Annotated in this window: 50 protein-coding genes and 1 riboswitch (1 of these 51 running past the window's edge); of the genes, 37 read left to right on the forward strand and 13 right to left on the reverse strand. The window is 61.2% G+C overall.

Annotated elements, in window-relative coordinates; genetic code table 11:
* Positions 1–96 (forward strand): transposase (locus tag MKZ87_RS27730; RefSeq protein WP_244647842.1); only part of this gene is annotated, 96 nt, incomplete at its 5' end.
* A gap of 106 nt (positions 97–202) precedes the next feature.
* On the opposite strand, the gene aceF is transcribed toward MKZ87_RS27730, so the two are convergent.
* Together aceF and aceE are read right to left on the reverse strand one after the other, a co-directional pair.
* Positions 203–2,182, reverse strand: coding sequence for a dihydrolipoyllysine-residue acetyltransferase (gene aceF, locus MKZ87_RS27735; protein WP_266202191.1), 1,980 nt, complete (start codon positions 2,180–2,182; stop codon positions 203–205).
* Positions 2,183–2,193: 11 nt separating this feature from the next.
* The gene (aceE, locus tag MKZ87_RS27740; protein WP_085701068.1) at positions 2,194–4,839 is read right to left on the reverse strand and encodes a pyruvate dehydrogenase (acetyl-transferring), homodimeric type; all 2,646 of its coding nucleotides are present in this window, start codon (positions 4,837–4,839) and stop codon (positions 2,194–2,196) included.
* Positions 4,840–5,223: 384 nt separating this feature from the next.
* Between aceE and glnE the strand changes: the two genes are divergently transcribed.
* From glnE to MKZ87_RS27805, 13 genes are all read left to right on the forward strand, one after another.
* A complete protein-coding gene (gene glnE, locus MKZ87_RS27745; RefSeq protein WP_085705272.1) occupies positions 5,224–8,163 on the forward strand; it encodes a bifunctional [glutamate--ammonia ligase]-adenylyl-L-tyrosine phosphorylase/[glutamate--ammonia-ligase] adenylyltransferase in 2,940 nt (979 codons plus the stop codon).
* A gap of 51 nt (positions 8,164–8,214) precedes the next feature.
* Positions 8,215–9,249: a lipopolysaccharide heptosyltransferase II gene (gene waaF / locus MKZ87_RS27750; RefSeq protein ID WP_011332131.1), complete on the forward strand. Its 1,035-nt coding sequence runs from the start codon at positions 8,215–8,217 to the stop codon at positions 9,247–9,249.
* Position 9,250: 1 nt separating this feature from the next.
* The gene (waaC, locus tag MKZ87_RS27755) at positions 9,251–10,312 is read left to right on the forward strand and encodes a lipopolysaccharide heptosyltransferase I (protein WP_085701066.1); all 1,062 of its coding nucleotides are present in this window, start codon (positions 9,251–9,253) and stop codon (positions 10,310–10,312) included.
* Entirely contained in the window at positions 10,312–11,433 is a 1,122-nt protein-coding gene (locus MKZ87_RS27760; RefSeq protein ID WP_074689606.1) for a glycosyltransferase family 4 protein, read from the forward strand. The genes waaC and MKZ87_RS27760 overlap by 1 nt, the downstream gene beginning before the upstream one ends.
* Entirely contained in the window at positions 11,434–12,240 is an 807-nt protein-coding gene (gene rfaP / locus MKZ87_RS27765) for a lipopolysaccharide core heptose(I) kinase RfaP (protein WP_085705270.1), read from the forward strand.
* Complete coding sequence (locus MKZ87_RS27770; protein WP_085701063.1) at positions 12,240–12,974, forward strand: lipopolysaccharide kinase InaA family protein; 735 nt, start codon at positions 12,240–12,242, stop codon at positions 12,972–12,974. Before rfaP ends, MKZ87_RS27770 begins: the two co-directional genes overlap by 1 nt.
* Positions 12,971–13,723, forward strand: a complete 753-nt coding sequence (locus MKZ87_RS27775; RefSeq protein ID WP_085701062.1) for a lipopolysaccharide kinase InaA family protein — start codon at positions 12,971–12,973, stop codon at positions 13,721–13,723. Before MKZ87_RS27770 ends, MKZ87_RS27775 begins: the two co-directional genes overlap by 4 nt.
* Positions 13,723–15,174, forward strand: coding sequence for a lipopolysaccharide kinase InaA family protein (locus tag MKZ87_RS27780; RefSeq protein ID WP_085705268.1), 1,452 nt, complete (start codon positions 13,723–13,725; stop codon positions 15,172–15,174). The genes MKZ87_RS27775 and MKZ87_RS27780 overlap by 1 nt, the downstream gene beginning before the upstream one ends.
* A gap of 159 nt (positions 15,175–15,333) precedes the next feature.
* Complete coding sequence (locus MKZ87_RS27785) at positions 15,334–15,669, forward strand: YceK/YidQ family lipoprotein (RefSeq protein ID WP_085705266.1); 336 nt, start codon at positions 15,334–15,336, stop codon at positions 15,667–15,669.
* Positions 15,670–15,674: 5 nt separating this feature from the next.
* On the forward strand, positions 15,675–16,466 hold the full coding sequence (locus tag MKZ87_RS27790) for a DUF3800 domain-containing protein (RefSeq protein WP_234206315.1): 792 nt from the start codon (positions 15,675–15,677) through the stop codon (positions 16,464–16,466).
* A 225-nt stretch (positions 16,467–16,691) separates the two neighbouring features.
* Positions 16,692–18,446 carry a carbamoyltransferase gene (locus MKZ87_RS27795; RefSeq protein ID WP_085701059.1) on the forward strand — a complete coding sequence of 585 codons (1,755 nt, stop codon included), beginning with the start codon at positions 16,692–16,694 and terminating at the stop codon, positions 18,444–18,446.
* A complete protein-coding gene (locus tag MKZ87_RS27800; RefSeq protein WP_085705262.1) occupies positions 18,439–19,347 on the forward strand; it encodes a glycosyltransferase family 2 protein in 909 nt (302 codons plus the stop codon). The genes MKZ87_RS27795 and MKZ87_RS27800 overlap by 8 nt, the downstream gene beginning before the upstream one ends.
* Positions 19,348–19,402: 55 nt before the next feature.
* Positions 19,403–20,863 carry a hypothetical protein gene (locus MKZ87_RS27805; RefSeq protein WP_085705260.1) on the forward strand — a complete coding sequence of 487 codons (1,461 nt, stop codon included), beginning with the start codon at positions 19,403–19,405 and terminating at the stop codon, positions 20,861–20,863.
* A 3-nt stretch (positions 20,864–20,866) separates the two neighbouring features.
* Here MKZ87_RS27805 and MKZ87_RS27810 read toward each other — a convergent pair whose 3' ends face one another.
* The gene (locus tag MKZ87_RS27810; protein ID WP_266202192.1) at positions 20,867–21,520 is read right to left on the reverse strand and encodes a lipopolysaccharide kinase InaA family protein; all 654 of its coding nucleotides are present in this window, start codon (positions 21,518–21,520) and stop codon (positions 20,867–20,869) included.
* 126 nt (positions 21,521–21,646) lie between these two features.
* Between MKZ87_RS27810 and msbA the strand changes: the two genes are divergently transcribed.
* The 7 genes from msbA (at position 21,647) to MKZ87_RS27845 (ending at position 29,854) form a co-directional block, all read left to right on the forward strand.
* Entirely contained in the window at positions 21,647–23,467 is a 1,821-nt protein-coding gene (gene msbA, locus MKZ87_RS27815; protein WP_085705258.1) for a lipid A export permease/ATP-binding protein MsbA, read from the forward strand.
* The gene (locus MKZ87_RS27820; protein ID WP_085701054.1) at positions 23,461–24,357 is read left to right on the forward strand and encodes a GNAT family N-acetyltransferase; all 897 of its coding nucleotides are present in this window, start codon (positions 23,461–23,463) and stop codon (positions 24,355–24,357) included. Before msbA ends, MKZ87_RS27820 begins: the two co-directional genes overlap by 7 nt.
* Before the next feature lie 4 nt (positions 24,358–24,361).
* Positions 24,362–25,762, forward strand: coding sequence for a PIG-L deacetylase family protein (locus tag MKZ87_RS27825; RefSeq protein WP_085705256.1), 1,401 nt, complete (start codon positions 24,362–24,364; stop codon positions 25,760–25,762).
* Between the two features lie 64 nt (positions 25,763–25,826).
* Entirely contained in the window at positions 25,827–27,248 is a 1,422-nt protein-coding gene (gene hldE, locus MKZ87_RS27830; protein WP_085701052.1) for a bifunctional D-glycero-beta-D-manno-heptose-7-phosphate kinase/D-glycero-beta-D-manno-heptose 1-phosphate adenylyltransferase HldE, read from the forward strand.
* Between the two features lie 130 nt (positions 27,249–27,378).
* Complete coding sequence (locus MKZ87_RS27835; RefSeq protein WP_085705254.1) at positions 27,379–28,353, forward strand: glycosyltransferase; 975 nt, start codon at positions 27,379–27,381, stop codon at positions 28,351–28,353.
* Positions 28,354–29,040: a hypothetical protein gene (locus tag MKZ87_RS27840; RefSeq protein WP_085705252.1), complete on the forward strand. Its 687-nt coding sequence runs from the start codon at positions 28,354–28,356 to the stop codon at positions 29,038–29,040.
* Positions 29,041–29,053: 13 nt separating this feature from the next.
* Positions 29,054–29,854, forward strand: coding sequence for a hypothetical protein (locus tag MKZ87_RS27845; protein ID WP_085701049.1), 801 nt, complete (start codon positions 29,054–29,056; stop codon positions 29,852–29,854).
* A 4-nt stretch (positions 29,855–29,858) separates the two neighbouring features.
* Here MKZ87_RS27845 and MKZ87_RS27850 read toward each other — a convergent pair whose 3' ends face one another.
* The 4 genes from MKZ87_RS27850 to MKZ87_RS27865 form a co-directional block, all read right to left on the reverse strand.
* Positions 29,859–30,824 carry a metal ABC transporter ATPase gene (locus tag MKZ87_RS27850; protein ID WP_085701048.1) on the reverse strand — a complete coding sequence of 322 codons (966 nt, stop codon included), beginning with the start codon at positions 30,822–30,824 and terminating at the stop codon, positions 29,859–29,861.
* Positions 30,825–30,855: 31 nt separating this feature from the next.
* The gene (locus MKZ87_RS27855; RefSeq protein WP_039766580.1) at positions 30,856–31,668 is read right to left on the reverse strand and encodes an aldo/keto reductase; all 813 of its coding nucleotides are present in this window, start codon (positions 31,666–31,668) and stop codon (positions 30,856–30,858) included.
* On the reverse strand, positions 31,665–32,840 hold the full coding sequence (locus tag MKZ87_RS27860; RefSeq protein ID WP_234206318.1) for an NAD(P)/FAD-dependent oxidoreductase: 1,176 nt from the start codon (positions 32,838–32,840) through the stop codon (positions 31,665–31,667). The genes MKZ87_RS27855 and MKZ87_RS27860 overlap by 4 nt, the downstream gene beginning before the upstream one ends.
* Positions 32,841–32,955: 115 nt before the next feature.
* A complete protein-coding gene (locus MKZ87_RS27865) occupies positions 32,956–33,288 on the reverse strand; it encodes a DMT family transporter (RefSeq protein ID WP_085701045.1) in 333 nt (110 codons plus the stop codon).
* Positions 33,289–33,390: 102 nt separating this feature from the next.
* Between MKZ87_RS27865 and MKZ87_RS27870 the strand changes: the two genes are divergently transcribed.
* On the forward strand, positions 33,391–34,293 hold the full coding sequence (locus tag MKZ87_RS27870) for a LysR family transcriptional regulator (protein ID WP_085701044.1): 903 nt from the start codon (positions 33,391–33,393) through the stop codon (positions 34,291–34,293).
* A gap of 11 nt (positions 34,294–34,304) precedes the next feature.
* The gene (waaA, locus tag MKZ87_RS27875) at positions 34,305–35,585 is read left to right on the forward strand and encodes a lipid IV(A) 3-deoxy-D-manno-octulosonic acid transferase (RefSeq protein ID WP_234206320.1); all 1,281 of its coding nucleotides are present in this window, start codon (positions 34,305–34,307) and stop codon (positions 35,583–35,585) included.
* 30 nt (positions 35,586–35,615) lie between these two features.
* On the opposite strand, the gene MKZ87_RS27880 is transcribed toward waaA, so the two are convergent.
* Complete coding sequence (locus MKZ87_RS27880; protein ID WP_085701042.1) at positions 35,616–37,049, reverse strand: TolC family outer membrane protein; 1,434 nt, start codon at positions 37,047–37,049, stop codon at positions 35,616–35,618.
* 15 nt (positions 37,050–37,064) lie between these two features.
* Here MKZ87_RS27880 and MKZ87_RS27885 point away from each other — a divergent pair, with 15 nt between their 5' ends.
* The 3 genes from MKZ87_RS27885 (at position 37,065) to cytX (ending at position 40,820) form a co-directional block, all read left to right on the forward strand.
* Positions 37,065–37,238 carry a hypothetical protein gene (locus MKZ87_RS27885; RefSeq protein ID WP_227234241.1) on the forward strand — a complete coding sequence of 58 codons (174 nt, stop codon included), beginning with the start codon at positions 37,065–37,067 and terminating at the stop codon, positions 37,236–37,238.
* A 7-nt stretch (positions 37,239–37,245) separates the two neighbouring features.
* Positions 37,246–37,351, forward strand: a riboswitch (TPP riboswitch).
* A gap of 146 nt (positions 37,352–37,497) precedes the next feature.
* Complete coding sequence (thiC, locus tag MKZ87_RS27890; RefSeq protein ID WP_227234242.1) at positions 37,498–39,387, forward strand: phosphomethylpyrimidine synthase ThiC; 1,890 nt, start codon at positions 37,498–37,500, stop codon at positions 39,385–39,387.
* Positions 39,388–39,527: 140 nt separating this feature from the next.
* Positions 39,528–40,820 carry a putative hydroxymethylpyrimidine transporter CytX gene (gene cytX / locus MKZ87_RS27895; RefSeq protein WP_085701040.1) on the forward strand — a complete coding sequence of 431 codons (1,293 nt, stop codon included), beginning with the start codon at positions 39,528–39,530 and terminating at the stop codon, positions 40,818–40,820.
* On the opposite strand, the gene MKZ87_RS27900 is transcribed toward cytX, so the two are convergent.
* The gene (locus MKZ87_RS27900; RefSeq protein ID WP_085701039.1) at positions 40,789–41,535 is read right to left on the reverse strand and encodes an RsiV family protein; all 747 of its coding nucleotides are present in this window, start codon (positions 41,533–41,535) and stop codon (positions 40,789–40,791) included. The genes cytX and MKZ87_RS27900 overlap by 32 nt on opposite strands.
* A gap of 228 nt (positions 41,536–41,763) precedes the next feature.
* Between MKZ87_RS27900 and MKZ87_RS27905 the strand changes: the two genes are divergently transcribed.
* The 9 genes from MKZ87_RS27905 (at position 41,764) to MKZ87_RS27945 (ending at position 51,124) form a co-directional block, all read left to right on the forward strand.
* Entirely contained in the window at positions 41,764–42,381 is a 618-nt protein-coding gene (locus MKZ87_RS27905; protein WP_234206322.1) for an NUDIX domain-containing protein, read from the forward strand.
* The gene (locus MKZ87_RS27910; protein WP_227234244.1) at positions 42,372–42,824 is read left to right on the forward strand and encodes a DUF1249 domain-containing protein; all 453 of its coding nucleotides are present in this window, start codon (positions 42,372–42,374) and stop codon (positions 42,822–42,824) included. The genes MKZ87_RS27905 and MKZ87_RS27910 overlap by 10 nt, the downstream gene beginning before the upstream one ends.
* A 105-nt stretch (positions 42,825–42,929) precedes the next feature.
* Positions 42,930–43,745 (forward strand): 3',5'-cyclic-AMP phosphodiesterase, encoded by an 816-nt coding sequence (gene cpdA / locus MKZ87_RS27915; RefSeq protein WP_234206324.1) that lies wholly within the window; start codon positions 42,930–42,932, stop codon positions 43,743–43,745.
* 96 nt (positions 43,746–43,841) lie between these two features.
* Positions 43,842–44,450 (forward strand): YqiA/YcfP family alpha/beta fold hydrolase, encoded by a 609-nt coding sequence (locus MKZ87_RS27920; RefSeq protein ID WP_234206326.1) that lies wholly within the window; start codon positions 43,842–43,844, stop codon positions 44,448–44,450.
* Between the two features lie 42 nt (positions 44,451–44,492).
* Positions 44,493–46,400, forward strand: coding sequence for a DNA topoisomerase IV subunit B (gene parE / locus MKZ87_RS27925; RefSeq protein ID WP_085701034.1), 1,908 nt, complete (start codon positions 44,493–44,495; stop codon positions 46,398–46,400).
* A complete protein-coding gene (locus MKZ87_RS27930; protein ID WP_085685234.1) occupies positions 46,400–47,389 on the forward strand; it encodes an esterase-like activity of phytase family protein in 990 nt (329 codons plus the stop codon). The genes parE and MKZ87_RS27930 overlap by 1 nt, the downstream gene beginning before the upstream one ends.
* On the forward strand, positions 47,386–47,910 hold the full coding sequence (locus MKZ87_RS27935; RefSeq protein ID WP_085701033.1) for a retropepsin-like aspartic protease family protein: 525 nt from the start codon (positions 47,386–47,388) through the stop codon (positions 47,908–47,910). Before MKZ87_RS27930 ends, MKZ87_RS27935 begins: the two co-directional genes overlap by 4 nt.
* Positions 47,911–47,917: 7 nt before the next feature.
* On the forward strand, positions 47,918–50,182 hold the full coding sequence (gene parC, locus MKZ87_RS27940; protein WP_085701032.1) for a DNA topoisomerase IV subunit A: 2,265 nt from the start codon (positions 47,918–47,920) through the stop codon (positions 50,180–50,182).
* A 231-nt stretch (positions 50,183–50,413) separates the two neighbouring features.
* Positions 50,414–51,124 carry a PqiC family protein gene (locus tag MKZ87_RS27945; protein ID WP_085701031.1) on the forward strand — a complete coding sequence of 237 codons (711 nt, stop codon included), beginning with the start codon at positions 50,414–50,416 and terminating at the stop codon, positions 51,122–51,124.
* A 225-nt stretch (positions 51,125–51,349) separates the two neighbouring features.
* Here the strand turns inward: MKZ87_RS27945 and MKZ87_RS27950 are convergent, their stop codons facing one another.
* On the reverse strand, positions 51,350–52,855 hold the full coding sequence (locus MKZ87_RS27950) for an AhpA/YtjB family protein (RefSeq protein WP_234206329.1): 1,506 nt from the start codon (positions 52,853–52,855) through the stop codon (positions 51,350–51,352).
* Positions 52,856–52,989: 134 nt separating this feature from the next.
* Between MKZ87_RS27950 and serB the strand changes: the two genes are divergently transcribed.
* Positions 52,990–54,204 (forward strand): phosphoserine phosphatase SerB, encoded by a 1,215-nt coding sequence (serB, locus tag MKZ87_RS27955; protein WP_085685222.1) that lies wholly within the window; start codon positions 52,990–52,992, stop codon positions 54,202–54,204.
* A gap of 39 nt (positions 54,205–54,243) precedes the next feature.
* On the opposite strand, the gene MKZ87_RS27960 is transcribed toward serB, so the two are convergent.
* Complete coding sequence (locus MKZ87_RS27960) at positions 54,244–55,998, reverse strand: molecular chaperone (RefSeq protein ID WP_234206331.1); 1,755 nt, start codon at positions 55,996–55,998, stop codon at positions 54,244–54,246.
* Positions 55,999–56,070: 72 nt separating this feature from the next.
* Here MKZ87_RS27960 and MKZ87_RS27965 point away from each other — a divergent pair, with 72 nt between their 5' ends.
* Positions 56,071–56,277: a hypothetical protein gene (locus tag MKZ87_RS27965; RefSeq protein WP_234206333.1), complete on the forward strand. Its 207-nt coding sequence runs from the start codon at positions 56,071–56,073 to the stop codon at positions 56,275–56,277.
* Positions 56,278–56,337: 60 nt separating this feature from the next.
* Here MKZ87_RS27965 and asd read toward each other — a convergent pair whose 3' ends face one another.
* Together asd and MKZ87_RS27975 are read right to left on the reverse strand one after the other, a co-directional pair.
* Entirely contained in the window at positions 56,338–57,198 is an 861-nt protein-coding gene (gene asd, locus MKZ87_RS27970) for an archaetidylserine decarboxylase (protein WP_085701027.1), read from the reverse strand.
* A gap of 18 nt (positions 57,199–57,216) precedes the next feature.
* Positions 57,217–57,671, reverse strand: the 3' portion of a protein-coding gene (locus MKZ87_RS27975; protein WP_064379082.1) for a rhodanese-like domain-containing protein. The gene runs 361 nt beyond the window's last position; the window shows 455 of its 816 coding nt (coding positions 362–816); its start codon lies beyond the right edge, outside the window; its stop codon occupies positions 57,217–57,219.

The following is a 57,671-nucleotide window of genomic DNA, read 5'->3' on the forward strand; positions in this document are numbered from 1 at the left end:
AATCGAATAAAGGTCATCAAACGGATGGCGTACGGTTACCGGGATAGCGAATTCTTTTTCATGAAGATCAAGAGCGTGTTTCCCGGTAATCCGTGAAGAACCAAAAAAAAGCCCCGCCAAACTGACGGGGTTGAGGTACGAGCGTGTGGCGCTCGAAAACGTGGGACACGGTCGGCCCTCCGTTGCCGGAGGGCCGAGCGCATTACAGCAGGATGGTGCGGATGTCCGCCAGCAGGTCGCTCAGACGCTTGGTGAAGCGTGCGGCAGCGGCGCCGTTGATCACACGGTGATCGTAGGACAGCGACAGTGGCAGCATCAGTTTCGGCTGGAAGGCTTTGCCGTCCCAGACTGGCTGGATGGTTGCCTTGGAAACACCGAGGATCGCCACTTCCGGCGCGTTGACGATCGGTGTGAAGCCGGTGCCGCCAATGTGGCCGAGGCTGGAAATGGTGAAGCAGGCGCCTTGCATCTCGTCCGACGAGAGCTTCTTGGTCCGGGCTTTCTCAGCCAGGGAAGCGGCCTCGGCGGCCAGTTGCAGCAGGCTCTTCTGGTCGACGTTCTTGATGACCGGTACCAGCAGGCCGTCCGGGGTGTCGACGGCGAAGCCGATGTTCACGTATTTCTTGCGGATGATCGCCTTGCCGCTTGGGGCCAGCGAGCTGTTGAAGTCCGGCAGTTCCTTGAGCAGGTGGGCGCAGGACTTGAGCAGCAGCGGCAGGATGGTCAGCTTGACGCCGGCCTTCTCTGCGACAGCTTTCTGTGCGGTGCGGAACGCTTCCAGCTCGGTGATATCCGCCGAGTCGAATTGCGTCACGTGCGGCACGTTCAGCCAGCTGCGGTGCAGGTTGGCAGCGCCGACCTGCATCAGGCGGGTCATCGGCACTTCTTCGATTTCGCCGAAGCGGCTGAAGTCGACGGCCGGAATCGGCGGGATGCCCGCGCCACCGGTTGCGCCAGCGGCAGCGGCCGGTGCTTCCTTGGCCTTCTGCATCATGGCTTTGACGTATGTCTGAACGTCTTCTTTCAGGATGCGACCGTGCGGACCGCTGGCGCCGACAGCGCTCAGCTCGACGCCGAATTCGCGAGCCAGTTGACGCACGGCAGGGCCGGCGTGAACTTTCGCACCCGGCTTGGCTGGAGCAGCAACCGGAGCGGCGGCAGCAGGTGCAGCGGCAGCAGGTGCAGCGGCAGCCGGAGCAGCAGCGGCTGGCGCCGGAGCGCTCGGAGCAGCGGCGGCAGCTGGAGCCGGGGCAGCAGCCGGAGCGGCGCCTTTGACTTTCAGCTTGAGGATCAGATCGCCGGTGCCGACTTCGTCGTCCAGCTTGATGGAAACGCTTTCCACCACGCCAGCGGCAGGCGACGGGATTTCCATGCTCGCCTTGTCGGATTCCAGGGTGATCAGCGACTGGTCGGCTTCAACGCTGTCGCCAGCCTTGACCAATACTTCGATGATCTTGGCCTTGCCGGCCGAACCGATGTCCGGCACGTGGATGTCCTGAACGCTGTCGGCAACCGGTGCGGCTGGCGCGGCGGCCGGCGCCGGCGCTGCGGCAGCGGCTGGAGCAGCAGCCTGGGCCGGAGCGGCGGCAGCAGGGGCCGCAGCACCCGCCACTTCCAGATCCAGAATCAGGTCGCCAGTGCCGACTTCGTCGTTCAACTTGACGCTGATGGCCTTGACCACGCCAGCGGCAGGCGACGGGATTTCCATGCTGGCCTTGTCGGATTCCAGGGTGATCAGCGACTGATCAGCCTCGACCTTGTCGCCGACCTTGACCTGGATCTCGATGATCTGGGCCTTGCCCGACGAGCCGATGTCCGGCACGTGCACTTGTTGAACCGAAGCGGCAGCAGGGGCAGCGGCTGGCGCGGCAGCAGCAGGCGCGGCAGCCGGTGCAGCTTCAGCCTTGGCAGCAGGCGCGGCAGCCGGAGCAGGGGCCGCTTGCGCGGCGCCCTCGACTTCCAGTTCCAGCAGTTCGTCGCCTTCTTTCAGGCGATCACCCAGCTTCACTTTCAGGCTCTTGATGACACCGGCCTTCGGGGCCGGCACTTCCATGCTGGCCTTGTCCGATTCCAGAGTCAGGATGCTCTGGTCGGCTTCGATACGGTCGCCGACCTTCACAAACAGTTCGATTACTTCACCTTCACCGCTGCCGATGTCAGGTACGCGAATGAGTTCGCTCACAGAGTTTCTCCTCAGCAGTCCAGTGGGTTGCGTTTTTCCGGGTCGATACCGAACTTGGTAATGGCCTCGGCCACGACTTTAGGTTCGATATCACCACGGTCAGCCAGTGCTTCCAGGGCTGCCAACACCACGAAATGACGGTCGACTTCGAAGAAATGACGCAGTTTCTTGCGGCTGTCGCTGCGGCCGAAACCGTCGGTGCCCAGGACTTTGAATTCCTTGGACGGTACCCACTGACGGATCTGCTCGGCGAACAGTTTCATGTAGTCGGTAGAGGCGATGACCGGACCTTTACGGCCGCTCAGGCACTCTTCGACGTAGCTGCGCTTAGGCTTCTGGCCTGGTTTCAGACGGTTGCTGCGCTCTACGGCCAGGCCGTCGCGACGCAGTTCGTTGAAGCTGGTAACGCTCCACACGTCGGCACCGATGTTGAACTCTTCACGCAGGATCTTCGCCGCTTCACGGACTTCACGCAGGATGGTGCCGGAGCCCATCAGCTGTACGTGGTGCGCCGCGTCGCGGGTGTCTTCTTCGAGCAGGTACATGCCTTTCTTGATGCCTTCTTCGGCACCGGCCGGCATGGCTGGCTGCTGGTACGACTCGTTCATCACGGTGATGTAATAGAAGATGTCCTGTTGCTCTTCGGTCATCTTCTTCATGCCGTCCTGAATGATCACCGCCAGCTCGTAGCCGTAGGTCGGATCGTAGGTGCGGCAGTTCGGGATGGTGGCAGCCAGCAGGTGGCTGTGACCGTCTTCGTGCTGCAGGCCTTCACCGTTCAGGGTGGTGCGGCCGGCGGTGCCGCCGATCAGGAAGCCACGGGTGCGGCTGTCGCCGGCAGCCCAGGCCAGGTCGCCGATACGCTGGAAGCCGAACATCGAGTAGAAGATGTAGAACGGCAGCATTGGCTGGTTGTGGCTGGAGTACGAAGTACCGGCAGCGATGAAGGAGCTCATGGCGCCCGCTTCGTTGATGCCTTCTTCAAGGATCTGACCTTTCTGGTCTTCCTTGTAGAACATCACCTGGTCTTTATCGACTGGCTCGTAGAGCTGGCCGACGGACGAGTAGATGCCCAGCTGACGGAACATGCCTTCCATGCCGAAGGTACGGGCTTCGTCCGGGATGATCGGAACGATGCGCGGGCCGATTTCCTTGTCCTTGACCAGCTGCGCGAGGATCCGCACGAAGGCCATGGTGGTGGAAATTTCGCGGTCGCCGGAACCGTCGAGGATTGCCTTGAGGGTGTCCAGGTCCGGAGTCGGCACACTGAAGCTCTGCGCACGACGCTGCGGAACGAAACCGCCCAGTGCGGCACGACGCTCGGCCAGATAACGGGCTTCGGCGCTGCCTTCTTCCGGCTTGAAGAACGGCAGGTGTTCCAGGTCGGCATCCTTGACCGGGATGTCGAAACGGTCACGGAAGTGTTTCAGGCTTTCGACGTCGACTTTCTTGGTGTTGTGCGCGGTGTTTTTCGCTTCGCCGGCACCGGTGCCATAACCCTTGATGGTCTTGGCCAGAATGACGGTAGGCTGGTCCTTGTGGTTGACCGCCTGGTGGTACGCCGCGTAGACCTTGTACGGGTCGTGGCCGCCACGGTTGAGTTTCCAGATCTCGTCGTCGGACAGGTCGGCAACCATCGCCTTGAGTTCAGGCGTGTTGAAGAAGTGCTCGCGAACGAACGCGCCGTCTTTGGCCTTGTAGTTCTGGTACTCGCCGTCGATGACTTCGTCCATGCGACGTTGCAGGATGCCGTCGACGTCCTTGGCCAGCAGTGGGTCCCAGAAACGGCCCCAGATGACTTTGTTGACGTTCCACTGGGCACCGCGGAACACGCCTTCGAGTTCCTGGATGATCTTGCCGTTGCCGCGAACCGGGCCGTCGAGGCGCTGCAGGTTGCAGTTGATGACGAAGATCAGGTTGTCCAGCTTCTCGCGGCCGGCCAGGGAGATGGCGCCCAGGGATTCCGGCTCGTCGCACTCGCCGTCGCCCAGGAAGCACCAGACTTTCTGTTTGCCCGGCTGGATGAAACCGCGGTGTTCCAGGTACTTCATGAAGCGAGCCTGGTAGATCGCCTGGATCGGGCCCAGACCCATCGAAACGGTCGGGAACTGCCAGAAGTCAGGCATCAGCCAAGGGTGCGGGTAGGACGACAGGCCCTGACCGTCGACTTCCTGGCGGAAGTTGTTCATCTGGTCTTCGGTGATGCGGCCTTCCATGAACGCACGGGCGTAAACGCCTGGCGAGGTATGGCCCTGGAAGTAGATCAGGTCGCCGCCGTGTTCATCGGTCGGGGCCTGGAAGAAGTAGTTGAAGCCGATGTCGTACAGGGTCGCACTGGAAGCGAAGCTGGAGATGTGACCACCCAGGTCAGAATCTTTCAGGTTCGTACGCATTACCATGGCCATCGCGTTCCAGCGTACCAGCGAGCGAATGCGGCGTTCCATGAACAGGTCGCCAGGCATGCGTGCTTCGTGGGTAACGGGGATCGTGTTGCGGTAAGGCGTGGTGATGGCGTAAGGGAGCTGCGAACCGCTGCGGGTCGCCAGTTCACCCATACGGGTCATCAGATAGTGAGCACGGTCTTCGCCTTCTTTGTCGAGAACCGATTCCAGGGCGTCCAGCCATTCCTGGGTTTCGACGGGATCGAGGTCTTGCATGGCTTGCTCCAGGGCGGAAAGGCTTCCAGAATCGGTTGCCTGAGTTTGCGACTGGCCTTGTGGGCAGACGATTTAAAATTCTTGGATTGCCGACAGGTTGTTCCGGCGGCGTGTAGTTTTACTACAAATCATCCGGCATTTCAGCCTTTCGAATGTATAGACGAGTAGTAAAACTACAGATGAAAGGCTTGTGGCCTCCGACTGCGTTGTGAGAATAATCGTTAAGGTTGGTCTTTAGCCATCCGAAAAAGGTGAAAGTTTGATGTTGGCTGCCAAAGAAAAAGAAATTTCAGCTATTTCTCACTTTTGTTCGACAGTCCTTCGCGTAGCGGTTTTTCAATCATCACTACAAGCGGCCATTTACACGCCGATCAAGGATAGACCATGACCCTGCCCGCGCTTGCCGAACTGCCCGCCATTCTCCTGCCGTTGGTCAGCCGATCGGAGCAGTCGTTCCGTGCGGCCGTCGCCGGACTTGAAGATGATCTTGGCTTCTCCACCTGGACGCCGGAACGCTGGGCGCAGTTCGCCCGCGTCAGCGCCGCCAGCGATTTTGTCATTGAACAGTGCGTTCGTGACCCTTTGATGTTGTTGTCGCTGGTGCTGTCCGGCGAGCTGGACCGGCCGTTCGCCCCCGGTGAGTTGTGCGGGCAGATTGCGGCTGCGGTCAGCAGCGCACAGACCGAAGATGAACTGGGCCGCGTCCTGCGCCGTCAGCGCACCCGGCATCAGGTGCGGATCATCTGGCGCGACCTCAATCGCCAGGCCGATCTGGTGCAGACCTGCCGCGACCTCTCGGACATGGCCGACGCCAGCATCGATCAAGCCTATCAATGGTTGTACCGCCGCCATTGCGACCAGTTCGGCACGCCGACCGGCCGGCGCAGCGGCGAACCGCAGCAGATGGTCATCCTCGGCATGGGCAAGCTTGGCGCGGTCGAGCTGAACCTGTCTTCGGACATCGACCTGATCTTCGCCTACCCCGAAGGCGGCGAAACCGTCGGCGTCAAGCGCCCGCTGGATAATCAGGAGTTTTTCATCCGTCTCGGCCAGCGCCTGATCAAGGCTCTCGACCCGATCACCGTCGACGGTTTCGTGTTCCGCGTCGACATGCGCCTGCGCCCTTACGGCTCGTCCGGCGCGCTGGTGCTGAGCTTCAATGCACTGGAGCAGTATTACCAGGATCAAGGCCGCGACTGGGAACGCTACGCGATGATCAAGTCGCGGGTGGTGGCTGGCGATCAGGTGGCGGGTGAGCAGTTGCAGGAGATGCTGCGGCCGTTCGTTTACCGTCGCTATCTGGACTTCTCGGCGATCGAAGCGCTGCGCACCATGAAGCAGTTGATCCAGCAGGAAGTGCGGCGCAAGGGCATGGCTGACAACATCAAGCTTGGCTCCGGCGGTATCCGTGAGGTCGAGTTCATCGCCCAGGCCTTTCAACTGATTCACGGCGGACGCGACCTGAGTCTGCAACAGCGCCCTCTATTAAAGGTGTTGGGCACGCTCGAAGGGCAGGGCTATCTGCCGCCGGCGGTCATCAGCGAACTGCGCGAAGGTTACGAATTCCTGCGTTACACCGAACACGCGATCCAGGCGATTGCCGACCGTCAGACCCAGATGCTGCCGGACAGCGCTCAGGATCAGGCGCGTATCGCGTTCATGCTCGGGTTCGCCGACTGGGAGGCGTTCCACGAGAAACTGATGTTCTGGCGCGGCCGCGTGGCCTGGCACTTCGCGCAAGTGATCGCCGATCCCGATGAGGACGAAGGTGCCGAGAGCGAAGTGGTGGTCGGCGGTGAATGGCTGCCGCTGTGGGAAGAGGCTCAGGACGAAGAGGCGGCCTGTCGCCAGCTGGAAGAGGGCGGTTTCGCCGACGCAACCAAGGCCTTGAAAGCATTGGCGAGCCTGCGTGCCAGCCCGCAGTTGCGGGCGATGCAACGTCTGGGGCGCGAGCGTCTCGATGCCTTTATTCCGCGCCTGCTGGCTCAGGCGGTGGAACACGAAAGTCCCGATCTGGTGCTGGAGCGCGTTCTGCCGCTGGTCGAGGCCGTGGCCCGGCGCTCGGCTTATTTGGTCTTGCTGACGGAAAACCCCGGTGCGCTGCGTCGCTTGCTGACGCTATGTGCCGCGAGCCCGTGGATCGCCGAGCAAATCACCCGTTTCCCGCTGTTGCTCGATGAACTGCTCAACGAAGGTCGCCTGTTCAAGCCGCCGCTGGCGCCGGAACTGGCCGCCGAATTGCGCGAGCGCCTGACCCGGATTCCGGAAGACGACCTCGAACAACAGATGGAAGCCCTGCGTCATTTCAAACTGGCGCACCGCTTGCGCGTCGCCGCCTCGGAAATCGCCGGCAGCCTGCCGTTGATGAAAGTCAGCGATTACCTGACCTGGCTGGCCGAGGCAATTCTGGAGCAAGTGCTGGCCCTGGCCTGGCGCCAGACCGTGGCCAAGTACGGCACGCCGCTGCGCACCGATGGCACGCTGTGCGATCCCGGCTTCATCATTGTCGGTTATGGGAAAGTCGGCGGGATCGAGTTGGGGCATGGTTCGGATCTGGATCTGGTGTTCATCCACGATGGCGACCAGCAGGCCGAAACCGATGGGCCGAAGCCCATCGATGGCACGCAGTTCTTCACCCGGCTCGGCCAGCGGATCATCCACCTGCTGACGGCGCAGACCAACTCCGGTCAGTTGTACGAAGTGGACATGCGCCTGCGTCCTTCCGGGGCGTCGGGGCTGCTGGTCAGTTCGCTCGGCGCGTTTGCGCGCTATCAGGAAAATGAAGCCTGGACCTGGGAGCATCAGGCCCTGGTGCGGGCGCGGGTGCTGGTAGGCAGCAAGGATGTCGGGCAGGCCTTCGAGAACGTCCGGGCCCAGGTGCTGGGCAAGGCGCGGGATCTGACGAAACTGCAACAGGAAGTGAGCGAGATGCGTGCCAAGATGCGCGACAACCTCGGCAGCAAGAGCACCGCTGCCGGCACCGGGGCGAATGCCTTCGAGGCCACGGCGCCGTTCGACCTCAAGCAGGACGCCGGAGGTATCGTCGATATTGAATTTATGGTGCAATACGCGGCCCTGGCGTGGTCGCAGACCCACCCGCCGTTGCTGCGCTGGACGGATAATATCCGCATTCTGGAAGAGCTGGAGCACGAGGGGCTGATGCCTGCCGAAGACGCCAGCCTGTTGCGCGAGGCCTACAAGGCCTATCGTTCCGCCGCCCACCGGCAGGCCTTGCAGAAGGACGCCGGCGTGATACCGGGCGATCAGTTCGCGGACGAACGGCGGCAGGTGATGCGGATCTGGCGAGAGCTGGGGCTAAGCTGATTCTCGAGACGGGGAGGCGTAAGGCCTCCCCGGTTCGTTTATGGAAACCACATGAATATTCTGATCGTTGGGCCCAGTTGGGTCGGTGACATGGTGATGGCGCAGACACTGTTTCAGTGTCTAAAGCAGCGCCACCCGCAGTGCGAAATCGACGTGCTGGCCCCCGAGTGGAGCCGGCCGATCCTCGAACGCATGCCCGAAGTGCGCAAGGCCTTGAGCTTCCCGCTCGGCCACGGCGCGCTGGAGCTGGCGACCCGTCGGCGGATTGGCAAATCCCTGGCAGGCCAGTACGACCAGGCGATCCTGCTGCCGAACTCGCTGAAGTCGGCGCTGGTGCCGTTCTTCGCCGGCATCCCGAAACGCACCGGCTGGCGCGGCGAATTCCGCTACGGCCTGCTCAATGACGTGCGCACGCTGGATAAAGAACGTTATCCGCTGATGATCGAGCGTTTCATGGCGCTGGCCTTTGAACCGAATGCCGAACTGCCGAAACCCTATCCGCGTCCGAGTCTGCAAATCGATCCGGTGACCCGCGAGGCTGCATTGGCCAAGTTCGGTCTGACCCTCGACCGCCCGGTGCTGGTGTTGTGCCCCGGCGCCGAATTCGGTGAAGCCAAACGCTGGCCGTCCGAGCATTACGCCAAGGTCGCCGAGGCGCGGATTCGCGAAGGCTGGCAGGTCTGGCTGTTCGGCTCGAAGAACGATCACGCCGTGGGCGAAGACATCCGCGCGCGGTTGATTCCGGGCTTGCGCGAAGAGTCCGTGAACCTCAGCGGCGGCACTTCGCTGGCCGAGGCCATCGACCTGATGTCCTGCGCCGACTCGGTCGTCTCCAACGATTCCGGCCTGATGCACGTGGCCGCCGCGCTGAATCGTCCGTTGGTGGCGGTCTACGGGTCGACCTCGCCGGGTTTCACCCCGCCGCTGGCCGAGCACGTGGAAATCGTCCGTCTGGGCCTCGATTGCAGCCCTTGCTTCGACCGCACCTGCCGTTTCGGCCATTACAACTGCCTGCGCCAGCTGATGCCGGACGCGGTCAACGATGCCTTGCAGCGTTTGCAGGGCTCTGTGGTCGAGGTTCATTAACTTGCGAGTATTGCTGATCAAGACTTCATCGCTGGGCGACGTGATTCACGCGTTGCCGGCGCTGACCGATGCCGCCCGGGCCATTCCCGGGATCAAGTTCGACTGGGTGGTGGAAGAAGGTTTCGCCGAGATTCCGACCTGGCACCCGGCCGTAGGCAAAGTGATTCCGGTGGCGATCCGTCGCTGGCGCAAAAACATCTGGCAAACCATCAAGAGCGGTGAGTGGAAACGCTTCAAGCAGTCCGTTCGGGCGAACAAATATGACTTGGTGATCGACGCTCAGGGCCTGCTGAAAAGCGCCTGGCTGACCCGCTATGTCAAAGCCCCGGTGGCCGGTCTCGACAAGGGCTCGGCCCGCGAGCCGATCGCCGCGCGTTTTTATGACCGCAAACTGGCGGTGGCCCGTGGTCAGCACGCCGTCGAGCGCGTGCGTCAGTTGTTCGCTATCGCCTTGGGTTACGACTTGCCCAAAGGCCTGGGCGATTACGGCCTCAACGTCGAGCGTCTGGTCGAGTTGCCGCGCAAGAATGCTTACGTGGTGTTCCTCCACGGCACCACCTGGGACACCAAACACTGGCCGGAAGCCTACTGGCGCGAGCTGACCGAACGGGTCGGCTACCTCGGCGTCGGCATCAGGCTGCCGTGGGGCAACCCGCTGGAGAAGGCCCGGGCCGAGCGCATCGCCGCCGGCTTCAAACATGCCGAAGTGCTGCCGAAGCTGAACCTGGCCGGGGTCGGCAAGGTGCTGGCCGGTGCCCAGGCCTGCGTTGCGGTGGACACCGGTCTCGGCCATCTGGCCGCGGCACTGGATGTGCCGACGATTTCGCTGTTCGGCCCGACCAACCCGGGCCTGACCGGCGCCTACGGCAAGCTGCAGATTCACCTCGGCAGCGATTTCCCTTGCGCGCCGTGCCTGCAAAAGAAATGTACGTATCAACCGACCGCGCAGGATGCCCGTCAGTTTGACCTGAAACGCGAGTGGCCCCTGTGCTTCACGCGTCTGAATCCCGAGCGTGTGGCCAGCCGACTGAGCACGTTGTTGATGGCTGAGGAGCTGCGCTGATGCAATTGGCTTTTGTCCTGTACAAATATTTCCCGTTCGGCGGTTTGCAGCGCGATTTCATGCGCATCGCTCTCGAATGCCAGAAGCGCGGACACCAGATCCGCGTCTACACCCTGATCTGGGAAGGCGACGTGCCGCCCGGCTTCGAAGTGCTGGTGGCGCCGGTCAAGGCGTTCTTCAATCATCGGCGCAATGAAAAACTCAGCGCGTGGATGGAAGCGGACCTGGCCAAGCGTCCTGTGGATCGCCTGATCGGCTTCAACAAAATGCCGGGGCTGGACGTCTACTACGCCGCCGACGGCTGCTTCGAAGACAAGGCGCAGAACCTGCGCCATTCGCTGTATCGCCGCTGGGGCCGCTACCGCCACTTCGCCGAGTACGAGCGCGCGGTGTTCGCCAAAGACGCGAAGACCGAAGTGCTGATGATTTCCGAAGTGCAGCAGCCGCTGTTCATCAAGCATTACGACACGCCGCTGGAACGCTTCCACCTGCTGCCGCCAGGCATCGCCCAGGACCGTCGCCGTCCGGCGGATGCCGACCAGATTCGCGCCGGTTTCCGCGCCGAATTCAACCTCAAGGACGACGAACTGCTGCTGGTGCAGATCGGCTCCGGGTTCAAGACCAAGGGCGTCGATCGCAGCCTGAAAGCGCTGGCCGCACTGCCTGCCGAGCTGAAGAAACGCACCCGGCTGTTTGTAATCGGCCAGGATGACCCCAAATTGTTCCAGATGCAGAGTGCAACACTGGGTCTGGGCGACAACGTGACGTTCCTCAAGGGGCGTAGCGATATCCCGCGTTTCCTGCTCGGCGCCGACTTGTTGATCCACCCGGCGTACAACGAAAACACCGGCACGGTGCTGCTTGAAGCGCTGGTCGCCGGGTTGCCGGTGCTGGTCAGCGCGGTCTGCGGTTATGCCCATTACATCGCCGAGGCCGATGCCGGGCGAGTGCTGGACGAACCGTTCGATCAGGCGCAACTGACGCAATACCTGACTGACATGTTGAACGACGACGCTGCACGGGCGGCCTGGAGCCGCAACGGTCTGGCCTTCGCCGAGACGGCCGACCTGTACAGCATGCCGCAGCACGCGGCCGATGTGATTCTGGCGGAGCACGCTTAAATGAAGTTGATGCTGGCTGAACCGTTCAAGAGCCTGTGGGCTGGCCGCGATGCGTTCGTGGAAGTCGAGGGCTTGCAGGGCGAGGTGTACCGCGAGCTGGAAGCCCGCCGGACGTTGCGCACGGAAGTCGACGGCAATGGCTTTTTCGTCAAGATCCACCGGGGCATCGGTTGGGGCGAGATCTTCAAGAACCTGCTGACCGCCAAACTGCCGGTGCTCGGCGCGGGTCAGGAATGGAAAGCCATCCAGCGTTTGCAGGAAGTCGGCGTGCCGACCATGACCGCCGTCGCGTATGGCGAAAAGGGCAGCAACCCGGCGGATCAGCACTCGTTCATCGTCACCGAAGAGCTGGCGCCGACCATCAGCCTTGAAGACTTCAGCATCGACTGGGTCAAGCAACCGCCGCAGCCGAAACTCAAGCGGGCGCTGATCGCCGAGGTTGCGCGCATGACCGGCATGATGCATCGCGCCGGCGTCAATCACCGCGACTGCTACATCTGCCACTTTCTGCTGCACACCGACAAACCGGTGACTCCCGAAGATTTCAGACTCTCGGTGATCGACCTGCACCGTGCCCAGACCCGTCCGGCGATCACCCGGCGCTGGCGCAACAAGGATCTGGCGGCGTTGTACTTTTCCGCGCTGGACATCGGCCTGACCCGACGTGACAAGCTGCGTTTCCTCAAAGGTTACTTCCAGCAACCGCTGCGCCAGATCCTGGCCGAAGAAGCGCCGTTGCTGAGCTGGCTCGAAGGCAAGGCCAACAAGCTCTATGCGCGCAAGCAACGTTACGGGGATGCGCTCTGATGGCGGGTTGGAATCTGGAGCCTGAGTACAGTGAGCTTGCGCAGCATTTCGGTAGCCTCGAAGCGGTCTTTGCCCTTCAAGGCGAGCGCCTGACCCGCGATCCATTGTCCGAGGTCATTCGCGTGCAGTTCAATGACGTCAACTATTACGTCAAGCGTTACGTCGGCGCCGGCAAAGGCTTGCGGCGTTATCTGGGCAAACCCCGGGTGAAGATGGAATGGCAGAACCTCAAACGCTTCGCCAAGTGGGGCATTCCTACCGCCGAAGTGGTGGCGTGGGGCCTGGAGCGCAATGGCATGGCTTACGATCGCGGGGCGATGATCACCCGTGAACTGCCGCGCACCGAAGACCTGTCGGCGCTGGCCGAACGCAACGATCCCAAACTCAAGGATCGTGCCTGGGTCGACGGCGTCAGCCGGCAATTGGCCGGTTATACCCGCGTCATGCACGACCACCGCTTCACCCATAACGATCTGAAGTGGCGCAATCTGCTGATCGACGATCAGGCGCAGTTGTATCTGATCGACTGCCCGAACGGCGATTTCTGGCGCGGTTTCTGGCTCAAGTACCGGATCACCAAGGATCTGGCCTGTCTCGACAAGGTGGCCAAGTATCACCTGTCGAACACCCAGCGCCTGCGCTTCTACCTGCAATATCGTGGACGTGATCGGCTGAATGCCGCCGACAAGCAACGGATTCGCCACGTGGTGAGATTTTTCGAGGGACGCGAATGACTGATTTTCTGGCCACTGAAGACCGTGCGCTGCTGGAGCGCCACGGTCTCGGCACGTTCGATGCGCTGTGGTCCAAGCAGCTCGAGGCCGTGGATGAGCCCAACACCGACGGTGGCGGCTGGAGCAGCGTGTTTCGTCTGGAGCTGGAAGGGCATGCCTATTACCTCAAGCGCCAGTGCAATTACCTGACCCGCACGTTGCACGCGCCGTTCGGCGAGCCGACGTTCGCCCGGGAATTTCGCAACATCAGTCGTTACAACAAACTTGGTATTCCGGCGTTGCAGGCGGCGTTCTTCGGTGAGCGCAAGGTCAATGGCGAGGTCCGTGCGATCCTGCTGACCCGCGCGCTGGATGGCTGGGACGATCTCGACTCGTTGTTGAAGCGCTGGTCGGACCTCGATGCCGCGCAGCAATCGGCGATTCTCAAGTCTTGTGGCCTGTTGGCGCGTCATCTTCATGGTATGCGTCAGGTGCACGGCTGCTTCTATCCCAAGCACATATTCTTGCGCGCCGAAGGCGATGGCTATCAGGCGCAGTTGATCGACCTGGAAAAGACCCGGCCCCTGTGGTTCGGTATGCGTGACCGGGTCAAGGATCTGGAGCCGCTGCAGCGTCGTGCGCCAGAGTGGAGCGAAGCGCAATTGCGTGAGCTGCTGGCGGCGTATCTCGATCAATCGACAGACAGCTCGCTGGTCGACAGCTGGATCATGCGACTGACCGCGCGGCGCAGTCACAAGGAGACCCGTTGATGCAGCTGTCGGACTTGAAAAACGCCGGGCGCACGCCGAGCCTGCCGCTGACGGTGTCGCTGGCCGATGCGGCGGGCGCTGCCGATTTGCAATTGCTCAGTCTGCTGCGGGTGTTGCCGGGTCAGCGTTATGTGGGTGCCGGTGTGTGGCGCGGGCGTCCGGTGCTGGCCAAGTTGCTGGTCGGCAACAAGGCTGCGCGGCACTTTCAGCGTGAACTGGAGGGTGTGAAACTGCTCGCCGCTCAGGGCATGACCACGCCTTTGCTGCTGGCCGATGGCCTGAAGGACGGTGAGGGCGGCTGGCTGCTGTTCGAGTTCCTCGAAGGCGCCGAAAGCCTGGGCGATGCCTGGAACAAGGTCGAATCCTTGCCGGTGCTGGCCGACGAGCAATCGGCGGTGCTGGCCGAAGCGCTCGGCGCCATCGGTCAATTGCACGGCAAAGGCCTGTGGCAGGAAGACCTGCACCTGGACAATCTGCTGCGCCATGGCGGCCAACTGTATCTGATCGATGGTGCCGGCATCTGTGTGGAAACCGCCGGCCAGCCGTTGTCCCGGCAGAAAGTGCTGGAAAATCTCGGGGTGTTCTTCGCTCAGTTGCCCAAGTCGCTCGAGCCGTTCACCGAAGAATTGCTGGTGTATTACCTGCTGAGCAACAGCGAACACGCGCTGCCGCTGGAAGCCCTGCAAAAGCAGATCGACAAGGTGCGCGCCTGGCGCTTGAGGGATTACCTGATCAAGGTCGGTCGTGAATGCACGCTGTTCAGCGTCAAGCGTGGTGCATTTGGTCTGCGGTCGATTCGCCGTGAGGAAGAGCCCGCGATGCTGCCGGTGCTGGAGCAGGCCGATGCCCTGCTCGATCAGGGCCATCTGTACAAGACCGGTGGCGCGGCCAGTGTCGGCAAGGTCGAGGTTGCCGGGCGTGCGCTGGTGATCAAGCGTTACAACATCAAGAATTTTGCCCATTGGCTCAAGCGCTTCTGGCGTCCGAGCCGCGCCTGGCATTCCTGGCGCGAAGGCAATCGCCTGGCATTCCTCGGCATCGCCACGCCCAAACCGCTGGCGGTGCTGGAAACCCGGTTTTTCTGGTTGCGCAGCAAGGCGTATCTGATCACCGAATACCTGGCCGGGCCGGACATCATCGAGCGCTTTGCGCCGTACGTCGAAAGCGGCGAGGCGCCGGAAGCCGAGTTGCAGGCGCTGGATCAGTTGTTTGCGCGGTTGATTGCCGAGCGCATCAGCCATGGCGACTTCAAGGGACACAACCTGTTCTGGCAGGAAGATCGCTGGGCGCTGATCGATCTGGATTCGATGTGCCAGCACGGCTCGGCGGGCAGCTTTGCTCCGGCCTATGCCCGGGATCGCGCGCGCTTCATGCGCAACTGGCCCGAGAGCAGTGCGTTGTATCGGGTGATTGATCAGCGTTTGCCCAAGGATGCATTGGACGCTGCGTGATTGTTTTCGCCTGAGCATAAGACATTTCTGTAATAAAAATCTGGCGAGGCTCGTGGTGACAAATCCTTGTGATTTCTCCTACAGCCTTGCCAGAACCCATGAACTACCCCTCGCAAAACCCCGGTGCTAGTTTGTCCCGACGTACCCGGAGGGCAAATCTTGACCATCGAAACCTCTATCGCTATCGGGGCATTTTCCCTGGCGCTGTCCGGCTGTGCCACCGCCGTTACGGTGTTGCGGGGCGACGAAGCCGCCACGCGCTGTCTGCGCAAACAGAAAACTTACTGTCAGTTAATTCCGCGCATCTACAGTGAACTCGCCCATGATTTCTGTCTGCTGCACGCGCCGCCCGATCCTACCGGCATTCTGGTGCCGGTCTTCCTGCTTGACCTGACTCTGTCCGGCGTCTTCGACACGGCTTGCCTGCCGTATACGATCTATCGCCAGGCGGTGGACGGGAATGTCGGTGTTTATTGGCGATCAGGCCGTGGGTAATCACGTTGTCCCCAATCAGTGAATACAGCGATATCATCGTTTATGTCGATGAGAGCGGTGATCACGGAATGCAGACACTGGATCCCAACTATCCAGTCTTCGTGCTCGCGTTTTGTGCCTTTCATAAAAGGCATTACTGCGAGAAAGTCATTCCTGCTCTACAGAAATTCAAGTTTGCACATATGGGGCACGATCTGATCGGTCTGCATGAACTCGAAATTCGTAAAGAAAAAGGATCGTTTTCTGGTCTCTTCATGTCCAGAGATCACAAAAATGCTTTTCTTGATGAGCTGACTTGCATCATTGAAGCCAGCAACTTTGTTTTGATCAGTTGCGTCGTAGACAAGGCTTCCCTCCGCGAAAAACAAGGCACGGGACACAATCCTTATCACCTCGCTCTCGGCTTTTGTCTGGAAACGCTCTACGAGTTTTTGCAAGAGAAGAATCAGCAGGGGGCGCTGACGCATGTGATTTTCGAGCGTCGAGGAAAGCGAGAGGATAACGAGCTTGAGTTGGAGTTTCGCAGGATGTGTGGTGGGGCGAATCGATGGGGTATTCAACTGCCGTTAGACATCGTTTTTGCAACCAAACAGGTGAACTCCACCGGCCTGCAGCTAGCCGATCTTGTTGCGAGGCCCATTGGCATGAGCCTTTTGAGGGCGGGTCAGGGAAACCGTGCTTTTGACGTGCTTAAGCGCAAGTTCTATTGCAGCGGGGGGCGGAGCAAAGTTGGAGAGGGTTTCGAGAATTGGGGTTTGAAGCTTTTCCCATCCCCAGAAAGCGAAAAGCCCCGATGATCTCACCGAGGCATTAGCGCCGACCGGGATCTCCCAGTCCATTTGTGCTGGAGTCTATGTCGACGCTGCTTGAGTGTCAACGCACCGGCCGGCCAGTTCCGCTAGAGGTTTGTCGGCGCTTTTAAGCTATAATCCCGCCCTTTAGCTGTCTCTCGCCCGGTGCGGGGGCACATCATTTTTCAAGGCGCATCGCGCCTGAATGCAGACTAAAGAGGCTAGACCCCTGTGGCATTGACGATTCTTGGCCTGTCCGGCGCCCTTAGCCATGATCCTTCAGCAGCCTTGTACATCGACGGCAAGCTGGTCGCGGCGGCTGAGGAAGAGCGCTTCGTACGCGATAAACATGCAAAGAACCGCATGCCCTACGAATCGGCGAAGTTCTGCCTGGAGCAGGCTGGCATCAAGCCGTCCGACGTTGACGTGGTCGCGATTCCGTTCGCCCCGATCAGCATTTTCGGCAAGGCTCGCTGGCAATACGCCAAACGTTACTGGTACGCCCCGGATCGCGCGCTCGACGCGATCCTGATGGGCAACCGTCGCTACAAGCGCTATCGCAACAAGATCGTCTGGTGCCTGGAGCAACTGGGCTTCGATCCGAAGAAAATCAAGATCGAACCGGTGGAACACCACCTGGCCCACGCTTCCAGCGCCTACCACTGCTCGGGTTTCAAAGAGAAAACCGCGATCCTCGGCATCGACGGCAAGGGCGAGTACGCCACGACCTTCTTCGGTTATGGCGAAAACGGCAAGATCCACAAGATCAAGGAATTCTTCGATCCGGACTCCCTTGGCGGCCTGTATGGCGCGATCACCGAGTTCCTCGGGTTCGACATGCTCGACGGTGAGTTCAAGGTCATGGGCATGGCGCCATACGGCGACGCCAGCAAATACGATTTCTCGCGTCTGGCCTCGTTCGAGAACGGCGAGCTGGTGATCAACACTGACTACGCCAACGTGATCGGCCTGCGTCGCTATAAAGAGAAGGGCAAGGGTTACTATTTCTCGCCGAAGCTGATCGAGTGGCTGGGTCCGAAGCGCGAGGGCGACATCGCCGACGAGCCGTACATCCACTACGCCGCCAGCATTCAGGCGCTGTTCGAAAAAATCGCGCTGCAGATGATCGACTACTATCTGGGCGACGTGCTCAAGGAAACCGGCAAGCTGGCCTACGCCGGTGGCTGTGCGTTGAACGTCAAGCTCAACCAGAAAATCATCGCCCGTGACGACGTCAAGGAGCTGTTCGTGCAGCCTGCTTCCGGCGATGCCGGCACTGCAGTCGGCGCAGCAGCCTATGTGTCGAACGCCCGTGGCGTGCCGGTCGAGAAGATGGAACACGTCTACCTCGGCCCGTCGTACAGCAACGAAGACGTGATCGCCGCGTGCGCCCGTCACGAGAACAAGCCGACCTGGCGCAAGCTCGACAACATGCCGGAGCAGATTGCCAAAATCATGGTCGATGGCAACCCGGTGGCCTGGTTCCAGGGCCGCATGGAATTCGGTCCGCGTGCACTGGGTGGTCGTTCGATCATCGGTTGCCCGAGCGTGGCTGGCGTGGCTGATCGCATCAACCACCAGATCAAGTTCCGCGAGCGCTGGAGGCCTTTCTGCCCGTCGATGCTCGACACCGTTGCGCCACAGATGATCAAGATCGATCACCCGGCGCCGTTCATGACCTTCACCTTCGAAGTGGCGGAAGAGTGGAAGACCCGCGTGCCGGAAGTCGTCCACGAAGACGGTACGTCCCGGGCCCAGGTGCTCAAGCGCGAATACAACCCGCGCTACTACGACATGATGAAGGCGCTGGAAGTGCTGACCGGCAACGGCGTGTCCCTGAACACCTCGCTCAACCGCCGTGGTGAACCGATGATCTGCTCGCCGACCGATGCCCTGAACATGTTCTTCGGCTCGGATCTGCAGTACCTGATCATGGAAGATATTCTGGTCGTTAAAGAGGGTGTGAAGGGATACGGTCTTGACTGAGACACTGATCAGCGTCGTTATTCCGGTTTACAACTACGCACGAACGCTGCCTCGTGCAGTGGAGTCGGTGTTGGCGCAGTTGGATGAGGCTGCGGCGGATCTGTTGGTCATCGACGATGGGTCGACGGATGAGACGCCTGAGGTAGTGGAGAGGCTTCTGCTCGAGCATGGCGGGCGTTTTCGTGCGTTGCGCAAAAGCAATGGCGGGTTGTCTACCGTGCGCAATCGCGGGCTTGAGGAGACGAGCGGGCAATATCTGATTTTCCTCGACTCCGACGACGAAATGGCGCCCGGCGCGCTGGCTGCGCTTTCGGAGCATATTGCCAGTAACCCTCAAACCATGATGGTCATTGGTGCCCATTGGTCGGTGTTTGCTGATGGCAGGCACAGCCTGCAGCCAGCCAAGCCTCTGCCTTTAACCCCCCGGCAGCGATTACAGGGCTACCTGCTGGACAAGACCGTGTCGATTTCCAACGGGGCCTGCGCGATGCATCGCGAAGTGTTCGTTCCTGGCACGTATCCTGAGCATTTGCGCAACGTCGAGGATCTGCCAGTGTTTGCCCAAGTGCTGGCGCGTTTCCCGTGCAGCGTTCTGGACAAGCCTCTGGCCCTTATCTACAAGCATGCTGACAGCATGCGACATGATTTGCGTCAAAGCCTTGCCGCCGGTACAGAGCAGGTTGTGAGTGAAGTGTTCTCCAGTCGACGCATGCCTGAAGAGATGCTTGACCTTCGTCAGGCGTTTCTGGCGCAGCGCTGCCTGTCGTTGTTTCGTGATTGTTACTCTCACGGCGAATACGCTCTGGCCAAAGGGTTCTATTTTCAGGCGTTGCGTGCAGACTGGCGCACGTTCTCGCGCTGGTCATACACTCGCAAGGCTTTGCGGTTGCTGTTTCGGTAAATGGTTCGCGGTGAACTGGCGCGTCCCTGGTAACGAGTGTCGATGAGGTGGCTGGGTGAAAGGTACGGGCAGTAAAGTGGGAACTCGAGTCTCCAGAATCATCGACGAATACCCAGTTTGGCTGGCATTTTGGGGCAGTGTTCTGCTCTCGTTGATCGCAGTCATGGGTACTGCAACCGTCGGGCGTGATGCGGCGCTGTACATCGATATTGCGCAGCAAGTCACCGAACATGGGCCCAATGTGGCGTGGGCAGCGTTCGATTGGCCCTGGTTTTCCTTTCTTCTGGCGGGCACCCATGCCGTCCTTCATCTGCCACTGGAGCTGAGTGCCTATCTCTGGTGCGGACTGTTTTTTGCCGGCACCAGCGCGTTGATGGTTGATTGCATCCGCCAGCGTACCCCCCACATCACTCGCTGGGCTTGTCTGGTGGTGCTGGCAATGCCTGCGGTCAATGCCTTTCGTAACGACATCATTCGTGAGTGCGGTTTCTGGTTTTTTTGCACGCTTGCGCTGTGGCTCGCGTTTCGCTGGCAGACGCGAGGCGGCTGGTTGCGTGCTGCTCTCATTCATCTGGCGATTGTCGCGGCGGCGTTGTTTCGCCTGGAGGCGTTACTGATGGTGGTGGCATTGGGATTGTGGCAACTGCCCAATCTCTGGTCTTCGACTCGGCGCCTGCAATTCTTCCAGTTTTCACTGTTGCCGATCCTGGGTCTGCTGGTGATCTCGGTGTCCGGCGTGCTTCTGTCTGCCCGCGTGATGCTCTATCTGGACATGATTGAACCTCGTGGCGTGCTGTCGTCGTTTCAGATGCTATGCGACCAGTTCGCCAATTCACTCATCAACAAGTACTCCCAGGACGAAGCCGGGCGGATCATTTTCTTCGGCATCCTGGCGACCATGGCCATCACTTTCGTGAAGTTGATGGGGCCTTTTGCTGTGCCGTTCATATTGCGTCGCAACTGGGTGGTGCTGGGCATTTACTGGCGCGACTACCGTCCCTTCGCCTGGGCGGCGCTGTGTTACCTGCTTGTTCTGGTGCTGTTTTTCATCAAGCAGCAGTTCATGAATACACGCTACCTGAGCTTCCTGAATCTTCTGTTTGTGCCGGTGCTGGCGATGGGGCTGGCAGCGTTTGTCCGCGAGTTTCCGCGATGGGGCAAGGGGCTGGTGATCGTAGGGTTGCTGGTGATGCTGGCCAACGTCATTTCCACTGGGGCCGGCAAAACCCACTATGTCGAGGCGGGACGCTGGATGTCCTCCCACGTCGAGCCGGGTGCGCCGACCTACTTCGAGGATGGGCGGATCAGCTACTACGCCGGTCGCGGCTATGTATTGCCTGTTCTGACTCAGGAAGAAGCCATGTCGGCAGCTCATGCCAGTGACTTTCGTTATTTCGTCATTGAAGCAAAGGGTGACGAACCATGGCTGAACGAGTGGCTGGCGGCGCACAAGCTGCGCGTCATCGAGCATTTCGCCAATCGCAAAGGTGCCACGGTGGTGGTCATCGGCCGCTAAGGCTCAACCCAGCAGCGGGCGCAGGCGCGAGATCAGAGGTGCCTGCCGGTTGCTCGGCAGGGCCTGCCGGTAACCCTCGATAAACGTATCGCCGGCGTCTTCCCCCAGCAACCATTGCCGGTCTTCCTTGTAACGCAGCAAGTGGGCGAAGTTGCGCAGGCGTTTGCTGTCGCTGAGTGCGCGCTTCTGGCAGCGCAGGTCGGCGATATCGATCAGGCCCAATTGGTTGTCCGGGGTCAGCACGACGTTGCCGAAGTGCAGCGATCGGAAGTACACACCTTTCTCGTGCAATTGCGCGAAATACGCGCCCAGTTGAAATCTAAGTGTGTCCGTCCCTTTGCTGGAGCCTTGCAGCTGGCGCACGGTCTTGCCCGCCAGTGGACTGTAATAAACGCAGTCGCGCTCGATACTCGGGATGCGGTATACAGCGATGACTTTTGGGCAAAGGACGCCGCGCTGTTCCAGTGCTCTGGTGTTGTCGGCAAAGCGTTGTGCGTACGGATAGAACAGTGCCGAACTGAGCAGGCGTTTGCGACGGAACAGCTTGAGCATGCATCCATCGGCCAATCGAAGCACCTTGTCACCGGAGCCGTCGGCTTCCAGTACGTGTGCACCGGCGCGCAGTGCCTCGTAGGTGCTGTGATCAATCGATTGCATTATCGGGCTCCCCATCATTAGCGGCGTATCTTAACCGACTTGATCAAGGGCTGGCTTGAAGTCATGTTTATCGGGGTAAAAATGCGTGTGATATCATCCCCGCCTCACTGAATTGTGCGGATCACCATGAGCAGTCCTGAACCGAAAGCCCAGTCAACGCTGGCGATCTATTTCCGCCTTTTGGCTTACGTGCGGCCTTATGCCGGCCTCTTTCTTCTCAGCATCGTCGGGTTTCTGATCTTCGCATCGACTCAACCGATGCTCGCTTACATCCTCAAGTATTTCGTCGATGGTCTGGCCAATCCTGAAGCCAGTCTGTTTCCAGGCAACCCTTATCTGGGCAAATTGCAGTTGCTCGAAACCGTGCCGTTGATGATCGTGCTCATCGCGCTGTTACAGGGCGTGGGTTCGTACCTTGGCAACTTCTTCCTGGCCCGGGTTTCCCTGGGACTGGTGCATGACCTGCGGGTGGTGCTGTTCAACAAGCTGCTGGAGTTGCCTAACCGGTTCTTTGACAAGAACAACTCCGGCCATCTGATTTCCCGGATTACCTTCAACGTGACCATGGTCACCGGCGCGGCAACGGACGCGATCAAGGTGGTCATTCGCGAAGGCATGACCGTGATTTTCCTGTTCTTCACCCTGTTGTGGATGAACTGGAAGCTTACGCTGGTGATGGTGGCCATCCTGCCGGTGATCGGCATCATGGTGAACAGCACCAGCAAGAAATTCCGCAAGCAAAGCAAAAAGATCCAGGTGTCGATGGGCAACGTCACGCACGTTGCCTCCGAGACGATTCATGGTTATCGCGTTGTGCGCAGTTTCGGCGGCGAACTCTATGAAAAGACCCGCTTTCGCGAGGCCAGCCAGAGCAACACCGACAAGCAACTGACAATGACCAAGACCGGCGCGGTTTACACACCGATGCTGCAACTGGTGACTTACAGCGCCATGGCCGTGGTCATGTTCCTCGTGCTGTACCTTCGTGGCGATGCCTCACCGGGGGACCTGGTGGCATACATCACCATGGCTGGTTTGTTGCCAAAACCGATTCGCCAGCTCTCGGAAGTCAGCTCGACCATTCAGAAAGGCGTAGCCGGTGCCGAAAGTATTTTCGAGCAACTGGATGAACCGGCTGAAGTGGATGAGGGCACGGTCGAACAGGATCGCCTTGAGGGGCGTCTGGAAGTGCGCAACCTCAGTTTCCAATACCCGGACACCGACAAGCAGGTGCTCAACGACATCAGTTTTGTCGTTGAACCGGGGCAAATGGTCGCGCTGGTGGGGCGTTCGGGCAGCGGCAAGTCGACGCTTGCCGGCCTTATTCCACGTTTCTATCAGCATGAACAGGGCGAGATTCTGCTCGATGGCATCCGTGTGCAGGACTTTACCTTGCACAGTCTGCGTCGCCAGATTGCGCTGGTGACCCAGCAGGTCACGCTGTTCAACGATACGGTGACCAACAACATCGCTTATGGCGACCTGGCGGGTGCGCCGTTCGAGGAGGTCAAACGGGCCGCCTCCGAGGCCTATGCCGATGAATTCATCATCAAGATGCCGGAAGGTTACGAAACCCTGGTCGGTGAAAACGGCGTGTTGCTGTCTGGCGGCCAGCGCCAGCGCATTGCCATCGCCCGGGCGCTGCTCAAGGATGCGCCGCTGCTGATTCTCGACGAGGCTACGTCTGCCCTCGATACCGAGTCGGAACGGCATATTCAGGCGGCGCTGGATCACGTGGTGCAAAACCGCACGACCCTGGTGATCGCTCACCGCTTGAGCACCATCGAGAAGGCCGACCTGATTCTGGTCATGGATGAAGGCCGGATCGTCGAGCGCGGAACCCACGCGCAACTGCTGGAGCAGAACGGCTATTACTCCCGTCTGCATGCCAAGGAGTTTGAAGAAGGTGGCGAGCTCCAGCCAGCCCACGCGACCAACGTATGCTGAAGGTGTTTCGCAGCATTCGTGAGCGTGGCTGGACGGAGATAGACCAGGATGCTTACGCCCGCGCCTGGCAGCGCTTCGGCGGCAGCTTTGCCACGCATCCCGAGGTGGTCGAGCGGCTGTCGATGTTCGTGGGCATCGAACTGCGTTATCTGGGCTGGGTCGTTGGCGACGAGGTAGTAGCTGCGATTCCTTGCTGGGGCCGTCATGTGGCCTTGTCCAAGGAAGTGCTCAAGCGCGAGGGCAAACGCGGATTGCTCGACATGGGTAATGCCGAAATCATTCTGCCGATCGCGCCGGATGTCGTCGTGCCGGTTCGCCAGCGCATGGCCTATGTGTCCCAGCTCAATGCCGAGCAGATCAGTACCTTGAAAGTGCAGCCGGAGGGCTTGGCCCTGGCCCGGTTGCCGGAAGAGTATTCGAAGAAATTTCGCTACAACCAGCGTCGCGAACAGCGCCTGCTGGAAGAGGCGGGTGGTTCGCTGGTGCCGATGTCGGACTTTACTGCGGCGCAGCAGGCGCAGACTTACAGTGATCTGTTCGAACGCCGCTGGGGCTTCGAAGTACCTGGCAGGGCCGGGCTCGTTGAGGTATTCACTCTGTTGCGTGAGTTCATGACCGGTTCCGTGGTCATGCTCGAATCGGCACCCGTGGCCATTCAGGTTTTGTACCGCGTCGAAGCGCCGCAATGGGTCTCGCTGGAATACATCAATGGTGGCGTCGACCCGCAGAGTCGCGAGTTCAGCCCCGGTAGCGTGTTGAGTTTCGTCAATACCCAGCAGGCCTGGGCAGACGCGCAGGCACTGGGTAAGCCTTTGCGTTATTCATTCGGTCGTGCCGACCGTGAGTACAAGGATCGCTGGTGCCACACGGTGCCGGTTTACAAGGTCTGAATTGATGAGCGCTCGCAAGCAACAGCTTCTCAAGGCACACCGACGCGGCAAGCGTCTGTTCCTCATCGCCTTCGTGGTTGCGCTGTTTCTGGTCGGCTTTCTGGTCGGCTGGTCGCTGGTGCCGCTGTTGCTGGTACTGGCCTGGGTTGCCCACGAAGCGTGGTTTGCCGATCACTTGTTTTACCGGCCGTCCGACGACTACCAATACGACTTTCCTGCGGACACCGCGCGACAGACTGTCAGTCTGGACGGCGGTGTGGTGCGTCTGAGCGAGCCGTTGGCGCCGGGCGAGACACTCATTCTCGAACTTGAATTGAAGGCTGGCTGGCTGGGTCGCTGGCTCGATCCCTACGTTGCGGTGGGGGATGATCGCCAGGACTTCGAGCGCGGGGTGAAAGGGCGGCGTTACCTAAACCTTTCCGGGCAGGCAGATGCTTTGGCGCAGGGCGTGCTGACCCTGCGCGGACGATATTGCACGGCGGGTACCATGGGCACGCTTTGGGTCATGGCGAACCCTGATTACAGCCGCCAGCGCGTTATGGTCATCGCTCCTCATGCCGACGATGCCGAGCTTGCGGCATTCGGTCTTTACAGCCGTAGTGAAGACGTCAGCATCGTCACCCTGACCCAAGGCGAGATCGAAGCTGAAGATTTCCAGCGTATGGGCCTTGATCAGGCCGCCGCAGCGCGGTTGAAGGGGCGTTTGCGCAGTTGGGACAGTCTGGTGATTCCTCTGTGGGGTGGCGTGCCGGCCGAACGTTGCGTGCAGCTGGGTTATTACTGCCTGCAATTGCCTGCGATGGCCGCTGAGCCGGCCACGGCTTTCGGTTCCCTCGAGTCGCAGGAAGGCGATGTGCGCACTGTGCGCCGTCACAATCCGCTGACCTTGCCCGCCGATGTTGACGGGCAGCCAACTTGGCAGAACCTTGTCGAAGACCTGACGGCGCTTCTGAAGCATTACCGTCCAGAGGTCGTCGTCACGCCGCATCCCGAGCTGGATCCACACAGCGATCACGTCGCCTCGACTCAAGCGCTGCTTGAGGCCGTTGGCCTGAGTAGCTGGAAGCCGACGACGATGTTGCTGTACGCCAATCATTTGCATGACAACGACCGCTGGCCAATGGGCCCTGCCGGTGGCGGGATCGCGCTGCCGCCAGCCATCGAACCATTGCCGGCCAACCGCTTGTGGAGTCCGGTGCTGTCGCCGGACGTGCAACTGGATAAGGCCATGGCGTTAGCCATGGAGCACGACTTGCAGGGCGGGCAAGTGTTCAAACGGCAATTGCGCCGCTGGATCCAGCAGGGACTGGCGGGGCGTCGCTGGCCTGTCACTGGCAGTAATGAGTTTTTCCGCAAGGCTGTGCGGCGCCACGAGTTGTTCTGGGTGCGCGACCTTTCAGATTGAGGCGGACGGCCCTTGACCCTGTGTTAATATCGCGCCCCTGTTCATTTTGTATGTGGGTTGCTCCATGAAGTTGTCCATGCCGCGATTCGATCAAGCCCCTGTCTTGGTGGTCGGCGATGTCATGCTCGACCGTTACTGGCATGGCGGTACCTCACGGATTTCCCCTGAGGCGCCGGTTCCTGTCGTTAAAGTCGAGCAAATCGAAGACCGCCCGGGCGGTGCCGCCAACGTTGCCTTGAACATTGCTGCGCTGGGTGCGCCGGCGTCGCTGGTCGGTGTGACCGGTGACGACGAAGCCGCCGACAGCCTGAGCAACAGCCTCAAGGGTGCGGGCGTGCGAGCCTTGTTCCAGCGCATCGCGCACCAGCCGACCATCGTCAAGCTGCGGGTCATGAGCCGGCACCAGCAATTGCTGCGTATCGACTTCGAAGAACCGTTCGCCACCGACGCCCTGGCCCTCGGCGCGCAGGTCGATGACCTGCTTGAAGGCATCAAGGTGCTGGTGCTGTCCGACTACGGCAAAGGCGCCCTGAGAAACCATCAGGCGCTGATCCAGGCCGCCCGTGCCAAAGGCATCCCGGTGCTGGCCGACCCGAAGGGCAAGGATTTCTCGATCTACCGGGGCGCGAGCCTGATCACCCCGAACCTCAGCGAGTTCGAAGCAATCGTCGGCGGTTGCGCCGATGAGCACGAGCTGGTGACCAAGGGCGCGAAGCTGATGCACGACCTGGATCTCGGCGCATTGCTGGTGACCCGTGGCGAGCACGGCATGACACTGCTGCGTCCGGATCATCCGGCTTTGCATTTGCCTGCGCGGGCCCGTGAAGTGTTCGACGTGACCGGTGCCGGCGACACGGTGATTTCCACCCTTGCGGCGGCGATTGCTGCCGGTGAGGAACTGCCACACGCGGTGGCGCTGGCCAACCTGGCGGCGGGCATCGTCGTTGGTAAGCTCGGTACGGCGGCGATCAGCGCTCCGGAGCTGCGTCGTGCCATTCAGCGTGAGGAAGGTTCCGAGCGCGGCGTGCTGGGTCTGGAGCAACTGCTGCTGGCGGTGGCCGATGCCCGTGCACACAACGAAAAAATCGTTTTCACCAATGGCTGCTTCGACATCCTCCATGCAGGTCATGTGACCTACCTGGAGCAGGCGCGGGCTCAAGGCGATCGTTTGATTGTCGCGGTCAACGACGATGCTTCGGTCAGCCGCCTCAAGGGGCCTGGCCGTCCGATCAACAGTGTCGATCGGCGCATGGCTGTGCTGGCGGGGCTTGGGGCGGTGGACTGGGTCATCAGCTTCCCTGAAGGCACGCCAGAAAACCTGCTGCGTGAGGTCAAGCCGGACGTGCTGGTCAAGGGCGGGGATTACGGGATTGACCAGGTGGTCGGCGCCGACATCGTGACGGCTTATGGCGGCACCGTGAAAGTGCTGGGACTGGTGGAAAACAGTTCAACCACCGCGATTGTCGAAAAAATCCGCAGTCGTTGATCAGATGGAACTTTATTGTTTTGGACTGCGTGTGAACGGATTTTGCCTTGGGGATCTAACCGTTTCCGTTGATGTTGGCAGGTTTGAATCCGCTGCGCTTGCCTGCCTGCATCGTGTGGTCATTTAACCTATGAAAGTCATGCTCCTGGTGATGAACGAACAGCGGGTCATTCTCGACCGGCTCTACGACATCGTGCAGCAGAACTGTGATGAATGTGTCATCTATCGGCTCAGCAAACAGCAACAGATGAACCTGGGGCCTTTTTTGGCCTCGGTTGATTACCAGACCTTTGATCGTGTCGTTATCTTCTCCAGGGTCAAGCGCCTGGTCTCGCAACTGCGGGTGCTCAAGTGCATTCCCGGGCTGGTCTTTCTCGAACACGATGCCTACCAGAACTACATGCCCGCCAGTAAATATCGTGGCGTTTATTCGCGTCTCTACAAGCGCCTGCCGAGTTGCCGGGCGCTGGTTTCCGGGGCGGTGGTCGCACGCAAGATGCTCGCTGAAGGCATCGACACGGTGTTCGTCTCCAAGGGTTACGACGAGCAGATGCTGCGCAACACCGGGTCCGAGCGCGACATTCCCATCGGTTTTCTCGGCAGCCTGAAAAGTACCGAGTACGCCCAGCGCAAGGCACTGCTCGAATCGCTGGCGCAGCGTACCGGTATGCTGGTGACCCGCACCCGCTCCGGCTCCGAATACCTGGAAACGCTCAATCGCATCAAGATTTTCGTCAGCGCCGACATCGGCATGAACGAGTTCATGATCAAGAACTACGAAGCCATGGCCTGCGGTTGTGTGCTGCTGGCCTGGAGTCAGGGCGAAGAAGACAAGTTGCTTGGCTTCGAAGACATGCACAACACCGTGTTCTATCGCAGCGAAGACGAGGCGGTGGAAAAGATCAAGCTGTTGCAGGGCGATCCGGAGCTGTCGCAGCGTATTGCCAGCAATGGTCAGGCCTTTGCAGAAAGTCGCTATTCCTTCGCCCGTGTCGGCCAGGCCCTCGCCACTGAAATACAGCGCGAGATGCGCCCATGGCAGCCGCCGTCAGCATTCACGCGGTTCTGGGTGAAACTGCGTTTCGGCATGAAGGTGCCGGTCTGAATGAAGGATGAACATATGGCGCTGGATGCGCTCCCCGGCGGTGACCAGTCGGTGTTGGACGCGTTGCCCGAGCCATTGCGCGAATGCCTGAGCCGCGCGCACCGGGTCATCCTGATCGCGAATAATCCGGCCATCACGGCGGCGGATTTTCAGGCGCTGAATATCAGCGCCAATGACGTCGTCGTCAGTTTCAACACCTGCATCAAGGCGCCGCTGCTCAACGACCACAGCTTGAACGTCTTCGTGCATGGCTATAACGCGCCGGACGCCTATTTTTTTGGTCTGCCTTACGGCCCGGACGTGCAACGGTTGTTCGAGCATGCGGGCGAGCGTTGTTTCACCATGCTGGTCGGCTGCGCCGCACCGATGTGTCCGTTGCCACGGGTGGCCATGTATTGGGATCGTATCCCGCTGCCGGCTCTGTGGAACTATCCCGTCGACCGTCCGGGCGGCAAGCGCTACGTTGGGCCATCTACCGGTTTCAATACGCTGGTGGTTTTAGACTGGTTGCGCGGTCACGCCGGTTATTCCTATCAGCTCATGACCCTGGGGTTTTCCAACGAAGCGGGGAAACTGTGGGGTGGGCATGCCTGGGATTACGAGCGCGACTGGCTGCAGCAGTCGGACGTCATTGTGGTGCCTTTGCAGCCGCGTCACTGGTGGCAGAAGCTCTTTTGCCAAAAATAGAAGGTGCTGTTGAGTGTTGAAAATTGCCGTCGCTTTTTTCGGGATCCCGAGAAATTCGCAGATTTGCTTCCCTTCCATTGAACAGAACGTTCTGGCGCAGTTTCCGGCGGGCAGCGACGTACAGTGCTTCTATCATTTGTACAAAATCGATGAAGTACAGAACTTCCGCTCAGGCGAAAAAGGCGAGTTGAGGGCTGACAACTATCAGCCATTCGAGCCGATGATCGGGGCCCTGACTTCGACTGACGGGGTACTGGAGCGTTGGGATTTCGAGCAGGTCAAAGCGCAGGGCGATACTTGGGCCGATGACTATGCGTCGCTGCGCAACCTGATCTATCAGCTCAATTCACTGCACACAGTGACCAGCATGATCGAAACCTTCAATCCCGATTTCGTCGTGTTCGTGCGCCCGGACAATTTTTTCCACAATCCGCTGCCCGCCTATGTGTTCAATCATTCAGAGGCCCGGAGGCACTTTGCCTACATTCCGGACTGGCAGTGGTGGGGCGGGTTGAACGACCGCTTTGCCATTTGCGGGCGCGATACCTATGTCGCCTATGGCAAGCGGATCGAGCGCATTTTCCAATTCTGCAAAGCCACGGGAAGAAAGCTGCACTCCGAGCGCTTGCTCAAGTACGCACTACAGCAGGCCGGTGCCAAAGTCTGCACGCTACCGACCCAAGCCTCTCGGGTGCGAATCACCGGCGCTTTTGCCGAAGAGTCGTTTTCGCCCAAGCGCGGCATGGGCAAGCGTGAAAACCGCTATTTCCATTTCTTCGCGACCTTGCGCACCTGGATGGATCGTCGGCGCTAGTCGGCTATTTGCTCGCGCGTTTCTTGCCGATGCCAACCAGACGCAGCGCCTTCAGACTCAATTGCTTGAGTCCCGCGCGAGGCGGCTTCGCCGGTTGCAGGCCTTGTTGCACGACCCAGTCTTTCCAGCGAATCCGCTCTTCACGCACGACCCAGCCCGTCTGGGTCGCAAAGCTTTCGGCCAGATAAAGCCCGCGGGTGCCGGCCGGCAGGAGTTTGTCGCGCTTGAGGGTATACAACTCGGCCAAGGGCGCGCCGTCCTTGAGCGGCATCAGGTAGAGATCGGGGCGCTTGCGGTCCAGCCGGGCCACCAGTTGATCGCCTTCCAGTCGTTCATCGACATGGAACAGGCTGAGGCTCTTGGCTTCCTTGGGTACATCCAGCCGCAGGTCGTAGATCAATTGCAGTGACGCGGTCGGCAAGTGCACGTAAGCCCGTGGCCGTTCAAGCAATTGCAGATTGGCGCAGCGCACCGGCCTGGCTGAACCGGACAGCGGCGTCAGGCGAAAGGGCAGGGCCTCGCGATAATGCAGCGCCGAAGCGTATGGCGCCGGCAGCCAGGTGTCGTTGAAGCGCCCGCCGAGCCAGCCTTCCGGGGTTTCCAGCAGGCATTCCTCGGCGATCTCCTGGATCGCCGTGTGCAGCGGAATATTCAGTTCATGGGCTGGCACGTAACCGGAAATCAACTTGAGCACGACGTCGCCGCGATCCTGCCGCCGCTGACGCACCAGCACCCAGTAATCGCGATTCTGCCAGTGCAGGGTCAGACGCACCGAAACACCAAGGTTGGCCAGCTCCAGCGCAAAGCGCTCGGCGTCAGCCACGTTGACCGGTTTACGCCGCTGAAGGGTCTGGGTGAAATTCAGCGGCATGCCGACGCTCTGATAGGTCAGGCCTTCCGGCGTGGCTTCGACGAACAGCGGCAGCGTCTTGAAGTTGCTCGGGTTCTTTCTGATGAGCGTACGCGGCATGTCGGCTCCTGCTTAAGGCCGCGAGGCGGCGTCAGTGACCACGAAGGACCTGGGCAACGGTCGCAACGTTATGGGCGAGGTGCAGCGGATTGATGGTCCCGACAATGGCACTGGCCACGCCGGGCTGGGCGAACAGCAACTCGAAGCTGGCGCGCACCGGATCCACACCGGGACTCAGGCACACATGACCGCTGGCCAGCGCCTTTTTCACCAGAATGGCTTTGCCGTGGGCAGCAGCATAGTCAATGACCGCCTTCTCGTTTTGTTCGTTCAGATTGTAGGTGACCATTGCGCAGTCGCCTTGCTCCAGTGCCTTGAGGCCACCGTCGACGGTTTTGCCGGAGAAGCCGAAGCCGCGAATCTTGCCTTCGGCCTTCAGCGCCGCGAGGGTTGCGTAGACTTCGCTGTCGTTGAGGATCGCCAGGTCGTTACCGTCGGAGTGCACCAGCACCAGGTCGATAAAATCCGTTTCCAGACGTTGCAGGCTGCGCTCCACCGACATCCGGGTGTGAGCGGCGCTGAAATCGTGGGTCGATTGGCCGTCGACAAATTCTTCGCCGACCTTGCTGACAATCACCCAGTCCTGACGCTCACCACGCAGCAGTGGGCCGAGGCGTTCTTCGCTGCGGCCATAGGCCGGTGCGGTGTCGATCAGGTTGATGCCCAGTTCCCGCGCCTGCTTGAGCAGCATGCGCGCGGCGTCGTCATCGGGGATCTGGAAGCCGTTGGGGTATTTCACGCCCTGGTCGCGGCCGAGTTTGACGGTGCCCAGGCCCAGTGGCGAAACCAGCAGGCCGGTGCTGCCCAGCGGGCGATGCAGGTCGTGCAGGGTCGGCAGGCTCATGGCAGCAGTTGCTCCCAGGCGGGAACGCCCATCGGTGGTTTTGGCAGTTCTGGCAGCGGGGTCGCATGGCTCGGCTGGATGCCGTCGCGTTGAAGCGATGCCATCACCCGGTCAGCAAAGTCCGGCGCCAGGGCCAGTTTGGTCGGCCAGCCGACCAGCAGGCGACCTTCTTCAGCGAGGAAGGCGTTGTCCGGGCGGGTCAGGCCGGTTTGCAACGGTTCGGCGCGATCCACGCGCAGGGTGGCCCATTGCACCGTGCTCAGGTCGATCCATGGCAATAGCTGACCGAGTTCTTTCTGGGCGGTGGCGATTTGTTCGGCCGGTTCACGGGCCACGCCTTCGGATTCGGCAATGTCGCCGCCCAGATACCAGACCCACTGGCCGTCGGCGGCCGGGTGCGTGGTTACGGTGATGCGCGGTTTGGTGCCGCCACCGAGGCAGTGCGCATACAGCGGCTTCAGGCCCGGGCCTTTGGCGATGATCATGTGCAGCGGCCGGCGTTGCATGGCCGGATGGGTCAGGCCCAAAGCAGTCAGCAGATCGGCTGTACCGGCACCGGCGCTGAGGACGATGCGCTGGGCACGAATCTCACGGCCGTCGACCTTCAGGCCAACCAGCACGCCGCTTTCCAGCAACGGCTCGATGTTTTGTCCGGCCAGCAGACCGTCACCGGACAGGTCGGCCAGACGCTGGATCAGGCTCGGCACATCGATCACCAGTTCGGCGAGGCGGTAGACCTTGCCCTTGAAGCGTTTGTCTTGCAGGGCCGGCGGCAGCTGATCGCCCTTGACCTGATCGACCCGGCCACGCACGGCTTTACTGGCGAAGAAACTGGTGAGGTTGCCGGCCAGGGTGCCCGGCGACCACAGGTAATGGGCTTCGGACAGCAGGCGCACGCCGGTCAGATCCAGTTCGCCGTTGCCGGCCAGAGCTTCACGCCAGCGACGCGGCATGTCGGCGATGGCTTCCGAGGCGCCGGTGAGCGCCCCGTGCAACGCGTATTTGGCGCCGCCGTGGATGATGCCCTGGGACTTCACACTCTGTCCGCCACCAAGGCTGGCGCTTTCCACCAGCACGGTCGAGAAACCCTGGCGACGCAGGCGCGCGTTCAGCCAGAGACCGGCGACACCCGCGCCGACAATCAGCACGTCGGTGGAAATTGGAGATGGCATGCAACGACCTCAGGGTTTGAAGAAGTCGCAAGTTTCAAGCTTCAAGCTGCAAGCTGCAACCCGAAGCTGTAAATCGGTCGAGCTTGCAGCTTATGGCTTGATGCTCGTCAGTGTTTCAATGGCCGGCGGTTTTCGAGAACAGCTGAATCACCACCACGCCGAGCACGATCAGCGCCATCCCGAGCATCGCCGGGAGATCCAGCTTCTGCCCATAGATGAACAGCGCCGCGACGCTGACCATCACGATGCCCATGCCGGCCCACACCGCGTAGGCCACGCCCACCGGTACGCTGCGTACCACCAGGGTCAGCATCCAGAACGCGATGGCGTAGCCGACGATGACCAGCACCAGTGGCAGTGGCGTGCTGAAGCCTTTGACGGCTTTCATCGAAACGGTCGCGATCACTTCGGCACAGATGGCGATGGCCAGGTAGACGTAAGCGTTCATGTTCAATTCCTCATGTGAAGCGTTGCTTTCTGAGGCGGCATTCTAGTGACTCCCCAGATGGGGTAAAGTCATTACCTATCTGTTTAAAAGATGGGTTGGTCAATGAGCATGCAGTGGAATCTGGAGCAGTTGCGGGTGTTCGTTGCGGTGGCCGAGCAGCGTTCGTTTTCCGCTGTGGCGCGTCAGCAGCGCAAGGCACAGTCGGCGATCAGCAGCGCGATTGCGATGCTGGAGGACGATCTCGGAGTCAGCCTGTTCGAGCGTAGCAGCGGTCGTCAGCCGAGTCTGACCGAGGCGGGGGAGGCATTGCTGGAGGAGGCGCGCGAAGTGCTGCGTCAGTGCGAACGCCTGAACGGCCGGGCCGTGGCCATGATGCGCGGGCAGGAGGCGCAATTGCGGGTGGCGCAGGACGAGGCAATGCCCTATCAGGCGCTGGTGGAAAGTTTCGGTGCGCTGGCCGAGCAGTTCCCGAGTCTGGAGGTGCAACTGACCAGCGCCGCCCAGGGCGAGGTTTCACGCAAACTGGTGGAGCGCCGGGCCGATCTCGGGCTGCTGTTCTATCACGACGAAATTCCCGAAGCGCTGGAGCGCCGGGTGCTGGGCAGCGTGGAGATGGTCACGGTCTGCGGCGTCAATCATCCGCTGGCCGCGCAGTCCCGGGTCAATTGCCAGCAACTGGCCCAGCATCGGCAGCTGCTGATGTCGACCCAGACCAGCGTCTACCCCGGCAGCGAACCGGCCAGCCCACAGGTGTGGCGCGCCGACAGTTTCTACGTGATGGCCGAATGGCTGGTGCGCGACCTTGGCTGGGCCTGGCTGCCGCGCCATGTGGTGCAGTACTCGGCGTATCAGGGCCTGATGGTGGAGCTGGACAGCGAATGGACGCCGCCGGCACTGGTGGTGGAACTGGTCTGGCGCCGTGACGAACCATTGGGGCCGGCAGCTCGTTGGCTGGCGGAGCGATTTGCCATACACCTGCGGGCGATCGGCGGCAAAAGCCGATAAACTCCGCCGCCATGAATAGAACTCTCTACACCGCGCTGTTTTATCTGGGGCTGCCATTGGTGGCGATTCGGCTGTGGCTGCGCTCGCGCAAGGCGCCGGCGTATGCCCAACGGATTGGCGAACGTTTCTCCTACGGCATGCCGACATTGCAACCCGGTGGTATCTGGGTCCACGCCGTGTCGGTGGGCGAAAGCATCGCCGCCGCGCCGATGATCCGCGCGCTGCTGCAACGCTATCCGACGCTTCCGATCACCGTGACCTGCATGACGCCAACCGGTTCGGAACGTATCCATGCGCTGTTCGCCAACGAGCCACGCATCCAGCACTGCTATTTGCCGTATGACTTGCCCTGTGCCGCCGCGCGTTTTCTGGATCGCGTGCAGCCGAAACTGGCAGTGATCATGGAAACCGAACTGTGGCCCAACCACATCCACCAATGTGCCAAGCGCGGGATTCCAGTGGCGTTGGCCAATGGACGACTGTCCGAGCGTTCCGCCAAGGGCTATGGCCGGTTCAGCAAACTGACCGCGCCGATGCTCGCCGAGATGAGCCTGTTCGCCGTGCAGACCGAAGCCGAAGCCCAGCGCTTCCGTGATCTCGGTGCGCGCCCGGAGACAGTCGAAGTCACTGGCTCGATCAAGTTCGACCTGACCATCGACCCGCAACTGCTGCAACGCGCCGCTGAGCTGCGCAGCCAGTGGCAGGCTCAGGAGCGCCCGGTGTGGATCGCCGCCAGCACCCATGAAGGCGAAGACGAAGTGGTGCTGAATGCTCACCGTCGCTTGCTGACCAACCATCCCGATGCGTTGCTGATTCTGGTGCCGCGTCACCCGGAGCGTTTCAACTCGGTGTTCGAGTTGTGCCAGCGTGAAGGCTTTGCCACGGTGCGTCGCTCCACTGGCGCGAGCGTCGATGCGCAGACTTCGGTGCTGCTTGGCGACACCATGGGCGAGCTGCTGTTTCTCTATGCCCTGGCTGACAGCGCGTTCGTCGGCGGCAGCCTGGTGCCCAACGGCGGGCACAATCTGCTGGAACCGGCAGCCTTGGCGAAACCGGTGATCAGCGGCCCGCACCTGTTCAACTTCCTCGACATCGCCGCGCAACTGCGCAGCGCCGGGGCATTGGCCGAGGTGGATGACGCTGAAGGTCTGGCGACAGAAGTGCAGCGTCTGTTTGAACTGCCGCGCGACGCACAGCGCATGGCAGAAAACGGGCTGAGCGTGATGCGTCGCAATCAGGGCGCGTTGCAGCGCTTGCTCGATGGACTGGGAAGGTTGATCGACCGCCCATAAAAAACGCAGCCTCAGGGCTGCGTTTTTTGTTTAAGGCCGAGCCTTGAGCTGGGCTTCGGCAGCCTTGGCCAGATCCGGTGGCAGGAAGTCCTTGTCCGGGTTGTAGTCGGCTTTCAGGTAGCGGGTCAGATCCTGCAGGTCGCCCGGGTTCAACGTCCCCGCCGCCTGCTTCAGGCGCAGGTTGTCTAGGATGTAGTCGTAGCGGGTGTTGTTGTAATTGCGCACCGAAGTGTAGAGCTGACGCTGGGCGTCGAGCACGTCGACGATGTTGCGCGTCCCCACCTGATAACCGATTTCCGTGGCTTCCACTGCGCTCTGGTTGGAAATGATCGACTGGCGGCGCGCCTGTACCTGTTCGACGTCGGTGTTCACCGCGCGGTGCAGGTTGCGGGTGTTTTCGACGATCTGCCGGCGCAGGCCTTCACGTTGCTGTTCGGTCTGATCCAGTTGCGCATAAGACTGACGCACCTGGGAGCTGGTCAGGCCGCCGCTGTAGAGCGGGATGTTCACCTGCAACGCCAGGGTGCGCTGTTCGACGTTGCCGCCATACGGCGTGCCGAAGGCATTCGGGTTGCTGAAACCGAACGAATCGTTATCGCCTTTCTCGTACTTCGCCACGGCGTCGAGGGTCGGCAGGTGGCCGGCCTTGCGCTGTTTCAAAGTCTGTTCGGCGGAGCTGACCGCGAAGTTGCTGGCCAGCAGATTGAGGTTCTGTTTCGCGGCGGTATCGACCCAGGCCTTGGCGTCGTTCGGCGCCGGCGGCAGGATCGGCAAGGTGTGGACGATGCCCTGGATCGAGTTGTACTGACGGTTGGTCAGGGTGACCAGCGCTTGGAACGCATCATCGACCTGACGCTGGGCGACGATCCGGTTGGCGCGCGCGGTGTCGTAACTGGCTTGCGATTGCAGCACGTCGGTCTTGTCCGACAGGCCCACGTCGAAGCGCTCGTTGGACTGGTCGAGCTGGCGCTTGAACGCGGCTTCTTCGGCCTTGGTCGAGGCCAGGTTGTCCTGGCTGCGCAGCACGTTGAAGTAGCTTTCGGCGGTTTGCAGGATCAGGTTCTGCTCGGTGGCCGAAAGTTGCAGCGCGGCCTGCTCGTTGACGTCCTTGGCGGCCTGGTACTGGAACCAGCGGTCGGCGCGGAACAGCGGTTGCGCCAGGGTCGCCTGATACGACTGGGCACTGCGGTTGGCGACCGCCGACGGCTGATCGATGTCGGTGCGCACATTGGCCACCTGGGCGCCACCGGACAGGTTAGGCAGCAGCCCGGCGCGGGCCTGGGGCACGACTTCTTTCTGCGCACCGTACTGGGCGCGGGCGGCGGCCAGGTCGGCGTTGTTGTCGACGGCTTCCTGATAGACGCTGACCAGATCCGTTCTGGTCGACAAAGGCGCTTCTGCTGCCCATACCGTTGCGGTGGACGCACAAGACACGGCGACAGCCAGTGAGAGTTTGCGCAGCATGAGGCGATCCCTAGCATGAATATTATGGAAATAATCCGGGCGCCAAAGGTAAGGCGCAGCCCATGCAGCGTCAAGGCGCAGCATGGCGTAGCGAGTGTAGTTGCGCAGGCGGAAGGCAACAATCTGCCAATTGCGCCATTCATCATGGTGTTTGCAGCGGTGTTGGCGTTCTTTGCCGGTTGTGTCTAGACTGGCCGGGTTCTTGTCGGGGTGCCTTGCTATGAGGCTGAGATCGAATAATTTCGGATCCCGTTGAACCTGATCAGGTTAGCGCCTGCGTAGGGAACAAGATTTCTCGTCACCCGGCGAGTCCTCTTGTGCTTCGTCCGGGAAATTGTTCGATAATCGAACGCTCGACGACGAGGCACAGCACCAGTCCTGGTGCGTCCGTGCCTTTCAGGTTCTGCTCCGACAATCCACTGCCTGGATGCTGTCTGGAGAGCCCGTGATGACTACAAAATCTAAAAACGCGATCAACCTGAGTGACTCGGCCAAGGTCGATGAACAGTCGGTTCAACCGTTCACCCGTTCGCAAAAAGTCTACGTTCAGGGCTCCCGCCCGGACATCCGCGTGCCGATGCGCGAAATCACCCTCGATGTGACCCCCACCGACTTCGGCGGCGAAATCAACGCGCCGGTCACCGTCTACGACACCTCGGGCCCGTACACCGACCCGAACGTGGTGATCGATGTGCGCAAAGGTCTGGGTGACGTGCGTTCGGCATGGATCGACGACCGTGGCGACACCGAGCGCCTGCCGGGCCTGAGCTCGAATTTCGGTCAGGAGCGCCTGGCCGATCCGGAGCTGACCAAGCTGCGTTTCGCCCACGTCAACAACCCGCGCCGTGCCAAGGCCGGGGCCAACGTCAGCCAGATGCACTACGCGCGCAAAGGGATCATTACCGCCGAGATGGAATACGTCGCCATCCGCGAAAACATGAAACTGCAAGAGGCCCGCGCTGCCGGTCTGCTGAATCAGCAGCACGCCGGCCACAGCTTCGGCGCGAGCATCCCGAAAGAAATCACTCCTGAATTCGTGCGCGAAGAAATCGCCCGTGGCCGCGCGATCATTCCGGCCAACATCAACCACGTCGAACTGGAACCGATGATCATCGGCCGTAACTTCCTGGTGAAGATCAACGGCAACATCGGCAACAGCGCGCTGGGTTCGTCCATCGAAGAAGAAGTGGCGAAACTGACCTGGGGCATTCGCTGGGGCTCGGACACCGTGATGGACTTGTCCACCGGCAAGCACATCCACGAAACCCGCGAGTGGATCATCCGCAACTCGCCGGTTCCGATCGGCACCGTACCGATCTATCAGGCGCTGGAAAAGGTCAATGGCGTGGCCGAAGACCTGACCTGGGAGCTGTTTCGCGACACGCTGATCGAGCAGGCGGAGCAGGGCGTCGACTACTTCACCATCCACGCCGGCGTGCTGCTGCGCTACGTGCCGCTGACCGCCAAACGGGTGACCGGCATCGTTTCCCGTGGCGGCTCGATCATGGCCAAGTGGTGCCTGGCGCACCACAAAGAGAACTTCCTCTACACCCACTTCGAGGAAATCTGCGAAATCATGAAGGCCTACGACGTCAGCTTCTCGCTGGGCGACGGCCTGCGTCCGGGCTCGATTGCCGACGCCAACGACGAAGCGCAGTTCGGCGAACTGGAAACCCTCGGCGAGCTGACCAAAATCGCCTGGAAGCACGACGTGCAATGCATGATCGAAGGCCCGGGCCACGTGCCGATGCAGTTGATCAAAGAGAACATGGACAAGCAGCTGGAGTGCTGCGACGAGGCGCCGTTCTACACCCTCGGTCCGCTGACCACCGACATCGCACCGGGTTACGACCACATCACTTCCGGCATCGGTGCGGCGATGATCGGCTGGTTCGGTTGCGCGATGCTCTGCTACGTGACGCCGAAGGAACACCTGGGCTTGCCGAACAAGGATGACGTGAAGACCGGGATCATCACCTACAAGATCGCCGCTCACGCAGCGGACCTGGCCAAGGGGCATCCGGGCGCACAGATCCGCGACAACGCCTTGAGCAAGGCGCGTTTCGAATTCCGTTGGGAAGACCAGTTCAACCTCGGTCTGGATCCGGACACCGCCCGCTCGTATCACGATGAAACCCTGCCGAAGGATTCGGCGAAGGTCGCACATTTCTGTTCGATGTGCGGGCCGAAATTCTGCTCGATGAAGATCACTCAGGAAGTCCGCGAATACGCGGCCAACCAGCGGATCGACGCGGTCGACGTGGATGTCGCCCAGGGCCTGGCGGAACAGGCCGAGCGGTTCAGGAAGGAAGGCAGTCAGCTGTACAAGAAGGTTTGATCTGACCTGAAAGGGTGGGGCCTGTAATGGCCCCTTCGCGAGCAAGCTCGCTCCCACATTTGAATGCATTCCAAAGTGGGGGCGAGCTTGCTCGCGAATACGGTCGACACAACAACAAATGTCCCTCTGAGATAACACCCTTGAGCATTCAACCCGGTACTTATTCCCCCGACCTCGCCGTGCCCGCCAGCCAGCGTGTATTCGGCGGTCGCGATCTGTTTTCCCTGTGGTTCTCCCTCGGCATCGGCCTGATGGTCTTGCAGACCGGTGCACTGCTGGCGCCGGGGCTGGGCCTGTCGGGAGCGCTGCTGGCGATTTTCCTCGGCACCCTGGTCGGCGTCTTGTTGCTGGCCGCCGTTGGCGTGATCGGCAGCGACACCGGCCTGTCGTCGATGGCCGCGCTGAAACTCAGCCTCGGCAGCAAAGGCGCGAGCCTGCCGGCGCTGCTCAACCTGCTGCAACTGATCGGTTGGGGCTCTTTCGAAATCATCGTCATGCGCGATGCGGCCAGCCTGCTCGGCACTCGTGCATTCAGCGAAGGTTCGCTGTGGGCCAGTCCGATGTTGTGGACCCTGTGCTTCGGTGCGCTGGCGACGTTGCTGGCGGTCAGCGGGCCGTTGACGTTCGTGCGCAAGATCCTGCGCAAGTGGGGCATCTGGCTGATTCTGGGCGCGTGCATCTGGCTGACCTGGAACCTGTTTGCCAAGGCCGATCTCGCCGCCTTGTGGGCACAGGCCGGGGATGGCTCGATGCCGCTCGCCGTGGGCTTCGATATCGCCATTGCGATGCCGCTGTCGTGGCTGCCGCTGATCGCCGACTACTCGCGCTTCGGTCAGCGGGCGAAGAACGTATTCGGCGGCACAGCGATCGGTTTCTTCATCGGCAATTTCTGGCTGATGAGCCTGGGCGTGGCCTACACCCTGGCCTTTGCGCCGAGCGGTGAGGTCAACGCGCTGCTGCTGGCGCTGGCTGGCGCAGGTCTGGGGATTCCGCTGTTGCTGATTCTGCTGGATGAGTCGGAAAACGCTTTCGCCGACATTCACTCGGCGGCGGTTTCCAGCGGGATTCTGTTGCGTCTGAAAGTCGAGCATCTGGCGTTGGCCATCGGTGTGATCTGCACCCTGATCGCCTTGCTCGCGCCATTGGCGCAATACCAGAACTTCCTGTTGCTGATCGGTTCGGTGTTCGCACCGCTGTTCGGCGTGGTACTGGTGGATCACTTCATCCTGCGCAAGCGCAGTGCCCAGGTGGCATCGGCCGCGTTGCGCTGGCCGGCACTATTGGCCTGGCTGGGCGGCATCAGCACCTATCACTTGCTGGCCAACCTGTATCCGGATGTCGGCGCGACCCTGCCGGCGCTGGTGCTGGCAGGGCTGCTGCAACTCGTGCTCGGCCGAGCTTTCAGTTACGGCCGGGAAACAGCTCGGGCTTGAGAATGCCATTCAGGCGCGGGTAAGGGATTTTCAGTTCGACGTGGCCCAGCGCATAAGGCGCGATGGTGGTCACGTCGTACTTGAGGATCACGCCGCCGTAGGTCAGCGCCACGTTAGGGGTTTTGACGAACGGCCAGCTCTTCACGAACTCCGGTTCCTGATCGAGCTTGGTGCTGATCAGCCAGCTGTTGTGGGCCACTTGCGCGGCTTTCCAGAACGCCTCTTCCTGACCCGGCAGCAACATGTCCGCCAGAGTCAGCACCTTGTGCTGCTGACGCGAATAGTTGATGAAACCGCGTCCCGGTGTACCGTGGGCACCGCCGGTGTCCAGGTAGCTCGACGTTTCGATGATAACCAGACCGTCATGCTGCTCGCGTACTTTCGCCTGCAAATAGCTGCTGTTGCGCGGGCCGGCGTTGGCCAGGAATTGCTCGCGATACGCTGCCAGCGTCGGCGCCACCGGGGCGTTCGGTGCGGTGCGGGTCATTTGCAACAGGCGTTTTTCGATGATGCCGTCCAGCGCCGGTTCTGCCGGAAAGCGCAACGTATCGATGTTCACCAGCGGGCAGTCCGGGTTGGAGCAACCGGGTTTCAGCGTTTCCGAGGCGTCGCGGGTGGTTTCCAGCGGCGTGCGGTAGTTGGGCTGGAACAGGCTGGCGCACGCGCCCAGGGTCAGGGCGATGGCGGCCACGGAGGCAATTTTGAAAAGCGACATGGGCGTCCTTTCTGAAGCAGGGGAAGGCAAAAAGTTACCGCTTCGACTCTCAACGAAGCGGTCAGTTCGCCACTAAGCTAATTAGAGTGGGTTTCGCCTTCACCGTCCATCCCGCTGACAGTAAAGGGGCTGCATCAAATGTCACGGGCGCGTTAGGATGGCGCGAAGTCGAGGTCGCCATTAGCAAGACGAACCTCGTATTGGAATCTGCAGTAGACGAGGATGCCCATGACCGATTTTGCCAATGCCATTCCAAGCGCCGTCGATATCGTGCAGCGGGTGCAATGCTACGAGGGCTTCTACAAGCTCGATCGCGTGCATTTGCGCCATGAACTGTTCGCCGGTGGCATGAGCCGCGAAATCAATCGTGAAGTGTTCGTGCGCCATGATGCCGTGTGCATGCTGCCCTACGATCCGCAGCGCGATGAAGTGGTGCTGATCGAGCAGTTTCGTGTCGGCGCCATGGGCAAGGCCGACAACCCGTGGCTGGTGGAACTGGTCGCCGGTCTGATCGACAAGGATGAACAGCCGGAAGAAGTTGCTCACCGCGAAGCGCAGGAGGAAGCTGGGCTGGACATCAAGGCCCTGTGGCCAATGACCAAATACTTTCCATCGCCGGGCGGCAGCAACGAATTCGTGCATCTGTACCTGGGGCGTTGCAGCACGGAGGGCGCAGGCGGCCTGCATGGTCTGGAGGAAGAAGCCGAAGATATCCGCGTCACGGTCTGGGCTTTCGAAGATGCCTTGCAGGCTGTACGCGACGGACAGATTGCCAATGCGGCGAGCATCATCGCCTTGCAGTGGCTGGCGCTCAACCGCGCCGAAGTGAGGGGGCTATGGTCGTAAACAAGTTGCGCGATCGCTACCGCGTCGACCTCGTGGGGCTGCAAGCCGCCTGCGAGGCCAACTACGCGCGCCTGATGCGACTGTTGCCGGACATGCGCAACGACCCGCAGGCCCGGCGCATTGCCGTGACCCAGGGCGACCAGATGCTCGGCGTTCTGGCGCTCGAGGTGCTGCAGACCTGTCCGTACACCACGACCCTGCAAGTGCGCCAGGAACACAGCCTGCCGTGGCTGCCGGTGCCGCAACTGGAAGTGCAGGTCTATCACGACGCGCGCATGGCCGAGGTGATCAGCGCCGAGCATGCGCGACGTTTTCGCGGCGTCTATCCTTACCCGAATGCGGCGATGCATCAGCCGGACGAAAAGGCCCAGCTCAATCTGTTCCTGGGCGAATGGCTGAGTCACTGCCTGGCGTGCGGACACGAATACGCGGCGGTCCGATAACCACCGCAAGTTGTGAACTGCGTCCGTTTCGCCGGTTTCTCTTTGCGCTGTCCCCCCGCATAATTGCCGCACCTATCCAGTCCCGCGATCCCGGGGGAGAACGCCTTGCCGAGCGTATCGACTTTGACCACCGCCGACACGGCGTTGCTGGTGCAGCTCTCTGACAGTCATCTGTTCGCCGAGGCGGACAGAACGCTGCTGGGCATGAATACCCGCGAGAGTCTGCAAAAAGTCATCGAGCTGGTGCTTGAACAGCAACCGCGGATCGATCTGATCGTTGCCAGCGGCGACTTGTCCCAGGACGGCACGCTGGAGTCCTATCAGCAATTCCGCCAGATGACGGCGCAGATCGATGCGCCGGCCCGCTGGATCCCCGGCAACCACGATGAACCCCAGATCATGGCTCAGGCGACGGTCAAGAGTGCGTTGCTGGAGTCCGTGGTGGATGTCGGCAACTGGCGCGTGACCCTGCTCGATTCGGCGGTGCCCGGATCGGTGCCGGGGTATCTGCAGGACGACCAACTGCAATTGCTCGCCAGCTCCCTGAGCGAAGCGCCGGATCGCCATCATCTGGTGTGCTTGCACCACCATCCGGTGTCGATCGGTTGCGCCTGGATGGAGCCGATCGGCTTGCGCAATCCGGAAGCGTTTTTCGAAGTGCTCGACCGTTTCCCGCAGGCCCGCGCCGTGCTGTGGGGGCATGTCCATCAGGAAATCGATCGCGAACGCAAGGGCGTAAGGCTGATCGCCTCGCCGTCGACCTGCATCCAGTTCGAGCCGGGCAGCGAAGATTTCAAGGTTGGCGAACAGGCGCCGGGGTATCGCTGGTTGCGATTGCTGCCGGACGGGCGGATCGAGACTGGCGTGGAGCGTGTCACTGATTTCCGGTTCACTGTCGATTACGGCTCCGACGGTTACTGATTGACGGGCACAGCGCTGATTTCCTCGGGTGCTGGCCCAACACCCCTCGACTCCCTGTAAACTCCGCTATCTTCAGCCGACGCCCAGGGAGCTCAAATGTCCGGTTCGATTCTCTATATCCATGGTTTCAACAGCGCGCCGGCTTCGAAAAAGGCCTGTCAGCTGGTCGAGGTGATGGAGCGGCTGGGTTTGAGCGATCAACTGCGTGTCCCCGCGCTGCATCACCACCCGCGCGAAGCCATCGGTCAGCTGGAACAGGCAATTGCCGAACTCGGCCGGCCGTTGCTGGTGGGAAGTTCGCTCGGCGGCTACTATGCGACTCACCTGGCCGAGCGCCATGGCCTGAAAGTCCTGCTGGTCAACCCGGCCGTCAGTCCGCACCGGATGTTCGACGGATACCTGGGCACCCAGAAAAACCTGTACACCGACGAGACCTGGGAACTGACCCACGACCACGTGACGGCCCTGGCCGAGCTGGAAGTGCCGGCGCCACAGGATCCGCAGCGTTATCAGGTATGGTTGCAGACCGGCGATGAAACACTGGATTATCGCCTTGCCCAGCAGTATTACCGGGCCTGTGCCTTGCGCATCCAGGCTGGCGGCGACCACAGTTTCCAGGGATTTGTTACACAATTGCCGGCATTGCTCAGCTTTGCCGGGATTGGCGCCGATATCTATCAGGCAGTCGATTTCACCGCACTGTGAAGTCTTGCCCCATTTTCATTGAATCACTGACGACGAGACCCTATGGCCACTCCCAGCGCTAGCTCCTATAACGCCGACGCCATCGAAGTCCTCTCGGGCCTCGACCCGGTGCGCAAGCGCCCCGGCATGTACACCGACACCAGTCGGCCGAACCACCTTGCCCAGGAAGTCATCGACAACAGTGTCGACGAAGCCCTGGCCGGCCACGCCAAATCGATCCAGGTCATCCTCCACGCCGACCATTCGCTGGAAGTCTGCGACGACGGCCGTGGCATGCCGGTCGACATTCACCCGGAAGAGGGCGTGTCGGGCGTCGAACTGATCCTCACCAAGCTCCATGCGGGCGGCAAGTTTTCCAACAAGAACTACCAGTTCTCCGGCGGTCTGCACGGGGTGGGTATTTCCGTGGTCAACGCCTTGTCGACCCAGGTGCGGGTGCGGGTCAAACGTGACGGCAACGAATACGAAATGACCTTCGCCGATGGCTTCAAGGCCACCGATCTGCAAGTCATCGGCACCGTTGGCAAGCGCAATACCGGGACCAGCGTGTACTTCGCGCCGGACCCGAAATACTTCGATTCGCCGAAATTCTCCATCAGCCGCCTCAAGCACGTACTCAAGGCCAAGGCCGTTCTCTGCCCGGGGCTGCTGATCAGCTTCGAAGACAAAGGCACCGGCGAAAAGGTCGAGTGGCACTACGAAGACGGCCTGCGCTCCTATCTGGTGGATGCGGTCAGCGAGTTCGAGCGTCTGCCGGACGCGCCGTTCTGCGGCAACCTGGCGGGCGCCAAGGAAGCGGTCGAGTGGGCCCTGCTGTGGCTGCCTGAAGGCGGTACTTCGGTCACCGAAAGCTACGTTAACCTGATTCCGACGGAGCAGGGCGGTACCCACGTCAACGGTCTGCGTCAGGGGCTGCTCGATGCGATGCGTGAGTTCTGCGAATTCCGCAGCCTGCTGCCGCGTGGCGTCAAACTGGCCCCGGAGGACGTCTGGGAACGCATCGCTTTCGTCCTGTCGATGAAGATGCAGGAACCGCAATTCTCCGGCCAGACCAAGGAACGTCTGTCGTCCCGTGAAGCGGCGGCATTTGTCTCCGGCGTGGTCAAGGATGCGTTCAGCCTGTGGCTCAATGCCAACCCGGAAACCGGTCTGGCGCTGGCAGAACTGGCGATCAGCAACGCCGGCCGTCGTCTGAAGGCCAGCAAGAAAGTCGAGCGCAAGCGCATCACCCAGGGGCCGGCATTGCCGGGCAAACTGGCCGATTGCGCGGGGCAGGACCCGATGCGTTCCGAGCTGTTCCTGGTGGAAGGTGATTCCGCCGGCGGTTCGGCCAAGCAAGCGCGGGACAAGGAATTCCAGGCGATCCTGCCGTTGCGCGGCAAGATCCTCAACACCTGGGAAGTCGACGGCAGTGAAGTGCTGGCCAGCCAGGAAGTGCACAACATCGCCGTGGCCATCGGTGTCGATCCGGGCGCCGAGGACATGAGCCAGCTGCGCTACGGCAAGATCTGCATCCTCGCCGACGCCGACTCCGACGGTCTGCACATCGCGACCTTGCTCTGCGCTTTGTTCGTCCAGCATTTCCGCCCGCTGGTGGACGCTGGTCACGTCTACGTCGCGATGCCGCCGCTGTACCGCATCGACCTGGGCAAAGAAATCTACTACGCCCTCGACGAGGCCGAGCGCGACGGGATCCTCGACCGTCTGGTGGCCGAGAAGAAACGCGGCAAGCCGCAGGTCACCCGATTCAAGGGTCTGGGTGAAATGAACCCGCCGCAACTGCGTGAAACCACCATGGACCCGAACACTCGGCGCCTGGTGCAGTTGACCCTCGGGGACGACTTCGCCCAGACCTCGGAAATAATGGACATGCTGCTGGCGAAGAAACGCGCCGGCGACCGCAAGACCTGGCTCGAATCCAAGGGCAACCTCGCCGAGGTTCTGGCCTGATGCGGTTTGGCTGGGCCTTGGCGGGTGCGTTGCTGCTGGGTTCGATGACGGTGTCGGCAGAGCCTGCGCAAGAGCTGCGCGTGCTCGCCGAGCACCCGGTCGAAGGCATGCGCGGCGGCAACCTGTCGGGGCTGGCCTTGTGTGGCAATGATCTGTGGACCGTTTCGGATCGCGACGATGACCAGATCTATCGTCTCGATATCCGCGATCGGGTCTGGCAGGCCACGGCCGTGCGCATCGATCCGCCGAAAGTGCCGGACAGCGGCTTGCCGTGGGGCATCAGCTCGCGCACTTGGGCGGCTTCGTTCATTCGGGGCGGCGATCTGGATTTCGAAGGCATCACCTGCGACAGCGCCGGCAACCGCTACATTGTCAGCGAAGCCCACGCAGCGGTGCTGCAAGTGCCGCCTCAGGGGCCGTCGTCGTGGCTGAAAATCTCGCCGATGATGGTCCGCGAGGCGCGGGCCAGCGGGATGTTGCTGCAGTTCAACGCGATATTCGAAGGCCTGGCGATCAATCCGGCGGGCGATCAGATGTGGCTGGCTGCGGAGCGGCAAAGCCGTGGCTTGCTGATGATCAAGCGTCAGCAGACGGTGTGGGATTGTGACGGGCGCTGCGTGCTGCTCAGCGAGGGCGGGATGGAAATGCAACCGCCGCAGTTTCCGAAAGCCCGCCCGGTCAATCGGGATTTTTCCGACGTGTCCCTGTTCAACGGCAAACTGTTTACCCTTGAGCGCAACGCGTACCAGATCTGTCGTCGCGATGCGCTGACGGCCAAGGTCGAGCTTTGCTGGTCGTATGCGGCCGAGTTGTTGCAGGCCAATCGTCGTTATTCGCAGAACTTCGGGCTGGAAGAGGCGCTGGTGGTCGATGCTCAAGGTGCCTGGATCGGCGTCGACAACAATTTTGGTCCCCGGGCCGATGGCGAGGTCCGCCCGATCATCTGGCGATTCGCCGCGCCCGAGGGTGGCTGGAGCGCCAAGCCATGAGCCAGCAACCGCCGGGCAGGCGCGCCGGTCGGGTGTTGATGATTCTGGCCTGGTGCGCGGCGCTGTTTCTGGCCACGCGGTTCTTCGGCCAGTGGGAAGAGCGCCAGCGCAATCCCAATGTGGAAGTGGCTTCGCAGCAGGGTAACGGCTTTATCGAAGTGAAACTGATCGGCAACGCCCAGGGACATTTTGTCGCCAGCGGCCTGATCAACGGTCGGCCGGTGGAGTTCATGCTCGACACTGGCGCGACCGACGTGGCAATCCCGGCCGAAGTGGCGAAAAACCTTCGGCTGGAAGAAGGTTTCGGTGTGACCCTGAGCACGGCCAATGGCCTGAGCCAGGGCTATCGCACCCGGATCGACCGCCTGCAACTGGGCGACATCGTGCTGCGGGATGTCCGCGCACTGGTGGCGCCCGGCCTGCATGGCGATCAGGTGCTGCTCGGCATGAGCGCCCTGAACAAACTTGAATTTACTCAGCGCGGCGGCACCATGCTGCTGCGCCAGACAACGAACCGATGAGGCCCGCATGAGCGACAACCTTGCAGACAGCTTAGATGGCGTAGAACGCCGGTCGCTGGCTGACTTCACCGAAAATGCCTACCTCAACTACTCCATGTACGTGATCATGGACCGTGCCTTGCCGCATATCGGCGACGGTCTGAAACCGGTACAGCGGCGTATCGTCTACGCCATGAGCGAGCTGGGGCTGGATGCCGATTCCAAGCACAAGAAGTCGGCGCGTACCGTCGGCGACGTGCTCGGCAAGTTCCACCCCCACGGCGACTCGGCGTGCTACGAAGCGATGGTGCTGATGGCCCAGCCGTTCAGCTATCGCTACACGCTGGTGGACGGCCAGGGTAACTGGGGTGCGCCGGACGATCCGAAATCCTTCGCCGCCATGCGTTACACCGAAGCGCGGCTGTCACGTTATTCCGAAGTGCTGCTCAGCGAACTGGGCCAGGGCACCGCAGACTGGGGCCCGAACTTCGACGGCACCCTGCAGGAACCGCTGGTGTTGCCGGCACGTTTGCCGAACATCCTGCTCAACGGCACCACCGGTATCGCCGTGGGCATGGCCACCGATGTGCCGCCGCACAACCTGCGCGAAGTCGCCACCGCGTGCGTGCGCCTGCTCGACGAGCCGAAAGCCACGGTCGAACAGCTTTGCGAACACATCCAGGGCCCGGACTACCCGACCGAAGCGGAAATCATCACTCCGCGCGCCGACCTGCTGAAAATGTACGAAACCGGCAAGGGCTCGGTGCGCATGCGCGCCGTGTACCACGTCGAGGACGGCGACATCATCATCACCGCGCTGCCGCACCAGGTCTCCGGGGCCAAGGTGCTGGAGCAGATCGCCGCGCTGATGCAGGCCAAGCCGTCGAAAGCACCGCAGATCGCCGACCTGCGCGATGAATCCGATCACGAGAACCCGTGCCGCATCGTGATCATCCCGGTCAACAGCCGCGTCGATCACGAAGCGTTGATGCAGCACCTGTTCGCCAGCACCGAGCTGGAGTCGACGTATCGGGTCAACGTCAACATCATCGGTCTGGACGGCAAGCCGCAGCTGAAAAACCTCCGTGCGTTGCTGGTGGAGTGGCTGGAATTCCGCGTGCTGACCGTACGTCGCCGGTTGCAATTCCGCCTCGACAAGGTCGAGCGCCGCCTGCACCTGTTGGACGGTTTGCTGATTGCCTACCTCAACCTGGATGAAGTGATTCACATCATCCGCACCGAGGATCAGCCGAAAGCCAAACTGATCGAGCGTTTTGCCCTCAGCGAAATCCAGGCCGATTACATCCTCGATACCCGTCTGCGTCAGTTGGCGCGACTGGAAGAGATGAAGCTGCGCGACGAGCAGGATGAACTGCTCAAGGAACAAGCCAAGCTGCAAGCGCTGCTGAGCAGTGAAGCCAAGCTGAAGAAGCTGGTTCGCAGTGAGCTGCTGAAAGACGCCGAAACCTACGGCGATGATCGTCGGTCGCCAATCGTCGAGCGCGCTGAAGCCAAGGCGCTGACCGAGCACGATCTGCTGCCGAACGAGAAAGTCACCGTCGTGCTGTCGGAAAAAGGCTGGATCCGTTCGGCCAAGGGCCACGATATCGACGCCACCGGCCTGTCGTACAAGGCTGGCGACGGCTTCAAGACCTCGGCAGCGGGGCGTTCGAACCAGTCGGCCGTGGTCATCGACTCCACGGGCCGCAGTTACTCGCTGGCCACCCACACCCTGCCATCGGCACGAGGCCAGGGCGAGCCGTTGACCGGTCGTCTGACGCCGCCGCCGGGCGCAACGTTCGAATGTGTGCTGATGCCGGAAGAGGACTCGCTGTACGTGATCGCCTCTGACGCCGGCTACGGTTTCGTGGTGAAAGGTGAAGACCTGCAAGCCAAGAACAAGGCCGGCAAGGCGCTGTTGAGCCTGCCGAACAACGCCAAGGTGATCGCGCCGCGTCCGGTGGCCGACCGCGAGCACAACTGGCTGGCCTCGGTAACGACCGAGGGTCGCCTGCTGATCTTCAAGATCAGCGACCTGCCACAATTAGGGAAGGGCAAAGGCAACAAGATCATCGGTATTTCCGGTGAGCGTGTGGCCAGTCGCGAAGAATATGTCACGGACATCGCCGTTCTTCCGGAAGGCGCCACCTTGGTGCTGCAGGCCGGAAAACGTACCTTGTCGCTGAAGGCCGACGACCTCGAACACTACAAAGGTGAGCGTGGTCGCCGTGGTAACAAACTGCCACGTGGCTTCCAGCGGGTGGATGCGCTGCTCGTCGAAAACCTCAATTAAGCGGCCAGGGGGCGTTCGTACTGATTTCTCCGGCGGAGAAAATGAGTGAGAACGCCTCTCTAGAGCGTCCGATCTTCGATTTAACCCGTAGATCGGCGCTTTGGCGCTGGAGTCGGAACGCATATTCACGGATGATATGGCCTTTCCAAGCGCCGGCGTGGCCGAGCGTTCTTCATATTTGCTGAGTATTTTCACTGTGGTCAGCCTTGTGGCGGCCACCTGGACGGGATGATGACTTCTCTGCGCCCCCTTATTTTCCTGCTCGCCGGCGTTCTTGGCCTGGCGGGTTGCAGCGTTCACCAGCCGGTGTCGCTGTATCAGCTGGACAGCGGAAGTCCGGCTCAGCCTGCGCAAAGCTCAGGCATGGCAGTTCTGCTGGGTCCTGTAATCGTTGCCGATTACCTGCAGCGGGAAACCCTGTTGCAGCGTCAACCGGACGGCAGCCTGCAAGCCTCGGTCGATGGTCGCTGGGCTGGTAGCCTTTCGTCGGATATCGATCAATTGCTGCTGCGTCAGGTTGCCGGTCGTCTGGACAGCCAGCGGGTGGTACTGGCACCGGCGACCACCGGCTTCACGCCCGATGTTCAAGTGTTGTTGACCATCACTCGTCTGGACTCCGGCGCAAAGCAGCCGGCGATTCTTGATGCGCAGTGGCGACTGCTCGACCGTCGTGGCCAGGTGCGTGACAACCGCATCGTCCACTTGCAAGAACTGCACAGTGGCAGCACGGCTTCCCAGGTTCAGGCGCAAGGCATTCTGCTGCAGCGTCTGGCCGAGCAACTGTCGGTCGCGCTCAAGCCGTTGGCCAACCAGCCACCGGTTGCCGAAGCGCCACGCAAACCGGCACCGAAGCCGGCAGCACCGGCGGCGGAAGCCGAGAAGCAGCCGAAGATCCCGATGGCTTCGCCGATTCGTACCGATATGGAAGTGTTCCGCTTTTAAGGCTGGAACGAGTCAGGACAAAGCCCGCCTTGTGCGGGCTTTGTTGTGTCTGGGCTCTGAGTGGACGATCAAAAGCCCCTCACCCGAACCCTCCCGAAACGTCGGACCGCTTGGAGGGAGAGGGTAGGGTGAGGGGCTGTCGAGAGTGCATAAAAAATCCAGAACGCCACACACAAAGAAGCCCGCAGACGAGTGATCATCTGCGGGCTTCTTTACATCAAGGCCTCAGGCCCGACGCTCATGCATCCGCGCCAGTTGCCGCTCGAGCATCGACGGATATGGCTCCATCAAACGCTCCACGCAGCAGGCGCCTTCAGGGCTGGCAATCGGCCGGATCCGCGCACGCTGGCGGATCAGCGCGTCGTCACCGATCTTGCGCTCCACCAGCAGCAGGTTGCGGCTGTGTTGCGACAGCGCCAGGGCGTCTTGAGCGCTGTCGGTCAACAGCAGGTCAATCTGGCTCAGACCGAACAGTTCGTCACCAAGAGTCAGGCCCAGCTGCAATTGCAGGGTGATGCCGCTGTCGGCGACTTCGATCTGCAACTGGTGGCCCAGCGCCCGCAGCAGCTCGCCGCAGCAGATGGCGTTGGTCAGGTAATCGTCGCCGCTGTCTTCGGTGTGGAACAGCATCAGCGTGCTGCCATCGTTCAGGGTTTCGATTTCGCCCTGATACAGCGAAGCGGCCTGTTCCAGACAGTCGCGATAGCGATCCTGCAACTCTTCCAGGCGCGCACGCGGCAAGCGGCGCAGTTGTTCCTGCGAGCCCAGTTGCACCGCCAGCACCGCCGTATGTTGCGGCACGCTCGGGGTCGGTCGGCGCACGGCCGGTTGTGCGGATTCGCTCAGCGACTCGTCACGCAGGTCGGCGAACGGATCTTCGTCATCGTCGTCTTCAACGGTGCTGACCACATGGCGTGGGGCAGGCTTGTGCGCGGCCATCGGGCGGCTTTCGTCGAAACTCGGATCACGCAGGTTGCGCACTTCGAATTCCGGCTCGTCGTCGAACTCGGGTTCCGGTTCGGGCTCCGGTTCGGCCGGCTCCGGGGCATAGCTGGCGTGTAACTGGCGGGCAAGATCGCCGATCTCGTCCTGACGCTCGATTCCCGGCGTGTATTCGTCGATCCGCCGCAGCCACACGCGCAGTTGCAGCAGCGGCGTGGAGAGGTGCCGGCCCAGACGCAGGCTCAGGGCCAGGGACAGTGCCAGCAGAATCGCACTCAGGATGCCCATGCTTTGCAGGCTGATGGTCATCGGCTGCTGGAACTGATCCATGTCCAGGCTGATGCGCAGTTGCCCGGCGGTCACGTCCTGAAAGGTGATCTTGCTCTCGTACATGCCCTCGGCTTCGCCCAGCAGGCCGTGCTTGGGCCGCTGACCGGACTCGGCGAGGATGCGGTTGTCCACGCTGTAGATGGCGGCGTGGGCCACCAGCTTGTTCTTGGTCAGGTTGTTGAGCAGCACGTTGAGGCTGAGGATGTCGTTGGACACCAGCAGCTCGGTCGCGGAGGTGGCGGTCTGCGTGGTCAGGCTTTCGCCCAGCGCATCGGCCTGCTCGTGCATGGCCTGCTTGAACTGCAGGCCCATCACGCAGGCATAGATCACCAGGGCCAGGGCGACCAGGATCACGTTATGGCTGGCAATGCGCAATGCAATCGGTACACGGCGGTGGCGCAGTGCACGGAAGATCAGCAGAAAGAAGTTATCGGTTTTAACTGGCGTGGGCCGGTTCACTGAGCTCGGCTCTTTTGTCCGTGAAGTTGACGCGCAGTATAGCGACAGGCCCTAGACCGGCAAAGCGCTGGCGGTGCCCGATGGTCACTGAAAGTGGGTAGAATGCGGTTTTTTTCCAGTTGCGGGGGTGCGCGTTGCGCGAAATCGTCCTGATTAACATCACGGGAGTCGACCGTCCGGGTCTGACGGCGGCCATTACCGGTGTACTGGCGCAGGGTGGTGTGAATATCCTCGACATCGGTCAGGCGGTGATCCACGACATGCTGTCGTTCGGCATCCTGGTGGAAATTCCCGACTCCTTGCAAGGCAAGTCGGTGCTCAAGGACATCCTGTTCAAGGGCTATGAGCTCGACCAGCAGGTGCGTTTCACCCCGGTATCCGAAGAGGATTACCAGCAATGGGTGGGCAATCAGGGCAAAAAACGCCACATCGTTACCCTGCTGACCCGCAAAGTCACCGCCGGCCAGTTGCAGGCCGTGAGTTCGATCACCGCCAAATATGGCTTGAACATCGACCATATCGACCGTCTGTCGGGTCGCATGCCGCTGGACACCCCGGCGGACAAGGGCAAGGGTTGCATCGAGTTTTCCGTGCGCGGCGAAGCGGCCGACCCGCAGGCCTTGCGCGCCGAATTCCTCAGCGTTGCCCAGGAGCTGAACGTCGACATCGCCTTCCAGGAAGATTCGCTGTTCCGTCGCAACCGTCGTCTGGCGGTGTTCGACATGGACTCGACCCTGATCGAAGCCGAAGTCATCGACGAGCTGGCCAAAGCCGCCGGCGTCGGCGACCAGGTTTCGGCAATCACCGAGCGGGCAATGGCCGGTGAACTGGACTTTCGCGCCAGTTTCAAGGAGCGTCTGGCATTGCTCAAGGGCCTGGATGTCAGCGTGCTGGATTCGATCGGCGCCTCGCTGCGCCTGACCGAAGGCGCCGAAACCCTGTTCGCCGAACTCAAGCGCCTGGGTTACAAGACCGCGATCCTCTCGGGCGGCTTCACCTACTTCGCCAAGCAACTGCAGGCCAGACTAGGCATCGACTACGTGTTCGCCAACGAACTGGAAGTGGTCGACGGTAAGTGCACCGGCGTGGCCATCGAGCCGATCGTCGATGCCCAGCGCAAGGCCGATCTGCTGAAGCAGCTGGCTGAAAAAGAAGGTTTGCGCCTGGAGCAGACCATCGCCGTGGGCGACGGCGCCAACGACCTGCCGATGCTGGCCATCGCCGGTCTGGGCGTGGCGTTCCGCGCCAAGCCGCTGGTCAAGCAGTCGGCGAAGCAGGCGATCTCGACCCTCGGTCTGGATGGCGTGCTGTACCTGCTGGGCTTCCGGGATCGCGACGGGCAGCTCTGACCCGTGCACAGGATCGCAGCCCTCGGTTGCGATCCTGGCTCAAAGGGATTTCCACAACGAGTCGAAATCCTCTTCGCCCCCACCATTCTGCGCGCCCTCCAGCGAGCGATAGGCAAACTGATTGAAACTGTGAGTGCTGGCCACCCGCCGATCCAGTCCGGCGCGGTGCTCTTCGCCCTGGGTGTTGATCAGCACTTTATTGCCCTCCTGAAACGGCAGTCGCGGCGCCAGTAGCGTCGCCGGCAAGTCGATTGCGCTGATCTCCGGCAACAGCAAACCGCGCAGATACTGGCTGTGATCATCCCGCGAACGCACCAGTTGCAACCCGCATGGCCGGGCATGCGGAGCTACCAGTTCGATGCCCATTTGCGTGCCGGCGCCGCGCACCTGGCGGATCCAGCGCACCACGGCAATGCTCCAGCCCTGATTGAGGCTGTCCTGAATCCCGACCATTTCCCCGGCCTGCAATTCGGCCGGTACGTCCTTTGGCCAGGCCAGGCAATAACCACCGGGGCTGTGATTGATGACGGGCAAGGCGTAGGTCGGGTAATGCGGCGGGCTGTCAGTGTCGCCTTCATCGTCGATCAGTGGTTCGTAGCGGATTTCCTCGTAGGGCAACAATTCATCGGACGTGCTCTGCGGCGCGGCATCGAAGGCTTGGCTCCAGCTGTCCTTTTCGCCCTGAACCACCGCGCGGCTGAAATTCGCCGCACGGGCGCCGGGGTGCTTGAGCAGTTCGCTGAAGGTGCGTTCGCCGCCGAGGTAGAAGTGCAGGGCGCTCATGCCGACGCATACGGTCAGGTTGCCCTGGCCGACGGTGCGCTGGAAGCTGCGTTCGGCGGCTTCGCCCCAGGTAGCGTGCAAATGTTGCAGGGTGTCGAGGGTCAGGCCGGCCGGTACGGGCAGCGGCGTGGTCGCATCCTGATGCAGCAGGTGGGCTTCGATGGCATTCACCAGCGGTTGCGGATCGAAGCCGAGCAGGCGGGCCTGTTGCTCGCTGCGAAACTGGGAGCGGTAACGCGGGCCGGCGTCGATCTCGGCCGAAACCGCGAACAGCCCCTCGCCCTGATTGGCGGGGTGCAGTTTCAGCCAGGCACTCCACGGTTCCACTACTTGGGCCAGGCGTGCGATCTGGTTCTGTCGCAATTGATTACAACGGGCGCTACCCAGCAACAGGGCGGCGAGGTAGGTCTGCTCGACGCTCAACTCGCCGGTCAGGCTGGCAAGGTCATCGCGCACCCGGCGATGTTGCAGTTGCAGCTCGCAAGCGCAGCGAAACAATTGATGCAACTCGAACCACAGCTGTTCCGGCGCGGCGCTGTACAGCTGCGTGGCGCGAACCAGTTGCGCTTTCAGCGCATGAGCCGCGCGTTGCAGCGCTTCGCTCACCAGGGCTGCGCGATCCCGCGAGTACTTGGGCGCGATCCGCAGAATGATTTGTTTGTAACCGATGGCCAGTTGGCTTTGCAGGGCCTGGCACAGATTGCTGATCTTGCGCGAGCGCTCATCGAGCATGATCGCCTGATGCAGAAAGTGCCGCTCCAGGTGCTGGCAGACGAAATAAACCTCGGGCCGCAACAGTTCCAGCAGATGCAGGCGGTTGTCGCTGGGCGTCAGCAGTTGATTGAGTTCGCCGAGGCCTTGATACAGCAGGCGCGCGGTTTCGCCGATGTTGGCCTTGGGCAGGTTGGCGATCCAGCGTTTGAGGTCGCGTGGGGTGGCTTCACAGAAGGACAGGCGCAACTGCGTGGGCGTCGGGGCGCTCAGTTGGGGGCGTGATCGTGGCTCACTCATGCCGTGGCAAGCTCCGGCGGCGAATAGGGCAATGCCAAAAACTCTAGCAGTTGTGGCCTGTTTCGCAGGCGATTGTCAGGCTTTTTTACCGCTGGCCTGCTGGCCTGGTGCTATTTCGGCAGGCACTACCAGGCTTGTGGCAAGTGGGTGATCGGCGGGCGGGATAACCAGAACGTTATCGCGTTGAACGTCACGTTCAGTGACGGAGGGAACAACCTCGGCGGCAGCCATATCTGCGCCAACGAAGGGCCGATCGGCTTTCGTGGGCAGATAGAGTAACGACGCCACTCAGGTTGTGTCCGCCCCTTCGCAGATGTGCGAAAGGGCGGATCAACAGGTTCAGGCGTTGGACAGTGCCAGGGCCTGACCCATCTGTACCGGCGAGCCGGCCTTGATTTCTTCAACCCATTTCACCTGATCCGGCCCGAACAGCACGATCGCGGTCGAACCCAGCTTGAAGCGCCCCAGTTCCGCACCTTTTTCCAGATGGATTGGCGCACGGGCAGCTTCGTCGTAGCGGAAGGTTTTCAGTTCGCGCTTCGGTGGCGTGACCAGACCGGCCCACACGGTTTCGATCGAGGCCACGATCATCGCGCCCACCAGCACCACGGCCATAGGCCCGCGCTCGGTGTCGAAGATGCACGCCACGCGTTCGTTGCGGGCGAACAGTTCCGGGACGTTTTCTGCGGTGGTCTGGTTGACCGAGAAGATCCGGCCCGGGATGTAGACCATTTCGCGCAGAGTGCCGGCCAGCGGCATGTGCACGCGGTGGTAGTCCTTCGGCGACAGGTAAACAGTCGCGAATTCACCCCCCATGAACGGCGCAGCATTCGCCGCATCGCCACCCAGCAGCTCCAGCACGCTGAAGCTGTGGCCCTTGGCCTGGAAGATGCGGCCGTGCTCGATCGGGCCGAGCTGGCTGATCGCGCCGTCGGCCGGGCTGAGGATCGCGCCCGGGGTCTGGTCCAGCGGACGTGCGCCGTCTTTCAGGGCACGGGTGAAGAAGGCGTTGAAGTGCTCGTAAGCGGTTACGTCTTCAACCAGCGCCTGGGACATGTCCACTTGATAACGCTTGGCGAACCAGGTGGTGAAGGCATTTTTGAACCAGCGCACACGGCACTCGGCGACGCAGCCGGCCAGGCGCGACAGCAGGTGATGCGGCAGCAGGTACTGGCTGATGATAAACAAACGCTCTTTCATGACTGTCCTTAAAAATCCTTAAAGCTCGACGGGGGTATCGGGGTGGTTGCCCCATTCGCCCCAGGAACCGGCGTAGCCCTTGACCCGCGGATAACCGAGAGCCTTGGCCACCAGATAAGTGAAACCGGACCGGTGGTGGGTCTGGCAGTGAGTGATGATTTCTTTGTCCTTGGTGATCCCGAGGTTTTCCAGGATCTGCGGCATGTCGGTACGGATGCGCAACTGGCGCGCCTGATCCATGCCCGCCGTCCATTCGAAATTGACCGCGCCGGGGATGTGTCCACCCTTGGCCGCGAGGACTTTCTCGCCGGAGTATTCCAGCGGCCCGCGGGCGTCCCAGATCGCCAGGTCGGCAGCGCCGAGACGGCTTTGCAGGTATTCGCGGGTGGCGGTCGGTTCCTCGTGCAGGGTCAGGGCAACCGGGCCGCCCGCCGCCGGAGGAATCTGGATCGACATCGGCGAACCTTCCGCCA

It is taken from the genome of Pseudomonas sp. MCal1 (assembly GCF_026341415.1).
GTDB lineage: Bacteria > Pseudomonadota > Gammaproteobacteria > Pseudomonadales > Pseudomonadaceae > Aquipseudomonas.

Bases quoted from the DNA above. Each gene is read 5' to 3' on its own strand.
- waaA (WP_234206320.1), top strand. From the start codon at position 34,305: ATGAATAGAACTCTCTACACCGCGCTGTTTTATCTGGGGCTGCCATTG.
- parE (WP_085701034.1), top strand. From the start codon at position 44,493: ATGGCCACTCCCAGCGCTAGCTCCTATAACGCCGACGCCATCGAAGTC.
- asd (WP_085701027.1), bottom strand. From the start codon at position 57,198: ATGAAAGAGCGTTTGTTTATCATCAGCCAGTACCTGCTGCCGCATCAC.
- msbA (WP_085705258.1), top strand. From the start codon at position 21,647: ATGAGCAGTCCTGAACCGAAAGCCCAGTCAACGCTGGCGATCTATTTC.
- MKZ87_RS27885 (WP_227234241.1), top strand. From the start codon at position 37,065: ATGAATATTATGGAAATAATCCGGGCGCCAAAGGTAAGGCGCAGCCCA.
- MKZ87_RS27945 (WP_085701031.1), top strand. From the start codon at position 50,414: ATGACTTCTCTGCGCCCCCTTATTTTCCTGCTCGCCGGCGTTCTTGGC.
- MKZ87_RS27880 (WP_085701042.1), bottom strand. From the start codon at position 37,049: ATGCTGCGCAAACTCTCACTGGCTGTCGCCGTGTCTTGTGCGTCCACC.
- hldE (WP_085701052.1), top strand. From the start codon at position 25,827: ATGAAGTTGTCCATGCCGCGATTCGATCAAGCCCCTGTCTTGGTGGTC.
- thiC (WP_227234242.1), top strand. From the start codon at position 37,498: ATGACTACAAAATCTAAAAACGCGATCAACCTGAGTGACTCGGCCAAG.
- parC (WP_085701032.1), top strand. From the start codon at position 47,918: ATGAGCGACAACCTTGCAGACAGCTTAGATGGCGTAGAACGCCGGTCG.
- MKZ87_RS27870 (WP_085701044.1), top strand. From the start codon at position 33,391: ATGAGCATGCAGTGGAATCTGGAGCAGTTGCGGGTGTTCGTTGCGGTG.
- MKZ87_RS27930 (WP_085685234.1), top strand. From the start codon at position 46,400: ATGCGGTTTGGCTGGGCCTTGGCGGGTGCGTTGCTGCTGGGTTCGATG.
- MKZ87_RS27860 (WP_234206318.1), bottom strand. From the start codon at position 32,840: ATGCCATCTCCAATTTCCACCGACGTGCTGATTGTCGGCGCGGGTGTC.
- MKZ87_RS27760 (WP_074689606.1), top strand. From the start codon at position 10,312: ATGCAATTGGCTTTTGTCCTGTACAAATATTTCCCGTTCGGCGGTTTG.
- MKZ87_RS27960 (WP_234206331.1), bottom strand. From the start codon at position 55,998: ATGAGTGAGCCACGATCACGCCCCCAACTGAGCGCCCCGACGCCCACG.
- MKZ87_RS27840 (WP_085705252.1), top strand. From the start codon at position 28,354: ATGAAGGATGAACATATGGCGCTGGATGCGCTCCCCGGCGGTGACCAG.
- MKZ87_RS27910 (WP_227234244.1), top strand. From the start codon at position 42,372: ATGGTCGTAAACAAGTTGCGCGATCGCTACCGCGTCGACCTCGTGGGG.
- MKZ87_RS27810 (WP_266202192.1), bottom strand. From the start codon at position 21,520: ATGCAATCGATTGATCACAGCACCTACGAGGCACTGCGCGCCGGTGCA.
- glnE (WP_085705272.1), top strand. From the start codon at position 5,224: ATGACCCTGCCCGCGCTTGCCGAACTGCCCGCCATTCTCCTGCCGTTG.
- MKZ87_RS27825 (WP_085705256.1), top strand. From the start codon at position 24,362: ATGAGCGCTCGCAAGCAACAGCTTCTCAAGGCACACCGACGCGGCAAG.
- MKZ87_RS27920 (WP_234206326.1), top strand. From the start codon at position 43,842: ATGTCCGGTTCGATTCTCTATATCCATGGTTTCAACAGCGCGCCGGCT.
- aceE (WP_085701068.1), bottom strand. From the start codon at position 4,839: ATGCAAGACCTCGATCCCGTCGAAACCCAGGAATGGCTGGACGCCCTG.
- MKZ87_RS27855 (WP_039766580.1), bottom strand. From the start codon at position 31,668: ATGAGCCTGCCGACCCTGCACGACCTGCATCGCCCGCTGGGCAGCACC.
- MKZ87_RS27780 (WP_085705268.1), top strand. From the start codon at position 13,723: ATGCAGCTGTCGGACTTGAAAAACGCCGGGCGCACGCCGAGCCTGCCG.
- MKZ87_RS27850 (WP_085701048.1), bottom strand. From the start codon at position 30,824: ATGCCGCGTACGCTCATCAGAAAGAACCCGAGCAACTTCAAGACGCTG.
- MKZ87_RS27820 (WP_085701054.1), top strand. From the start codon at position 23,461: ATGCTGAAGGTGTTTCGCAGCATTCGTGAGCGTGGCTGGACGGAGATA.
- MKZ87_RS27935 (WP_085701033.1), top strand. From the start codon at position 47,386: ATGAGCCAGCAACCGCCGGGCAGGCGCGCCGGTCGGGTGTTGATGATT.
- rfaP (WP_085705270.1), top strand. From the start codon at position 11,434: ATGAAGTTGATGCTGGCTGAACCGTTCAAGAGCCTGTGGGCTGGCCGC.
- MKZ87_RS27770 (WP_085701063.1), top strand. From the start codon at position 12,240: ATGGCGGGTTGGAATCTGGAGCCTGAGTACAGTGAGCTTGCGCAGCAT.
- MKZ87_RS27835 (WP_085705254.1), top strand. From the start codon at position 27,379: ATGAAAGTCATGCTCCTGGTGATGAACGAACAGCGGGTCATTCTCGAC.
- MKZ87_RS27900 (WP_085701039.1), bottom strand. From the start codon at position 41,535: ATGTCGCTTTTCAAAATTGCCTCCGTGGCCGCCATCGCCCTGACCCTG.
- MKZ87_RS27905 (WP_234206322.1), top strand. From the start codon at position 41,764: ATGACCGATTTTGCCAATGCCATTCCAAGCGCCGTCGATATCGTGCAG.
- MKZ87_RS27775 (WP_085701062.1), top strand. From the start codon at position 12,971: ATGACTGATTTTCTGGCCACTGAAGACCGTGCGCTGCTGGAGCGCCAC.
- MKZ87_RS27865 (WP_085701045.1), bottom strand. From the start codon at position 33,288: ATGAACGCTTACGTCTACCTGGCCATCGCCATCTGTGCCGAAGTGATC.
- waaF (WP_011332131.1), top strand. From the start codon at position 8,215: ATGAATATTCTGATCGTTGGGCCCAGTTGGGTCGGTGACATGGTGATG.